Here is a 41,326-nt window from a genome sequence, read left to right on the forward strand (position 1 = left end):
GCTTGGAACCGGTTCCAAGCCACAAATACCCAGCACTCAACTTGCCGGCTGGCCGGGCCGGGTGCCCCGGGGGCGACGGCGTCGGCGGCGCCGTCCTACCCTGCCTGCATGGCAACCGACGACGTCCGCACGCTCACCGAGGCCAAGGCGGTCGCGGCCCTCGCCAACCCGGCGCGCTCGCGCCTGCTCGACTCGCTGACGGCCGAGGGGCCGGCCACGGCGTCGGTGCTCGCCGAGCGGACGGGGCTGGCCGTCGGGAGCATCAGCCACCACATGAAGGTGCTGGCCTCCGCCGCGCTCGTCGAGGAGGCGCCGGAGCTCGCGCGCGACCGGCGCGAACGCTGGTGGCGCCGGGCGGCGCGATCCATCACCTGGGGCCGGTCGACCCTGCCTCCGGACGCGGAGAGCCAGCGTCAGGCGGTGGCTGCCGAGGAGTTCATGCTGGCGCGTCAGGTCGAGCGCGCCCGCACCTGGCTGGAGCGCTCCGAGCAGGACGACGCGTGGAGCAGGGCCGAGCTCTCCACCGACAGCTGGCTGCGCCTGACCCCCGACGAGCTGCAGCAGCTGAGCGACGAGATCAACCAGGTGGTGGGGCGCTGGAAGGAGCGGGGGAGGGCGGCGGCGCCCGACGAGCAGGCCGAGCACGTGTTCCTCTTCGCGCGGGCGTTCCCGTCCCGCCCCTAACCTGCAAGACCCGTTGTACAAGACTCGTTGTAGATATACCCTACCGGCATGACCTCCGTCGTGCCCGCTGTCGAGCCAGCGCCCCTGTCCCGCAACCGGGCCTTCGGCCTGCTCTGGCTGGGGGAGGGCGTGAGCGTCGTGGGCAACGCGACGACCAGCGCCCTCCTGCCGCTGCTCGCGGTGACGCAGCTCGACGCCGGGCCGGCCTGGATGGGCCTGATCACCGCGGCGGCCTGGCTGCCCTGGCTCGTCATCGGGCTGCCGGTGGGCGCCTGGGTCGACCAGCTCCCGGCGCGGCCGGTGATGATCGCCGCGAACGTGGCCGCCGCGGTCTCGCTCGCGAGCGTGCCCGTGGCGTTCGCGCTCGGGATCCTCACCCTGACCCAGATCGCGGTGGTCGCCCTGGCGGGCGGCGTCTGCACCGTGTTCTTCCGCACGGCCTACCAGGTGTTCCTGCCCGAGGTGGTGCCCGCCGGCCAGCTCGAGGCGGCGAACGCGCGCCTCTTCGGCACCGAGTCCGCGGCGAACGTGGCGGGTCCCGGCCTCGGCGGGCTGCTGGCGCAGTGGCTGACGGCGGCGCTCGGGCTCGCGCTCGACGCGGCGACGTTCCTCTGGTCGGCGGTGTGCCTGTGGCGCATCCGGCCGGCGCGCGCCGTCGCCCCGCCGTCCGGCCCGGCCGAACCGCTGGTGGCGCGCATCCGGGAGGGCGTCGACCTGGTCCGCCGCGACCGCTACCTCCCGTGGTTCGTGGGCATGGGCGGCGCGTCGAACTTCGGGCTCACCGGTTACGGCGCGCTCCTGGTGCTGTTCCTGGTGCGCGATCTCGGGCTCACGGAGTCAGGGGTCGGCGCGGTGCTGGCGCTCGCGGGGGCCGGCGGGGTGCTCGGCGCCGTCGTCGCCCCGTTCCTGAGCGCGCGCCTCGGCAGCGGTCGGGCCTCCACCGTCCTGCTCGTGGTCTCCGGACCCACGGCCCTGCTGGTGGGCGCGGGCCTGCCGGGGTGGGGTGCGGCGATCAGTGGCGCCGGCGGGTTCCTGGTCGGCCTGTGCGTGGTCGCGGGCAACGTGATCCGCAACGCGTGGCGGCTGCGCTACGTGCCCGCCGGGCTGCGCGGACGCGTGATGACGGTGATGCAGGTGGTCAACTTCGGCACGATGCCGGTGGCCGGGATCGCCGCGGGCTGGCTCGGCGGGGTGCTCGGGGTCCGCGAGACGATCCTGCTCATGGCGGGGGTGCACTGCCTCGCCGCGTGGAGCGTGCTGGTCTCGCCGCTGGCGCGCCTCCGCGAGCTCCCGCCGGGCCAACTGGGCGGCTGACCGGCGCTGACGCGCACGCAAACGAACGCGGGGGTAGTTGCACTCTACGGACTCAGAGTGCAACCACCCCCGCGCTCGATCTTGACGCCGGGCCGGCCGGAGCGGCGTCAGGCGCCTGCCGGGACCTTTTCCGCCTGGGCGAGCTGGGTGGCGTCGTAGTCCACGCCGCCGCCGAGGCTCGGCATCATCGAGGTGAGCTGCGGCTTCCACTCGGCGTACTTCGCCGGGAAGCAGCGCTCCAGGAGGCCGGTCATGGCGGCGACGGCGGTCGAGGCGCCCGGAGAGGCGCCCAGCAGGCCGGCGATGGTGCCGTCCTGGGCCGCGACGACCTCGGTGCCGAACTCCAGCACGCCGCCCTTGCCCTTGACCCACTTGATGACCTGGACGCGCTGACCGGCGGTGATCTTCTCCCAGTCGGCGGGCTGCGCCGTCGGCATGAACCGCTGCAGCTCGTGGAACTTGGTCTCCGGCGCGGCGGCGACCTGGCCGACGAGGTAGCCGGTGAGGTCGAGGTTCTTCACGCCGGCGCCGAGCATCGAGAACACGTTGTGCACGCGCAGCGACGTGATCAGGCCCAGGTACTTGCCCTTCTTGAGGTACTTGGGGCTGAACCCGGCGTAGGGGCCGAACATGAGGTAGCTCTTGCCGTCCACGATGCGCGTGTCCAGGTGGGGCACGGACATCGGCGGGGCGCCGACGTCGGCCTTGCCGTAGACCTTCGCGTTGTGCTGGGCGACGAGCTCGGGGTTGGCGGTGCGCAGGAACTCGCCCGAGATCGGGAAGCCGCCGTAACCGCGAGCCTCCTTGATGCCCGAGGCCTGCAGCAGCGGCAGCGCGCCACCGCCGGCGCCGACGAAGACGAACTTCGCGGTGACGGTGCGGCGCCGGGTGCCGGCGTTCCAGGAGCGGTCGTTCAGGGTCAGGCGCCAGCGGCCGTCCCGCAGCTTCTTGAGCCCGCGCACCTCGTGGTTCACGTGCAGCTCGGTGTTGTGCGCGGTGGCGAAGCCGATCAGCTTCTTGGTGAGCGACCCGAAGTCGACGTCGGTGCCCGCGGCGGCGCGCGTGGCCGCGATGGGCTCGTCGGCGTCGCGGTCCAGGGTCATCAGCGGGGCCCACGAGCCGATCACGGCGGGGTCGGTGCTGAACTCCATGTCGCTGAACAGCGGGTGGACGCTGAGCGCCTCGTAGCGCCGGCGCAGGAAGTCCACGTTGTCGGCGCCGCGCACGAACGTCATGTGCGGCGTGACGTTGATGAAGTCGGTGCCCTCCATCAGACCGGCGGTGAGCAGGTGGTTCCAGAACTCGCGCGAGGTGTGGAACTGCTCGTTGATCTTCACCGCCTTGGAGATGTCGACGGAGCCGTCCTTGCGCTCCGGCGTGTAGTTCAGCTCGCAGAGCGCGGAGTGGCCGGTGCCCGCGTTGTTCCACGGGTTCGACGACTCGAGCGCGACCTCGTCGAGGCGCTCGTAGATCCCGACACGCCAGGTCGGCTCAAGGATCGTGAGCAGCGCGCCAAGGGTGGCACTCATGATCCCTCCGCCGATCAGCGCGACGTCGACCTCTTCGGAGGGACGCGGGGCTGTCTGGAGGTAAGAAGTCACGCTCAGAAAGATAGCGCGCTTGTGAAAAGCGGAACGAGCGCTGTGGCATGAATCACGTGATGTGTACCGTGACCTCGCTCACGGTATGGGCACGGCGCGCCCGGGGGACGGCGCCGCCCGCTCGGCGCGCGTCAGCGGACCGTCTGCGGCCCGAGCACCGACAGCAGCCGCAGCTTCTCGTGGCTCTCGCTGCCGGGCAGGGCCGTGTAGACGAGCAGCCGGTGCGACTGGTCCGGGTCGAGGAGGGACTGGCACGTCAGCTCCAGCGCCCCGACCTCCGGGTGCACGAAGTGCTTCACCTCGTGCGGGCGCACGCCGATCTCGTGGGCCGCCCAGACCTCGCGGAACTCCGCGCTGCGCTCCAGAAGGATCTCGGCGTACCGCGCGGCCCGGGAGCCCGGACCGCGGACGGTCGCGATCTCGCGCAGGCCCGAGGCGAACATCCGCGTCAGGAACGGGTGCTCCTGCGGCGCGTAGAGCGCCCGGGTGGCCGGGTCGGTGAACCAGCGGAAGCCGATGCTGCGCTCCGGCCCGGTGTAACCGGTCGTGTCCCTGGTCAGGGCCACGCCCATCGGCGTCTGCCGCAGGGTCTCGCCGAGCTCCGTGACGATCTCCGCGGGGGTGTCGTCGAGCCGGTCGAGGATGCGCAGCAGCCCGGGGCTGATGTGCTCGCTGGTGGTGCCGCGCACCGGCGGGTGGTGTCCGGCCAGCCGGAACAGGTGGTCGCGCTCGTCCAGCGACAGGTGCAGGCCCTGCGCGATCGACGCGATCATCTGCTCGGACGGGTGCGGCCCGCGCTCGCGCTCCAGCCGGGAGTAGTAGTCGGTCGACATGTTGCACAGCACGGCGACCTCCTCCCGCCGCAGCCCGCTGGTGCGGCGGCGCTGCCCCCGCGGCATCCCGACGTCCTCCGGCTGCAGCAGCTCGCGGCGTCGGCGCAGGAACTCCGCCAGCCCGGTGCGATCGATCACGGCTTCCCCTGTCTCGAGTACCGCTTCTTTGTACCCCTGGTCTTTCTACCGTGTGCCCGACGGCGGAGCCACGGCCCGCCGATCCCCCCGTACGCGGGGGACCCGTGACCTGGCGAGCCTGTGATCGGCAGGCCCTGGATAGGTCCGCGTCGTCCGCCCAGGATCGAGGCCGACGACGAACCGATCTCGACGAGCTGGTCTCGACGAGCTGATCTCGACCAACCCGAGGGAGACGTGCCCATGTCACGCACACCGATCGACATCACCGTGCCGAGCCTGGCCGGGAAGCGCGCGCTGGTCACCGGAGCGAGCGACGGGATGGGGCTGGGCATGGCGACCCGGCTGGCCGCGGCCGGTGCGGAGGTGGTCCTGCCCGTGCGCAACCCGCGCAAGGGCGAGGCGGCGGTCGCCACGATCCGGCGCACGGTGCCCGACGCGCGGCTCGTGCTGCGCACGCTCGACCTGTCCTCGCTGGAGTCCGTGGCGGCCCTGGGTGACACGCTGCGCGAGGAGGGCCGGCCGATCCACCTGATGATCAACAACGCGGGCGTCATGCGGCCGCCGAGCCGCCAGACCACCGCCGACGGGTTCGAGCTGCAGACGGGCACCAACCACCTGGGCCACTTCGCGCTGGTCGGCCATCTGCTGCCGCTGCTGCGCGACGGCGGCGCGCGCGTCACCTCGCAGGTCAGCGTCGCGGCCCGGCGCGGCAGCATCAACTGGGACGACCTGAACTGGGAGCGCTCGTACGACGGCATGCGCGCCTACGCCCAGTCCAAGATCGCGTTCGGGCTCTTCGGCCTGGAGCTGGAGCGCCGCAGCCGGGCCAACGGCTGGGGCATCACCAGCAACCTCTCCCACCCCGGCGTCGCGCCCACCAGCCTGCTGGCCGCGCGTCCCGAGCTCGGCCGGAGCACCGACACCCCCGCCGTCCGGCTGATCCGCGCGCTCTCGGCCCGCGGCATCCTGGTCGGCACCGTCGAGACCGCGAAGCTGCCGGCCCTCCTGGCCGCGACCGATCCCGCGGCCAAGCCCGGCGCCCTCTACGGGCCGAGCGGCCCCGGCAACCTCGGCGGCAGGCCCGCCGAGCAGGCGATGTACGCGCCGCTGCGCAGCGCCGAGGAGGCCGCGCGCGTCTGGGCGGCGTCCGAACGGCTCACGGGGGTCAGCTTCGCGGCCGCGGTGGGCGACAACTCGTGAGCCCCTCCGCACGGGTCAGACGCTCAGGTCACCGGGTGACCTGAGCGGCTGACACGTCGCTCTCGCTCAGCGGGCCGGGATCGCCGAGGGCCAGGGGCCGAGCTCGGGCAGGTCGCCCGGCAGCGGCGTCGCCGGGACGCGTCCGGCCAGCCAGGCGGTGACGTCGCGCGGGTCGCCCGCGACGTCGTCCACGGACACGCCGTCGGGCAGCCGGACCGCGAGGAACTCGCGGAGGTGGGCGATCAGCGCGTCGTCCCACGTCTCGTACCCGACCTCCTGCGCGGTGCCGGCCAGGGCGTCGACCGAGTGGATGCGCACCTCGCGCCACCAGGCGAGCAGGCAGCCCGACAGCGGCCCGCCGCGGTACCCGCTCGGGGCGTCCCACAGCGGCGAGCCCGGCTGCGGCCAGGCCTCGGCCAGGTTGTCGCGCAGCTCGCCGAGGACCGTCAGGTGCTCGGCGACCGTGCGCGCGGCGCCCGCCTCGATGCCGGCGGCGCGGGCCTCCGGGCTGGTGTAGACGGGCACGACCTCGCCGCGCTCGGCGGCCCGCGCCTGCCCGAGCATCGCCGTGGCCAGGCCCGCGACGTGCGCCAGCACGTGCCCGCGGGTCCAGCCGTCCAGGGTCGACGGCCCGGCGAGGTCGTCGGCGGTCAGCCGGCCGACGGCGGACAGGAGATCGTCCAGCCCCGCTGCCGCATCGGCACGGGCGTGGGCGATGAGGTCGGTGGTGGGCGCGGCGGTCGAGGTGGTGCTCATGGGGTGTCCCTTCGTCGGGGGTCGCTCGGGCGTGTCAGACGCACAGGTCACCCGAGGAGCCTGTACGTCTGACACGGGGGAGGGATGGGGTCAGGGCCAGAGCAGGCCGGTCGACCAGCCTTCGGCCGTCGCCCGGTACAGCAGCCGCGTGTGCGGGCCGTCGTCCGGCGCCTGCCAGAACTCGACCTCCGACGGCGCGAGGACGTACGCGGTCCAGTCCGGCGCGGCCAGTGCCGGGTCGGCGGTGACGGTGCGCAGCGCCTCGGCGAACGCCTCCCCGTACTCCTCCTGCGAGCCCAGCGGCTCGCTCTGGTGGTTCACCAGCCCCGCGGCGCGCGAGAGGTCCGGCCGCGCGAGGAAGTCCGCCCGGCTCGCCTCCGCCCCGGCCGACGCCGCCGTGCCCGTCACCTTGACCTGGCGCCCCAGCTCCGGCCAGAAGAACGTCAGCGCCGCGTTCGGGTTCGCCGCCAGGTCACGCCCCTTGGGGCCCGTGGACTGCGACGCGAACCACCACCCGTCCGCCGTCACGTCCTTGAGCACCAGCGTGCGGGCGTGCACCCGCCCCGCGGCGTCCGCCGTCGACAGCGTGGCCGCCTGCGGGGCCAGCAGGCCGCCGTCGATCGCCTGCTCGACCCACGTCACGAACAGCTCGTGCGGGGTGGGCGGTGCGGCCGCGGTGTCGAAGACCGGCAGCCCGGGCCGGGCAAAGGTGGGCAGCGCGCGCAGGCGCTCGCGGAACGTCACGGGTTCTCCTTCGGGGTGGGCCGGCCCGGGGTGGGCTGGTCCTGGTTCGGCGGGTCCTGGTTCGTCCGGTCCCGGTTCGGCGGGTCCTGCGTCAGCAGGCCGACGAAGCCGCGCACCGCGGCGTCGAGCGCGCCGGGATCCCGCGTGGCCCGGGCCAGGACGTACCCGCCCTGGATGATCGCGAGGGCGGCGTGCGCGCGGTCGCGGGCGACGTCGTCGGGCAGCCCGGTCTCGCGGAAGATCTGGGTCACGGCGCCGAGCAGCCGCACGAAGTAGGCGGTCACCACGTCGTGCAGGCCGTCGTCGTCCATCACCGCCTGGTCGGCGGTGAGGCGGCCGATCTTGCAGCCGGCCAGCGCCTCGCGCGGCCGTTCGAGGTAGGCGACGAGGCGTTCGACGGCGGGGGAGTCGCCGCCGAGCGTGCGCATCGCGCGCGTCAGCGCGTCGTCCACGGTGGCGCCGACGGCGGTCACGGCGAGGTCGTGCTTGGTGGGGAAGTGGTGGTACAGGCTGCCCTGCCCGACGCCGGACGCCGCCAGCACGGCGCGCGGGCTCGTGGGCCCGACCCCCTGGGCGGCGAAGAGGTCCTGCGCGGCGCCGACGAGCCGCTCACGTGCGGATGTGCTGCTGCTCATGGCTGCACCATACCTACCTCCAGGTATGGTGCCAACCGAATACCGCCGGTGAGGGTGCCGAGACCCGCTGTCAGAACAGGGTGAGCACGCCGAGCACGCCGACCGCCAGGGCCAGGGCGAGCGAGACCCCGATCAGCACGCTGTGCACGGTGAGGAACTTCGTTGCCCGGCCGTCGGCGTCGCGCGAGCGGGGGTCGGCGACGATGCGCTGCCAGAACCGCGGCCAGATGAGCAGGTTCCACAGCGCGGTGACGATGAGTACGACGGACCAGCCGACAGGAATATCCACCCGCCGATTATCCGCCGCCCCTGACGCGGCCCCGACGGCGACGGCGGGCAGGGGTCAGAAGTAGTCGCGGACGTGGAGCTGGCGGCCGGCGAACAGCGACGTGAGGACGGCGTCGTGGTCCGCCGGGCCGGTGAGGTGGCCCGCGATCCGCAGGTTCGCCGCCGACTGCGCGCCCGCGTACAGCAGCGCCAGGCCGTTCGGGCTGAGCACCGGCCGCTCGTGGTGCGCGTCGTCGAGGGCGACGGCGTCGCGCTCCACGTGCGTGACGCCGTCGGACACCGTGAGCGTCCACGCCCCCGCGAGATCCTCCGCGCCCCGGACGGCGAACGGCACCCGCGCACCCTCCAGCGGCGTCGCGAGCCCGCCGAGCGCACCGGCCACGTCCAGGACACGCAGCATGTAGGGGTGGGCGGAGTGGACGGTCGTGGCCAGGTCGGGCAGCACCAGCCACGCCGGATCCAGGCCCGACGTCGCGACACGCACCGTGCCGACCACCGTCGAGAAGCTGCCGAGGGTGCGCCACAGGGCTCGGGCGGCGTCCGGCGTCAGGGCGATGAGGTCGTCGATCTCCATCACCGTGGTGGCCGGCGTGTAGCCCTCGCCGCGCGTCCAGCTCGCGAAGCCGACCACCTCGCCCGCGGCGTCGAGAGCCAGCGTGACACCCGTGTAGTCGGCGAAGAACTTCTCCGGCGGCGTCCAGAACGGCTTCTCCGCCCGCGAGACCGGCCCGTTCTGCGCCGCGGCCCAGCGCCGGTGCACGGCGACGACGGCGTCGAAGTCGGCCGTCGTCGCCCGGCGGGTCAGCACGCCGGCGGGCGCCGGCACCCGGTTCAGGTTCTGCAGCGGCACGTCGACGTCGTCGAACGAGCCGACCACCTCGTAGCCCAGGCCGCGGTAGATGCCCGGCGCGGACGGGAAGAGCGTGGACAGGACGTCGCCCTGCTCGCGGGCCTCGTCGAGCGCGGCGCCGAACAGGCGCGCGAGATGCCCCGAACCGCGCCGCTCGGGCTCGACGGCGACCCCTGCCACGCCCGCCGTCGGCACGCGGGCGCCGTGGAACCACGACGTGAACCCGTAGACCCGCAGGCGGGCGGCCAGCCCGTCGCCGTCGAACGCGCCCCACTCCCGGAAGCCCGAGGCCGCCCACTCCTCGGCCGTCGGGACCGCGCGGCCCCCGGCGGGCGCGCCGAACGCCTCGCCGCCCAGCCGGGTGTAGTCGGGCTGGTCGGCGTACTCGATCCGGCGCACGGTGAGGGTCATGCAGGCGACCCTAGGCAACGGGTGAGGTGAGGGGCGAGCCAAAAGTCGGCCCGATTGACCTAGTCGCCGAAGTAGGCGACCTGGTCCTCCGCCGGGTGCGGGCGCAGCAGCGGCGTGCGCGTGACCTCCAGCGGTTCCGGCGTGAGCAGGCCCTGCAGCTCGGCGTCGGCCGTGCGGTTGCCGGGCGCGAGGCCATCGTCGGCCACGAGGTCGCGCTGGAACAGGACGGCGTCGCGCCAGGCGCCCAGCTTCCAGCCGATCTTCTCGAACGAGCCCGCGCGCTGGAACCCGACCGCCTCGTGCAGCGCGATCGCGGGGTCGTTCGGCAGCACGATGCTGGCGACGACGCGGTGGTAGCCGCGGCGCGCGAGCCGCGCCAGGAGCGCCTCGTACAGGGCGCGGCCGCCGCCCACGCGCTGGTGCTCGGTCGCGACGTAGACGTTGGTCTCGAGCGTCCAGCGGAACGTCGGGCGGTCCGCGAACGGCTTGGCGTAGGCGAAGCCCACGACCGTGCCGTGCGACTCCAGCACCAGCCACGTCTCGCGGCCGAAGAAGCGCTCGATGCGGCGCGTCATCTCGCGGGCGTCCGGCGGGCGGGTCTCGAACGTCGCCGCCGAGTCGGCGACGAAGGGGGCGTAGATGGCGGCGCAGGCTGCGGCGTCGTCGGGAGTCGCGACGCGGACGATGCTGTCCATGCACGGATCCTTTCGTGTTCCGCGCGGGCAGGATGATCGCAACACTGAATTGACGGCGACCCGCCGAGCGGGTAGATCAGCCGGGCTCGCCGGCGGGCGGCGCGTCCCCGAGCGCGGGCGCCAGGTCCTTCTGCAGCCGCACGACGTCGTGCCACCGGCCGTGCTTCCAGCCGATCTGGTGGAACGTGCCGACCACCTCGAACCCGAGGGCGGTGTGCAGGCCCAGGCTGGGCTCGTTCGGCAGGGCCAGGCCCGCCACCAGCCGGCGGAAGCCGCGCGCGGCAAGCCGGTCGAAGAGCGCCTCGTACAGCGCGCGGCCCGCGCCCGTCCGGCGTCGGCCCTGCTGGAGGTAGACGCTGGTCTCGGCCGACCAGCGGTAGGCCTCGCGCGGCGAGTAGGGCGCCGCGTACGCGAAGCCGACGACGTCGGACGTGCCCGCCTCCAGGGCGACGAGCCACGCGTGGCCGGCCGAGTAGCTCGCGATGCGCCGCGCCATCTCCTCGGCGTCCGGCGGCTCGGACTCGAAGCTGATGTGGGTCTCGCGCACGTAGTAGGCGTAGATGTCGGCGCACGCCGCGGCGTCGTCGGGGGTCGCGGGGCGGATCGTCAGGTCCATGGGGCGATCGTGCCGGATGTTCGGGCGTGCCCGGGACACGACAGCGGGCGCTGCCCCGGGCGAAATCCTGGCGACGGTCGGGGCGGATGTCGGTGGCCGGGCATAGCGTGAGCCCGTGACCACCCTCCAGAGACGAGTCCTCGTCGTCGCCGTCCTCGGCTCCTTCGTGTCGTTCCTCGACGGCACGGTGGTGAGCGTCGCCCTGCCGGCGATCGCCCACGAGCTCGCGGGTCCCGGCATGGAGGCGCTGCCGCTGCAGCAGTGGGTCGTGGACGCGTACCTGATCACGCTCGGTGCGCTGATGCTGGTGGCCGGCTCGATCTCCGACGTCTACGGCCGGCGCCGCGTGCTCGCGGCCGGGCTCGTGGGGTTCGCCCTCGCGTCCATCCTGTGCGCCGTCGCGCCGACCGGGCCCTTCCTCGTCCTCGCGCGCGCCCTCCAGGGGGTGGCCGGCGCCCTGCTGGTGCCGAGCTCCCTGGCGCTGATCATCGCGACGTTCAGCGGCGAGGCGCAGTCCCGCGCGATCGGCCGGTGGACCGCGCTGACCACGGGCGCGATGATCGTCGGCCCGTTCGTGGGCGGCATGCTGGTCGACTTCGCGTCCTGGCGCTGGGTGTTCTGGATCAACGTGCCCGTCATCGCCGTGACGCTCTGGCTCCTGCGCGGCGTCCCCGCAGCCGAGGGCGAGCCCGGCCGGCACATCGACGTGCCCGGTGCGTTGCTGGCGGCGCTCGGCCTCGCGGGCGTGGTGTTCGGGCTGATCGAGGGGGCGCGGCTCGGCTGGACGTCGGCTGTCATCCTCGTCTCGATCATCGGCGGCGCCGTGATGCTGGTGGCGTTCGTGCTCTACCAGCGGCGGGCGGCGGACCCGATGCTGCCGCTGCGCCTGTTCCAGGCGCGCAACTTCGCCTGGGGCAACCTGGCCACCACGGCGATCTACGGTGCGCTGTCGCTGGGCGGCTTCGTGCTCACCCTGTTCCTGCAGCAGGTCGCGGGGTACTCCGCCACCGCGTCCGGGGTGGCGCAGCTGCCGACGACGCTCGCGATGATCGCGCTGTCGGCCTGGTTCGGCACGCTCGCCGGCCGGTACGGGCCGCGGCTGTTCATGACCGTGGGCCCGATCGTGGCCGGCGTCGGCTACCTGCTGATGCTCTCGATGGACGAGTCCGCCAACTACCTCACGCAGGTCCTCCCGGGACAGCTCGTGTTCGGGCTGGGCCTCTCGATCACGGTGGCGCCGCTCACGGCCGCGATCCTGGGCGCCGTGCCGACGCACGACGCCGGCATCGGCTCCGCCGTGAACAACGCCGTGGCGCGGGTCGCGGGCCTGGTGACCGTGGCGTTCGCGGGGATCATCACGGGCGGCGTGCTCGACGTCGCGTCGTTCCACCGGGCGCTGCTGGTGACGGCGGGCCTGCTCGTGCTGGGCGGACTGCTGTCCTTCGTCGGGATCCGGAACGTGCGTGGAGTAGATCCCGACGCAAACCTGGTCAAAACCAGTTAGGTATGCCTAACCTCAGTACATGGCATTCAAGGGGCGCAAGGCCGTCGACCCGCACGTCGTGATGGCCGAGGTCGTCAGCACCAAGCAGGTCTCGCCGAACATGATGCGCGTGACCCTCGGCGGCGACGAGCTCGACCGGTTCACGCCCGCCGGCTACGACCAGTGGTTCCGCCTCTTCCTGCCGCGCGCCGGCCAGGACATGCTGCGCCTGCCCACGCGCACCTCCGGGCTCTGGTACGCCGAGTACCTCACCACGCCCAAGGCCCGCCGGCCGTGGGTGCGCAACTACACCGTCCGCGCGGCGCGCCCCGACCTGAACGAGATCGACGTCGACTTCGTGCTGCACGCGGGCGACGACGCCTCGGACGGCTCAGCGGGGCACGACGGCGGGCACGTCGACGGACATGCTGCCGGACACACAGCCGGCCCGGGGGCCGGCTTCGCCCAGGCCGCCGAGCAGGGCCTGCGCGTCGGCCTGCTCGACCAGGGCGTCGCCTACAACCCGCGGCACGACCACGACTGGACGCTCCTCGTCGCTGACGAGTCCGGCCTGCCCGCCGTCGCGGGCATCTGCGAGTCCCTGCCCGACGACGCGCGCGGCCTCGCCGTCGTCGAGGTACCCACGGCCGCGGACACCCAGGAGTTCCGCGCCCCGGCCGGCGTCGAGGTGCGCTGGGCGGTGCGGTCCGACGCCGACCCGCACGCCGTCCCGGGACAGGCGGCGCTCGCGGAGCTGTGCGCCCTGGACCTCACCGGGCACACCGGCGACGTGTACGCGTTCACGATCGGCGAGTCGGCGCTGGCCACGGGTGCGCGCCGGCACCTGGTGGGCGAGCGCGGAGTGCCCAAGGCGCACGTCGACTTCGTGGGCTACTGGCGCCACGGCCGCTCGTCCCCGAGCTGACGGCGGACCACCTCCCTGACTCGCCCCTCCAGGGGCGGCGAGTCAGTCGCTCGGTCGGACCACCTCCCTGACTCGGCACGCAGACTGGCGGTGCGGAGGGAGCTCGGTGAGGGTGTCGGCCGCGGGGAGCGTGGCCACCCGCAGCCCGCTTATTGCGTTGGGCGAGGGTGGGCTCGTGTGTCAGGGTCCCGGGCATGGCTTCTTTCATCTCGCACGTGACCGTGGACTCGTCCGACCCCTACTCGCTCTCCGAGTGGTGGAAACCGGTGCTCGGCTACCAGGACGTGCCCGGCGACCCGAACCTGCCCGGTCACGAGGAGTGCGTGATCGTCGACCCGGACGGCAAGGGGGTCAACGTCCTGTTCATCGAGGTGCCGGAGGCCAAGTCGGTCAAGAACCGGGTGCACCTCGACCTGCGCCCGCGCGCGGACCTGCGGGACGCCGAGATCGAGCGGGTCAAGGCGCACGGCGCGACCGTTGTCGCCGACCACCGGGGGATCTACGGGCCTGGCTCGGGCTGGGTGACCTTCGCCGACCCGGAGGGCAACGAGTTCTGCGTGCTGCGCTCGCGGGAAGAGGTCGCGGCGGGCGAGAAGGCGGCGGAACACGCGGCCGCACAGGCCGCGGCGGCCGAGCCCGCCGACGCATGAGCGACTGGCTGATCCGGCCCGAGACGCCGGAGGACTTCCCCGCGATCCGGACGGTGCAGGTCGCGGCGTTCAACGAGGACCGGGTCGCCGACGGCGTCGACCGCATCCGCGAGTCCTGGATCTACCGCCCGGCGACGTCGCTGGTGGCGGTGTCCGACGGCGAGGTGGTCGGCCACGTCATGATCACCGGCTGCACCGTCACGAGCGAGGCCGGCGAGCGCGAGGTCGCGATGCTCACCCCGCTCGGCGTCCTGCCGGAGCACCAGCGGCGCGGCATCGGATCGGCGCTGGTCCGGGCCGCGCTCGCGGGTGCCGAGCAGGCGGGCGAGCCGTTCGTCGTGCTGGAGGGAAGCCCGGCGTATTACGGGCCGCTCGGGTTCGTCGCCTCCCGCGACCACGGGATCGAGATGCAGCTGCCGGACTGGGCCCCGCCAGAGGCGGGCCAGGTCCACCTGCTTCCGGCGTACGACCCGGCCGACGCGACGCTGCGCGGCGCGATCGGCTACCCACCGGTCTACGGCTGAGCCCCGCGCGGGCCCACGCCGGCCGCGGCTGGACGCGGTGCCGCGCACAGCCCGGCCCAGCTCAGCCCGGCCCCGCGCGGCAGCCGCGGCGTCAGACCCGGACCACGACCTTGCCGCGGGTGTGGCCGGACTCGTTGAGCCGGTGCGCGTCCGCGGCGTCGGCGAGGTCGAAGACCTGCGCCACCTCGACGGACAGCTTGCCGGCGTCGAACAGCTCGGTGAGCGCGTCGAGGTCGGCGGTCGACGGACGCACCCACACGTAGTGCCCGCCGTGCTCGGAGCGGGCGGTGGCGTCCGTGATCGAGGCGATGGTGCCGCCGTCGTTCAGGAGCTCGGTGCTGGCGGCGACCGTGCCGCCACCCACGAAGTCCAGGACGACGTCGACGCCCTCGGGTGCCAGCGCGCGCACGCGGTCGGCCAGGCCGTCGCCGTAGGTCACGGGCTCGGCGCCGAGGCCGCGCAGGAACTCGTGGTTCCGCTCGCTCGCCGTGCCGATGACGCGGGCACCCAGGGCCCGCGCGATCTGCACCGCGAACGCGCCGACGCCGCCGGCCGCGGCGTGCACCAGCACGGTCTGGCCGTCCTTGACCTCGGCCCGCTGGATCGCCTGGTAGGCGGTGAGGCCCGCGAGCGGCACGGCGGCCGCCTCCTCGAAGCTCAGCGACGCCGGCTTGCGCGCCAGGGTGCGCACGGGCGCGGCGACCAGCTCGGCGAACGTGCCGCCGTGCACGGTGTCCTTGCGCACGTAGCCGTACACCTCGTCGCCCACCTGGTACTCCGGGGTGTCCAGGCCCACCTGCTCGACGACGCCCGCGACGTCCCAGCCCGGGATCGCCGGCAGCTCTGTGTCGATCAGGCCCTGCAGGTACCCCTGGCGGATCTTCCAGTCGACGGGGTTGACCGACGCCGCCCGCACGCGCACGACGACGGTGTCGGGGCCGATGTGCGGGTCGGGCTGCTCGGTGAGCTCCAGGACGTCCGCGCTGCCGAACTGTGCATAGGTGATGGCTCGCATGCAGGCGACAACGGGCCTGGCCGACGCGGGTATTCCGCGCACGCCGAGTGGGCCGGGGCACACCCCGCATCCACCACACAGTAATAGTGTGCCAAGCGCCGTGCCGTCCGACCAAGGTGCGCTTCTACCCGGCCATTGCGCCCGGAAACGGCCTGGTTTCGGGCCCAATGGCTGGGTAGATGCGCACTTCGCGACACCGGCACTCGTTCGGCTGCGGCGTCACGCATGATCGGCGGCCTCGACAACCACGTCCGCCGGCGACTTCTCCGGGCGCCAGCCCCGCCACACCGAGTGCCGCATGCGGCGCTCGCCCGAGGCGCCGTCCGGACCCTCGGCCCAGTCCGCGTACGTCACCTCGCCCACCAGGCTGGGCGTGACCCAGCGGGCGTCCGACGCGTCCTCCGCGGGCACGCCGGACACGCCCGGCGTCTTGCGCTCCATGCCCCGCAGCCGCGCGGTGATCTCGCGGCGCTCCCGCTCGGAGAAGCCCGTGCCGACCCGGCCCACGTACCGCAGACCGGAGTCGTCGCCGTCCGCGTCCGGCACCGCCATCAGCAGCGAACCCATCACCGACGGGTCCGCGCGGCCCGGCCGCCAGCCCACGATCACCACCTCCTGCATGACCTGGTGCTTGATCTTGAGCCACTCGCGCGAGCGCCGTCCGGCGTAGGTGGAGGTGCGGCGCTTGGCGACCACGCCCTCCAGCCGGAGGGTGCGGGACGTGCGGAGCGCGGCCTCCAGGTCGCCGTCGAACGCGGGCGGGAGGTGGACGGGCGCGCTCGGCGTGACCAGGGACTCCAGGAGCTCGCGCCGCTCGGTGTAGGGGCGGGCGGTGACGTCGTCGCCGTCGGCGACCAGCACGTCGAACAGCATGAGGTCGACCTGGACCTGGGCCTTGGCGCGGTTGACGTCGCGCTCCTTGTGCAGGTTGGCGCGGTGCTGGAGGCGGCGGAAGTCGGGGCGGCCGGCGCGGTCGAGGGCGACGATCTCGCCGTCGAGCACGACGGGCAGCCGGGCGGCGTCGACCTGGGCGGCGAGCGCCGCGAGCTCGGGGAACGTGACGGTGAGGTCCTGCCCGGAGCGGCTGACCAGGCGCACGGACTCGGGGTCCTGGACGTGGGCGATCGCGCGGAACCCGTCCCACTTCATCTCGAAGGCCCAGTCATCGGGCCGGTTGAGGTCGCCGGGCGCGGCGGCGGTGGCGAGCATGGGCCGACGCCGCCCGCCCGCCCCCGCGTCTCGTTGAGTGCCGGCCAGTTGAGTGCTGGGTATCTGCGGGTTCGGGGGCGCCGAAGGCCGCAAATGTCCAGCACTCACCGGGGTGGGGGTGCCCGGCTGGGCCTTGGTGAGGTGGATCAGCCAGTTGTTCTCCGCGTCGCCGTCGCGCCCGCCGGTGCGGATCAGGGCGAGGCGGCGGGCGCCGCGCTCCGTCGAGTGCAGGGTCACGATCACCTCGTCGTCGCGCCACTTCTCCAGCTCGTAGGTGCCGGAGTCCCAGATCGTGACCTCGCCCGCCCCGTACTCGCCGCCCGGGATGCTGCCCTCGAACGCGCCGTACTCCAGGGGGTGGTCCTCGGTCTGCACGGCGAGATGGTTGCGGCCCGGGTCGGTGGGCTCGCCGCGGGGGAGGGCCCAGCTCACCAGCACGCCGTCGTGCTCCAGCCGGAAGTCCCAGTGCAGGCGGCGGGCGTGGTGCTCCTGGATCACGAAGGTGGGTTCGCCCTCCTCGGGCGGCGGCCCGTCCGCGCCGTCCGCGGAGGCCGCACCGTCCGCGGAGGCCGCGCTGTCCGCGCCCGACGGCGACGCGCCGGTCGCGGGCCCGAACGGCTCCGGGGTCTTCGCCGGGTCCCGCTTGGCGCGGTAGGTCTCCAGCTTCTGGAAGGTGGCCAGGCGCTCCGACGTCGGCTCGAGGGCGGCGAGGTGACCCTCCAGCAGGGGCGCGAGCAGGTCGCCGTCGGCCGCGAGCCGCGCGACCACGTTCTCGGGCGTGAGCTGCGCGAGGTCCGGGTCCTCCAGCTCCGCCCAGGTGCGGGGCGCGGCGACCCAGGGCCGGTCGAGCCCGCGCAGGGAGTAGGGCGCGATCGTGGTCTTGTTCCCGTTGTTCTGCGACCAGTCGACCAGCACCTTGCCGGACCGCAGGGCCTTGCTCATGTCGCTGACCACCAGGTCGGGGTGCTCGGCCTCCAGGTAGCGGGCGAGCTCGTGCGCGACGGCGGACACGGCGTCGGAGTCGAGCCGGGTGTCGGCCGCCTTGCCGAGGGCCGCGTACAGGTGGATGCCCTTGGACCCGGACGTGACGGGGTACGGCTCCAGGTCCATGCCGCGCAGGATGTCGCGGACCCAGCGCGCGACCTCGGCGCACTCGGCGAGCCCGGCACCGGGCCCGGGGTCGAGGTCCAGCACGAGGCGGTCCGGGTCGAGGCGCGCGCCCGTGCGGCCGAACTGCCACTGCGGGGTGTGCAGCTCCAGCGTCGCCGTCTGACCCAGCCAGGTCAGCGTCGCCAGGTCGTTGACCAGCACGTAGTCGTTGGCCGACCTCTTGTGCTGGATCGACCGGCGCTTGACCCAGTCAGGGGTCGAGGCGTCGAGGTTCTTCTGGAAGAACATCTGCCCGCCCGTGCCGTCGGGCCAGCGCTTGCGGGTCGCGGGACGGTTGGCCGCGTGCGGCAGCAGCACCGAGGCCACCTCCGCCAGGTAGTGCAGCACCTCGCCCTTGGTGGTGCCCGACGCCGGGTAGAGCACCTTGTCGAGGTTGCTCAGGCGCAGGCGGTGGCCGTCCACCGTGACCGTCTGCGTCGTCGCCATCTCACCATCGTGCCGCCGGTCGGCCGCGGGCGCAGGAGTCGCGCCCGGAGTCGTGCGCAGGAGTCGCGCGCGGAGTCGGCGAGATCACTCGAACGGTGTAGAGGCCGGGTGAAGAACTCCGCTAGGCTCCGCCGAGTGATTTCTGACATCTCGATCGACGTGTCCGTGGCGCCCCTGTCGGCTGCCGCCGACGCTCCTTCGATCGGCCGGCCCGAGCGGCTCACCGTCTACGGCGCCGAGTGGTGCCGCGACTGCCGCCGCAGCAAGGCGGTGCTCGACGTCCGGCGCGTGGACTACGTCTACGTGGACCTCGCCGCCCACCCCACCCGGGCCGACGAGGCCGAGGCGCTGACCGGCCGCAAGTCCATCCCCGTGCTGGTGTTCCCCGACGGCGAGCACCTGGTGGAGCCCACCAACGCGGAGCTCGCGGCGAAGCTGGACCGCTGCGGCCTCTGACGCCCTCAGGGAACCGCGCCCAGGACTAAACCTGGGCATGTCGTGCGCTTGGGGCGCACCATAGATGGATGAGGGCGATCTGGAAGGGTGCCGTGACCTTCGGTCTCGTCAACGTCCCGGTGAAGCTGTACAGCGCGACCGAGGACCACGACGTGCCGTTGCACCAGGTGCATGACGCCGACGGCGGACGCATCAGGTACAAGCGTGTGTGCGAGATCGACGGCGAGGTGGTGCCGTACGAGCACATCGACCGGGCCTACGACGACGGCGAGCGCACCGTGGTGCTCACCAAGCAGGACCTCGCCGACCTGCCCGCCGAGCGGGACCGGGAGATCTCGGTGGTCGAGTTCGTGCCCAGCGAGCAGATCGATCCGATCATGTTCGACCGGACCTATTACCTGGAGCCCGACTCCAAGTCCACGAAGGCGTACGTGCTGCTGCGCCGCACGCTCGAGGAGACCGACCGCACGGCGATCGTGAAGTTCGCGCTGCGGCAGCGCACCCGGCTCGCGGCGCTGCGGGTCCGGGAGGAGATCCTGGTGCTGCAGACCCTGCTGTGGGCCGACGAGATCCGCGAGGCCGCGTTCCCGTCCCTCGACGAGCCCGCGAAGGTGAGCGCCAAGGAGCTGACGATGTCGGCCCAGCTCGTCGGCAGCTTCGAGGCGGACTTCACGCCCGAGGACTACGAGGACGACTACCAGGTGCAGCTGCGCAAGCTCGTGGACGCGAAGCTGGAGGCCGGCGAGACCGTCGACACGGCGGCGACGTTCGGCGAGGCGGCCGAGGAGGAGGGCGAGGGCGCCGAGGTCGTGGACCTCATGGAGGCCCTGAAGCGCAGCGTCGCGGACGCGAAGAAGTCCCGCAAGACCGGCTGAACCTCCTGGTCCCGTCGCCGGGATCAGCGGGCCGCGGGCGAGGTCAGGTGGGTCGTCAGGCCGCGTTCGCCCGCCCGCATCACGTGGGCGTGCGCCCAGGACAGCGGGGCCGGGGCGAGGGTCGCCGCCGCCCGGAACCAGGGCGGCCCGGGGGACACCTGCCACAGCAGCCGCACCTCCGCCGCCGACGCCGTGCCGGCCGCCGACGTCGTTCCGGCCGGCGCGTCCGCGGGCCCGTCCGCGACGGTCACGTCCGCCCGGCCCTCCAGGTCGCCCGTGACGTCCAGCCGGGCGCGGCCGGGCCCGCCGTCGGACGGCGCCGTCGTCTCCCTCAGGTCGAGCCGGAACCGCAGGGCGTACCCGAGCGGGCTGCGCACCCGCAGGTGCGCCCACGTCCCGGGCGCGGCCAGGCCGTCCGGCCCGACGACGCCGTGGCTCGCCCCCGCGGTCAGCCCGGGCCACCAGTCGGGCCAGGTGAACCGGGGGTCGGCGAGCACCGACCAGACCCGGGCGGTCGGTGCGGCCGGACGCCAGACGGACTCGAGGACGAACACGGCCCCCATCGTGCCGTCCGCGGCCGGCCCGCCGACGGACGCCGCGCCGACGTCCGCCCGGGCGGCGGGTGAGCACGGCGGACGCATGAAAAGGTAGAGGAGATGAGTCGTCCCAACCCGCCCCGCTGGCTGCGCTGGACCCTTGCCGGAGGGGCAGCCGCCCTGTTCTGCCTGATGTTCGGGATCACGACGGCGAGAGCCGACCTCAGTCTCGGCCCGCACGAGGCCACCTACGCGGTCACGGCGGACGACCAGATCGTCGCCGACCTCGGCCCGCTCGGCACCGTCGTCACCGACTCCCCGCTACCGCTCACGCTCGGGGTGCGGATCACGGTGCACGAGATCCCCACGGACCTCTCGGCCGTGGACGCGGCCAGCTTCGACGCGCTCGCGGGCGACCTCGACGGGTACCTGCAGTTCTTCGACACCCCGCAGCGCACGGTGCGCACCGTGGCGTGGGCGCTGGTCTGGGACGCGCTGCGCGGCGCGGCCGTCGCCGCGGTGGTGCTGGTGGGCGTCGCGTTCGGCCTGCGGGCCCTGCTCGGTGCCGCCCGACGGCGGGAGCTCGCCCGCACCTTCGCGTCCCGCACCTGGGAGATCACCGCGGCCGGCGTCGTCGTCGTGCTGGTGGCCGCGACCGCCACGGCGAGCGCCGGGCCCGAGGAGCGGGCCGCGCTGCCGGCCTCGCCGGTCTTCGCGGGGACCGCCCTGGAGGGCGCGCGGATCACGGGCCGGCTGGCGGGCGTGATCGACACGTACAGCAGCCAGCTCGTGGAGACCTACCAGGCGAACGAGGTGTTCTACGCGGGTGCCCGGGAGAAGCTGATGGCGGCGTGGGACGCCCGGGTCGCGGAGCAGGACGCGGCCGACGGTGAGCAGGACGCGACGCCGTCGGGCAGCCCGGCGACGCCGGACTACGTGACGTTCCTGCTGGTCTCCGACCTGCACTGCAACACGGGGATGACGCCGCTCATCCGGGACCTCGCGGACCGGCTGGCGCCCGACGTCATGCTCAACGCAGGGGACACCACGATCAACGGGACGAGCGTGGAGTCGGTCTGCGTGGACTCGTTCGCGTCCGCGGTGCCGGACGGCGTGCCGTTCGTCGTCTCCGACGGCAACCACGACTCGCGCCTGACGACGGCCACGGAGCTGGCCAACCGGGAGATCGTGCTCGACGGGGAGGTCGTCGAGGTGGAGGGGGTGCGGATCCTGGGGGACCGGGACCCGCTGGAGACGCGGATCGGCGGGGGTACGGTGATCGCGCGCGAGGAGACGCCCGCGGAGGCCGGGGAGCGGCTGCGGGACGTCGCGTGCGAGGCGGCCGGGGAGGCCGGCCTGGGCGGGTTCACCGCGGAGGACCGGGTGGACCTGCTGATGATCCACCAGCCCGCCGTCGGCGACGCGGCCCTGGAGTCGGGCTGCGTGCCGTTCCAGATCTCGGGGCACATGCACAAGCGGATCGGCCCCGACGTCGTGGGCTACGGCGTGCGGTACGTGAACGCGAGCACGGGCGGGGCCACGAAGGGGAACGCCTCGGTGGGGCCGCTGCGCGACACCTCCCAGATGACGGTGCTGCGGTTCGACCCGGAGCGGCGGCAGTTCGTGGACTGGCAGCTCGTCGAGGTGACACCGGAGGGGGAGGCGTCCGTGAGCGAGCGGCAGGCCGTCCCGCAGCCCGCCCCGCTGCCGGACGAGGTGCCCGACGACGCGCCGGGCGACGTACCGGATGCCGGGCCGGCGCCGTCGTCGTCGGCCTCGGGCAACTAGGCTCGGGGCGTGGAGATCACAACCGACCCGGCCGAGCTGACGCCCGTCGCCCAGGACTACCTGAAGGCGGTGTGGTCGGCCCAGGAGTGGTCGGACGAGAAGGTCACCACCAAGCACCTGGCCGACCGGCTGGGTGTTGGCGCGTCCACGGTGTCCGAGACGGTGCGGCGGCTGAGCGGCCAGGGGCTGCTGGAGCACGAGCGGTACGGCGCGATCCGGCTGACGGACGAGGGCCGCCGGCTGGCGCTCGTGATGGTGCGCCGCCACCGGCTCCTGGAGACGTTCCTCGTGGAACAGCTCGGGTACGGGTGGGACGAGGTGCACGACGAGGCCGAGGTGCTGGAGCACGCGGTCTCGGACGTCTTCGTGGAGCGGATGGCGGCGCGGCTCGGCAACCCGTCGCGCGACCCGCACGGCGACCCGATCCCGTCCGCCGACGGCACGGTGGTGCGGCCCGACGCGGTGCCGCTGTCGACGATGCACGCGGGCGACGCGGGCACGGTGGTGCGGATCTCCGACGCCGACCCGGAGGCGCTGCGGTACCTCGCCGAGCTGGGCCTGGACCTGGACATCCGCGTGGCGGTCACCACGCGGCGCGAGTTCGCGGGGACGGTCGCCGTCGCCTGGACGTGCCCGCCCGTTCCCGGGCCCGACGGCGCGGGGGCCGAGGCTGCGGCGGCCGGCGCTGGCGCGACCGACGCCGACGAGCGCGTGGCCGATCTCGGCCTGCTGGCGGCCTCCCGTGTGTGGGTGGCGCAGGAGTAGTCTGCTCCCCGTTCCCTCTTGCTCGTCGCCGGTGTCGTCGACGGTAGACCGAATCGATACGACACTTCCGGAGACCCCATGGCGAGCAGTGCACCCCAGAACGCCCCGGACCAGGCGCCGGGCACGGGCTCGATGCGCCGCGCCGCGCCCGCGCTGGTCGCGCTGGCGGTGGGCGGGTTCACCATCGGCACCACCGAGTTCGCCGCGATGGGCCTGCTGCCCGACGTCGGCCTCGACCTCGGCGCGACCGACCCCCAGGTGGGGCACACGATCACCGCGTACGCGCTCGGCGTGGTCGTCGGGGCGCCGCTGCTGACCGTGGCCGCGGCGCGGATGTCGCGCAAGCGCCTGCTGCTGGCGCTGATGGGGTTCTACACGGTGGCGAACGTGCTGTCCGCCGCGGCGCCCGACATCGGCTGGCTCGTGGTCGGCCGGTTCTTCGCGGGGCTGCCGCACGGCGCGTTCTTCGGCGTCGGCGCCGCGGTCGGTGCCGCCGTGGCCGGCCCGGCCCAGCGCGGGCGGGCCGTCGCGACGATGATGACCGGCCTGACCATCGCGAACGTCGTCGGCGTGCCGCTGTCCACGTGGGTGGGCCAGGCGTTCGGCTGGCGCGTCTCCTACGTGCTGATCGGCGTGCTGGGCAGCGTCACGCTCCTCGGGCTCTGGCGGCTGATCCCCGCCGGCGCGGGCGGCGAGGGCCGCTCGGTGCGCACCGAGCTGGCGACCCTGCGCAACGGACCGCTGTGGTTCGCGTTCGTGGCCGGCGCGATCGGGTTCGGCGGCATGTTCGCCGTCTACACCTACGTGGCCCCCACCATGACGGGCGTGACCGGCCTGCCCGGCGGCGCCGTGCCGTGGGTGCTCGCCCTGTTCGGCGTGGGCATGACGGTCGGCACGCAGATCGGCGGGCGGCTCGCCGACCGGGGCGTGCTCCGGGCGGTCCTGATCGGCTTCGTGGCCACCGCGCTCTCCCTCGTGCTGTTCGCGCTGACCGGCGCCTCGGTGGTGCCCGCGCTCGTCTCCCTGTTCCTGCTGGGCGTCACCTCGCAGATGCTGGGGCTCGCGTTCCAGACCCGGCTCATGGACCTGGCCCCCGGCGCGCCGTCGCTGGGCGCCGCGTTGTGCCACGCCGGGCTCAACGTGGCCAACGGCGCGGGCGCGTTCCTGGGCGGTGTGGTCATCGACGCGGGCTGGGGCTACCTGGCGCCCGCGTGGGCCGGCGCCGTCGTCACCGTGCTGGGCCTCGGGCTGATCGTGGCGTTCGGGCGGCAGCGAGTCGTGCACCAGCCGACGGAGACCGCACTGTGACCCGGGTCTCAGCAATGTCCCAGACTGCGCCGGTAGCGTAGGGCGGGTGACTGAGACCGGGGCGACCACGACGTCGTCGGACAGCTCGTTGGACAGCTCGCCGGACGGCGGGGACGAGGTCGCCACGTACGGACCCAAGCCGCTGGGCGGCCGGGCCGTGGCGCTGCTCCTGGTGGTGCTGGGCGCGGTCGGTTTCGCCGCCTCGTTCGCCCTCGCCGTGGAGAAGTACCTCAAGCTCATCGACCCGAACCACACGGCGTCCTGCAGCATCAACGTGTTCGTCGACTGCGGCGCCGCGATGTCCTCGTGGCAGGGCGCCCTGCTCGGCTTCCCGAACCCCTACCTGGGCGTGGCGGCCTTCCCCGTCGTGATCACGACGGGCGTGGTGCTGCTGATCGGGGCCCGCCTGCCGCGCTGGTACTGGATCTCGCTCCTCGCGGGCACCGTGCTGGGCCAGGCGCTCGTGTTCTTCCTGATGTACACGAGCTTCCACGTCATCGTCGCGCTGTGCCCCTACTGCATGGTCGTGTGGACCATCATGTGGCCGCTGCTCTGGTACCAGCTGGTGCGCGGCGTGCAGTCGGGCGACCTGCCCGCGAGCGCCGGCCTGCGCGGCGTCATGGTGGGCAACCGGCACATCATCCTGGTCATCGGGTACGTCGCGGCCCTGGCGTGGCTGATGATCGCGGTGGGCGGGCCCCTGATCGACTCGTTCTGACCGGGTCTTTGCTGTCCTCCCGTGCGCTCGGGTCGTGAAGCGGGCTCTGGCGCAGGGTCAGCGGCGCAGGGCCTCGCGCAGCACCCGGCCCTCGCTGCCCGACGGCGGCGCGTAGCCCAGCAGCGCGGAGATCGTCGGGGCGACGTCGACGTGGTGCGGGTCGCGCGGGTGCGCGCCCGGCCGTACGCCGGCACCGGCGAGCACGAGCGGGATCCGCAGCTCGGTGGTCGCGCCGTGCCGGCCGGCCGGGTCGGCGGGTGTGGCCCCGAACGACCAGCCGGGTTCCGGCTCCACGATCAGGTCGCCGTGGTTCGGGCTCATGCGCAGCCGCCGCTGGTCGGCCTTGTCGAAGACGTTCCGCACCTGCGGCAGCGCCGTCAGCGCCCGCTCCAGGCGGCGGACGGCGGCGCGGTCGCCGGCGCGCGCGCCGATCAGGCGCACGTCGGCGACCCCGCCCACGACGATCACGACGTCGGTGCCGGGTGCTGGCGACTGCCCGCTGGTCAGGACCTGCGGGGTGAAGCCGGCCGCCTCGATCGCCGCGAGCCCCTCGGCGGCGAACCCTTTGTCGAAGGTTGTCATGCCGTGGTCGCCCGTGATGACGAACGCCGTGCTGTCGTGCACGCCCGCCTCCTTCGTGGCGGCGACGATGCGCCCGATCTGCCGGTCGATGTCCTCCAGGGCGCCCGGGATGCGGGGGTCGGCGTCGCCGCCGTCGTGCCCGATCGCGTCGAGCGTGTCGCAGTAGACCGCCATGAGGTCGGGGATGCCGCTGGTGGTGACGAGCTGGCCGTTCGAGCTGACGGGCTCGCCGCGCAGCACGGACACGATGTCGTCGGTGCGGCGCGCGCAGTCGCCGCCGGGCTGTGTGTACAGGGCGTCGGGGTCGCCGAAGGTGACGCCGTGGTTCTGCAGGATGAACCACTGCGAGGAGAAGACGGTGCCGCCCTGGTCCCGGATCGACTCCGCGACGGTCGGCACGGCGAGGTCGCGCTGCTGGCCCCGCGCGGTGTTGCTCGCGGCGTCGAACCAGTAGGCGGTGTTGCGGTGGGTCGCGGGCCACGCGCCCGTGGCGACCGAGGACCACGACGGGTTGGTGATCGAGGTCATCACGCCGGTCGAGGTGGTGATGCTGCCCCGGCGCAGGAGAGCGCGCAGGTTCGGCATCTCGACCGTGCCGGGGGAGCCGGCGCCGTCGCGCACCAGGTCGAGGTAGTCGACGTCGAACCCGTCGAGGGCGAGGAAGATCACGTGGTCGGCGCGGGCGGCGGGGCCGCCCCGGGCGTCGTCGTCGGGCAGCGGCGCGGCGGCGGCGGTCGACGCCGTCCACACGGTCGCGGCGGCGATGCTGGTGGCGAGGATCTTTCGCAACGAGGGCATCATGCGGGCAATTCGAGCACCCAGGGGGCGAACTTCGGGGGAGGTGGGGGCGAATGTCGGATGAACCCTGGAGGCTGTGGACGACCGAGGGCCGCGCACCCGCGCGGTCGGTAGACTCGGGCGGGTGACCATGCCCGACGCACCCGAGCGCACCACGTCTCCCGACGAGCCCCGTTTCCGCTACACCCCGACCCTCGCGCAGCAGATCGAGCTGCGCTGGCAGGACATCTGGGAGGAGCGCGGCACGTTCCACGCGGCGAACCCGCAGGGGCGACTTACGGGGCCGGGCGGGAGCCCGGCGGCGGGCGACCCGTACTTCATCATGGACATGTTCCCGTACCCCTCGGGTGCGGGCCTCCACGTGGGCCACCCGCTGGGCTACATCGCCACGGACGTGACCGGGCGCTTCCGCCGCATGCGCGGGGACAACGTGCTGCACGCGCTGGGCTACGACGCGTTCGGCCTGCCCGCCGAGCAGTACGCGGTCCAGACGGGCCAGCACCCGCGGACCACCACCGAGGCCAACATCGGCAACATGCGCAGGCAGCTGCGCCGCCTGGGCCTGGGCCACGACTCGCGCCGCACGTTCGCGACCATCGACCCCGAGTACGTCCGCTGGACGCAGTGGATCTTCCTGCAGATCTTCGACTCCTGGTACGACGCCGACGCCGAGCGTCCGGGCCCCGTGACGGGGGCGGGCGACGGCAAGGGCCGCGCGCGCCCCATCACCGAGCTGCGCGCCGAGCTGGCCGCGGGCACGCGGCCCGTCCCCGGGCACGACGGCGACAACGCCGGCGGCGCCGTCTGGGCCGCGCTGAGCGAGCCGGAGCGGCGCGACGTCATCGACGCGCAGCGGCTCGCCTACGTCGACTCCTCGCCGGTCAACTGGTGCCCGGGCCTGGGCACCGTGCTGGCGAACGAGGAGGTCACGGCCGACGGCCGGTCCGAGCGCGGCAACTTCCCCGTCTTCCAGCGCAGCCTGCGCCAGTGGAAGATGCGGATCACCGCCTACGCCGACCGCCTCACGGACGACCTGGAGCTCATCGACTGGCCCGAGAAGGTCAAGTCGATGCAGCGCAACTGGATCGGCCGGTCCACGGGCGCCAACGTCCGGTTCGACGTCGTCGGCACCGCCGAGGAGGACCCGGCCGGCGCGGCGGGCTCGCTGGAGGTCTTCACCACCCGCCCCGACACGCTCTTCGGCGCCACGTTCATGGTGGTCGCCCCGGAGCACCCGCTGCTCGACGAGGTCCCGGCGGCCTGGCCCGACGGCACGCGCTCCGCGTGGACCGGCGGGTACGGCACCCCGGTCGAGGCCGTCGCCGCCTACCGGCGCGAGGCGTCCGCGAAGACCGCCGTCGAGCGGCAGGCCGACGCCGGCAAGAAGACCGGCGTGTTTACCGGCCACCTGGCCGTGAACCCCGTCAGCGGACTGCAGGTCCCGGTCTTCACCGCGGACTACGTGCTCATGGGCTACGGCACCGGCGCCATCATGGCCGTCCCGGGCGGCGACGAGCGCGACTTCGCGTTCGCCGAGGCCTACGACCTGCCGGTGATCCACACGGTCGAGCCGGCCGGTGGCCTGCCGGAGGACCACGCCGGCGCGTACGCGGGCGACGGCGTCGCCGTGCGGTCCGCGAACGACGAGATCTCGCTGGACGGCCTCGGCGTCGTCGAGGCCAAGGCGAAGATCATCGCCTGGCTGGAGAGCAAGGGCATCGGCGAGGGCACCACCACCTACCGCCTCAACGACTGGCTGTTCAGCCGCCAGCGCTACTGGGGCGAGCCGTTCCCCGTCGTGTGGGACGAGGACGACCGCCCGGTCGCGATCCCCGACGCGATGCTGCCGGTGGACCTGCCGGACGTGCCCGACTACGCGCCGCGCACCTTCGACCCGGAGGACGCGAACTCCGAGCCCGAGGCGCCCCTGGGCCGTAACGACGACTGGGTGCACGTCACCCTCGACCTGGGCGACGGGCCCAAGAAGTACCGCCGCGACACCAACACGATGCCCAACTGGGCCGGGTCGTGCTGGTACTACCTGCGCTACCTCGACCCCGCCGAGACCTCGGCGGCCGCGCTGCCCGAGCTCGAGCAGTACTGGCTCGGGCCGCAGCACAACCCGACGTCCGGCCCTGCCGGCGGCGTCGACCTCTACGTGGGCGGCGTGGAGCACGCGGTGCTGCACCTGCTGTACGCGCGGTTCTGGCACAAGGTGCTCTTCGACCTGGGCCACGTCACGGCCGTCGAGCCGTTCGGCAAGCTCTTCAACCAGGGCTACATCCAGGCCTACGCCTACACCGACTCGCGCGGCCAGTACGTGCCGGCCGAGGAGGTCGAGGGCGACGAGCAGACCGGGTTCACCTGGCAGGGCCAGCCCGTCAACCGTGAGTACGGGAAGATGGGCAAGTCGCTGAAGAACGTGGTGACGCCCGACGAGATGTACGAGCAGTACGGCGCCGACACGTTCCGCGTCTACGAGATGTCGATGGGCCCGCTGGACCTGTCGCGCCCGTGGGAGACCCGTGCCGTCGTCGGGTCGCAGCGGTTCCTGCAGCGGCTGTGGCGCAATGTCGTCTCGGAGGAGACGGGCGAGCTCACCGTCACGGACGACGAGCCCGACACCGCGACCCTCCGCGCCGTGCACCGCGCCATCGCCGACGTCGGCGTCGAGATGGAGAACATGCGGCCCAACACCGCGATCGCCAAGCTCATCACGCTGAACAACCACCTCACGGGGCTGTCGGCCGTGCCGCGCTCGGCCGTGGAGCCGCTGATCCTGATGACGGCGCCCATCGCGCCGCACATCGCGGAGGAGCTGTGGGCGCGGCTCGGCCACGAGGAGTCGCTGGCGCACGCGCCGTTCCCGGCTGCCGACCCGGCCTACCTGGTCCAGGACACCGTGACCTGCGTGGTCCAGGTGCAGGGCAAGGTGCGCGCCAAGTTCGAGGTCGCCCCGGGCATCTCCGCGGAGGACCTGGAGGCGACGGCCCTGGCCGAGCCGAACGTGGTCAAGTTCCTGGACGGCCGCGGCGTGCGCAAGGTGATCGTCCGCGCCCCGAAGCTGGTCAACATCGTCCCAGCCTGACCGAACGGACGTCATCAGTGCCGGGCTTGGTCCTTGTGGACCACGCCCGGCGCTGGGCCTATAGTGAAAGGGCGCAAGAGGGAGAGATCCTGAGCGCCCTGCCTTCAGCCCCCGCACAGTCGGGGGCTGTCGTGCGTCTAGGGCTCCCAGAGCCGGTCGTGCACGGGGACGTTCTCCAGCACCGACCAGAGGTTCTTGTTGGCCGCGGCCGCGCGCTCATCGCGATCCACGCCGTCCGCCAGCCGCTGATACAGGAATGCAACGAGGTCCGCTGCCTGGACCAGGCGGCTGCCGGCCGACGACACGAAGTAGACCGTGTCCGCGATGCGCTGGGGCTTGCCTCGATACCCCCAGATGCGTTCGCGGCGCGCTCTGCGCAGTGCGGCCTGAGCGCTCTTCGCCGTCCTGTGCTCGTCAGCGATGACCACGAGGTCTTCGCCGCGCCGGTTGGCGTACCGGTTCAGCTTCTCGAGCAGGTGGAGGAGCACTGTGATGTGCTCGTCGTGCTGGTCGGCGTAGCGATCACGGAACCCTTGCCGGTCCAGTCCTTCGATCCAGATGCCCTCCGCATGTTCTGCCGTCACGCCGAGGGCCTGTCGATAGATCGAGATGCGGGCTCGCACGACGGGCTTCAGCGGAGCCCATTCCTGCGTCGCGCCGAACAGGTCGTGGCCGTGCAGCTCGGTGTCCGCATCGATACCTCCGAACGCTTCGGCCGCTCGGGCGACTACCGCGTCGAGCTGTTCGGCGAACACGCGCACCTCGGGAGCGCGCACGACAAGGCCCACTGTCCGGTAACACCGCGAGTTGGAGGTCTCATCTATGTAAGCGAAGAGCACGCCCGAGTCTCACACGCTCCGGGGAGGCGCGCTCGTCGGGCCAGCGGTCCGTCAGCGCTTGCGGGTGCCGAACAGGGAGCGCGTCAGCTCGCGGACCAGGACCGTGCCCGCCGTCTTGGCCAGCGACGTGACCACGCGGTTGCGGTCGCGGGCGGCCTGCTCCTTGTGGCGGGCCTCCGTCTTCTCGCGCGTGGCCGCCTCCTTCTCGAGCCGGGCGCGCTCCTTGGCCAGCTCCCGCTCGTCCTCGGCGGCAGTCGCCGAGCCCTCGGCGGCGGCGCGACCGGCGGCCTGCTCCTGCGCCTTCGCCTGCAGCAGCTCGAACGCGGACTCCGCGTCGACCGGCGTGCCGTACCTCGCCTGGCCGGGGGAGGCCGCGACGACCTGGTCGATCGCCGCGTCTCCCGCGGGGTCCATCGAGGCCTGCGGCGCCCGCACCCGCGTCCACGCGACGGGGGACGGCGCGCCCTTCTCGGTCAGCACGGTGACCACCGCCTCACCCGTGCCGAGCGACTGCAGCAGGCGCTCCAGGTCGTACGGCGACGTCGGGAAGGTGCGGGCCGCGGCCCGCAGCGCCGTGGCGTCGTCGGGCGTGAAGGCGCGCAGCGCGTGCTGCACCCGGTTGCCGAGCTGGGCCAGGACGTCGGACGGCACGTCCTTGGGCGACTGCGTCACGAAGAAGACGCCGACCCCCTTGGACCGGATCAGCCGCACCGTCTGGACCACCTGCTGCAAGAAGTCCTTCGAGGCACCGGTGAACAGCAGGTGCGCCTCGTCGAAGAAGAACACGAGCTTCGGCTTGTCGGCGTCGCCCACCTCGGGCAGGTCCTGGAAGAGGTCCGCGAGCAGCCACATGAGGAACGTCGAGAAGAGCTGCGGCCGGTCCTGCACAGCGGGCAGCTCCAGCACACTGAGCACGCCGAGGTCGCCCTTGGTCGCGATCAGGTCCGACGTCGCGAACGCGGGCTCGCCGAAGAACGCGTCGGCGCCCTGCCCCTCCAGCCCCACGATCTCGCGCAGGATGACGCCCGCCGTGGCCGCCGAGACAGCGCCGATGCCCTTGAGCTCACCCTTGCCCTCGTCCGAGGTCAGGTAGGCGATCACCGACTGCAGGTCCTTCAGGTCCAGCAGCGCCAGGCCCTTCGTGTCGGCCCAGTGGAAGATCAGCGTGAGGCTCGACTCCTGCGTCGCGTTCAGGCCCAGCACCTTGGACATCAGGAGCGGCCCGAAGTCGGTGACCGTCGTGCGGATCGGCACGCCCTTGCCGATCCCGCCGAGCGAGTAGAACTCGACCGGGTACTGGGTCGGCCTCCAGTCCTGGCCGATGCTGGCCGCGCGCTCCGCGACCTTCGGGTTGTCCGGACCGGGCAGCGCGAGCCCCGACAGGTCGCCCTTGACGTCCGCCAGGAAGACCGGCACCCCGGCCAGCGACAGCCCCTCGGCCATGCCCTGCAGCGTCTTGGTCTTGCCGGTTCCCGTGGCGCCCGCCACGAGGCCGTGCCGGTTCAGCATCGAGAGCGCGAAACCGACCTGGACCTGCGGGTTCGGCGTCGCCTCGCCGCCGGGCTCGCCCTCCAGGAGAGCGCCCAGCGGGAGCGTGGCCTCCGCCGCGTAGCCCGCGGCGACCTCGGCCGCGTAGCCGTCGAGCGGGGCGTCGGGGGCCTCGTGCGCCTCGGACGACGCCGGTGCTGCCTCCTCCGGCCCGCCCGTCTCCGGGGTCGCGGGCGCGGCTGTCCGTTCCGCCTCCTCGAGGGCCTTCTGGGCCGCCGCGGCGGCCTCGCGCAGAGCGGCGAGATCTGGCGTCGATGCATCGGGCATGTCTCGGATGCTAAGTCGGCCCCTGGTGCGGCGCGCGGGGAGGCTCCCGGGCGTTTCGCCGTCGGGTTCCCCGCACGGTTAGAGTGTCGCGGTCATGCGCAACCGTCGTCGTCCTTCCCGCCCGGCACCCCAGGAGGTGCGGGTCGTCACCGACTCGACCGCCTGCCTCCCCGCTGGTTCGACGGGCGGCCCGGTCGTGGTGCCGCTGCGCGTCCTGGTGGGCGACGAGGCCTACGCCGAGGGCGAGGACATCACGCCCGACCGGCTGGCCGAGCTCGTCGCCGAGGGCGAGCAGGTGACGACGTCGCAGCCGTCCCCCGAGACGTTCGCCGCCGTCTACCGCACCCTCGGTGAGCAGGGCGTCCGGTCGGTCGTCTCGGTGCACCTGTCGGGTGCGCTGTCGGGCACCGTCGGCTCGGCGGGCACCGCGGCCGCGCGGTCGCCCCTGCAGGTGCGCGCGGTGGACTCGCGGACGGCGGCCGCGGGCCTCGGCTTCGCGGCCCGCGCTGCGGCCGAGTGCGCGGCCGCCGGGGCCGACGCCACCCACGTCGCCACGCGGGCCATGGAGGTCGCCGCGACGGCCCACGCCGTGTTCGTGGTGGACACGCTGGAGCACCTGCGGCGCGGCGGACGCCTCTCCGGCCCGGCGGCCGCGCTCGGCACCGTCCTCGGCGTCAAGCCCATCCTGCGGCTGTCCGACGGCGCGATCGAGCTGGCCCAGCGGGTGCGCACGCGCGCGGCCGGCGCCGAACGGCTGCTGGAGCAGGCCGCCGCGTTCGTCGCCGAGGCGGAGCGCCCCGTCGTCGCCGTCCACCACTTCGGCGCGCACGACCGGGCGCTCGCCCTGGCCGGCCGCCTCCACACCCGCACGCGGGCAGACGTCGAGGTCACGCCGCTGAGCGCGGTCCTCGGCGTGCACGTCGGCCCGGGCACGCTCGCCGTTGTCGTCGCGGACCTGGGCGACCACGCGCACTGACGCCTGCGGTGCTCAGCGGGACAGGACCTCGCGCAGCCTCGCCGCGAACTCGACCGGCTTGTCGGCCGGCTGGCCGTACTCCCCGCCGCCGAACCCGCCGTGGCCGCCCGGGAAGACGACCGGCTCCGCGTCGAGCAGCGCCGCCGTGGCGCGGGACGACCGACCCGTCAGCTCCTCGCCCGTGTCCTCCCCGACGGCGATCAGGACGTCAGGCGTGCCGGCCTTCAGGGTCGCCCAGGCCGGCTCGTACGGGGGCAGGGTGAGCATGTTGACGCCCAACAGCAGGTCGTCGCGTGCGCCGTCGTCCTCGGTGGGCAGGCCGAACATTGCCGGGTCCGGGTCGGGCTGGGCGGCGTAGTCCGCGGTGAGCTCACCCGCGGCCATGACCAGCGCGATGAACTTGGCCATCCCCGCGCCGAAACCCTTCGCCTGGTAGGTGTCGTGGATGTCCGTCATGGCCGCGACCACGGCCGCACGGTCCGGGAGCACGCTGGGCAGCGGCGGCTCGTGCGCGACGACGGTCCGCACGTCCTCCGGGTGGGTCGCGGCGAGGTCGAGGGCCACGACGGCGCCGCCGCTGGAGGCAAAGAGGTCCACCGGGCCACCGCCGACGGCCTCGATGACCCGGTGCACGTCGTCGGCATGGTTCGACATCACGGGCATGTCGGAGCTTGAGCGCGTGCTGCGCTCGACGCCGCGCGGGTCGTAGGTCACCACGGTGCGGTCGGTGAAGTGGCCGGCCAGCGTGGTGAAGCCCTCGGCGCCCATCGGCAGGCCGAACAGCAGCAGCGGCGGCTCGTCGGTGGGGGTCGCGGCCTCACGCACGTCATAGGTCAGCACGGCGCCCGGTACCTCGAGGGTGTGGGTCTTCTTGTCGGTCATGGTGCTCGCTCCTGGTCTGTTCCGCGTGGTCCGGGTCTGCGGGTTCCGCTCGGGTCCGCATGCGGTCGTCAGGTCCGACGACGGCGCCGGGGCGAACTCATCGGTGCGCCGGGACGAAACTCGCCGGCCGGCCGGACGGACCCTCGGGACGGTGTCGTGCGGGGACGAGCCCGACCACAGGGGGCTCTTTTCGACGTGTGTGCACAGACGAGCCTCGCTGCCCGTCCGAGGCGTGCGCCGCCCGCCTAGCGTCCTGGGACATGCAGCCAGAGACCGCGCAGCAGCGCCGCCCAGACCCCTGGCCGTTCGGCCCGGTGCGCGGGTCGGACGGCCCCGGATCCTTGCCCGGCGGGGAGTCGACCGCGGAGTCACCCGTGCCGTCGCGCGCGCGGCCCCCGGACGATCCGTGGGCCGCCGCCCCGGCAGCGTCGCCGGCGGGTGAGGACGATGCCCGAACCGAGACCGACGACCTGGTGGCGCGGCTACGTGCCCGACGATCCACCTCGGGCGTGGCCGCCGCCTACGCGGCGGCGCACGGCCATCCCGCCGACCCGCGGGCCGAGCAGGGCGCCCGCCGGTGGGCCCTGACCGGCACGACGGCGGTGGTGGCCGTCGTGACCGTGCTGCTGCTCGGGCTGGGCGTGGCGGCGCTCTCGCTGCGGGGCGGCGACGTCGAGGCCCTGGCCCCGGTCGCCGCCGACGAGGGTCCGGACGGCGCGTCGGCGAGCTCCAGGGCGGGCGGGAACGAGGCCGTGAGCGGGTCCGGCCCGTCGTCGGAACCAGGCGGCTCGGGCGGGTCGGGTGGGCCGGGCGCCGCGGAGGGCCTTCCGGGCGAGGCGGGCGGCGACCTGCTGGTGCACGTGGTCGGCGAGGTGGCCCGGCCGGGCCTGGTCACCCTGCCCGACGGCGCCCGCGTGGCCGACGCCGTCGAGGCCGCCGGCGGCGTGACCCGCAAGGCCGACCTGACCGCCGTGAACCTGGCCCGCGCGGTGGTCGACGGTGAGCAGCTGTACGTGCCGAAGCCGGGGGAGCCGGTGCCGGGAGCTGCCGCGCAGGGCGCCGGCGGGGCGACCGCCTCGGGCGGCGGTGGTAGCGGTGCCGGGAGCGCGGGCGGTGCGGCCGGCGCCGTCGACATCAACGCGGCGGACGCCGCCGGGCTGGAGGCGCTCCCCGGCGTGGGACCGTCGATCGCACAGGCGATCGTCGAGTGGCGCGAGACGAACGGTGCTTTCGCGAGCGTGGACGAGCTGGACGACGTGCCGGGCATCGGTCCGGCCACCCTCGACGAGCTCCGTGACAGCGCGCGGGTGGGGCCATGACCGACCTGCGCATGGTGCCCGCCGCCCTCGCGGTCTGGGCCGTCGCCTGGGTGCTGACCGGTCCCGGGGAGCGCTGGAGCGGCCTGCTCGCGGGGCTGGCGGCGGCTGTACTCGTCGCTGCCTGCCTCAGGATCGCGGTCCTGGGCGGCCTGGGTCGTGATGGCCTGTCGGTATCTCGTTCCCGACGGGCGGTGACCGGGGGACGTGCGCTGACCGATGGACGTGCGGTGACCGGCCGGCTGGCGGGGCACGTCCGGCCAGGGCACGCCCGGCGAGCCTGGCTCGTCCTGCCGGACGGGCTTCCGCAGCCGGGCCGATACACCTCCACAGGCTCGCCCGCCGGGACAGCCCGGCCCTCGACCACTACCGCCCTCGTCGCGCACGCCGCCCTCGCCGCGGCCTGCGTCCTCGGGGTCACGGCCTCCGCGCACGTCCAGCTCGCGGGCCGTGCGCCGCTCGCCGGGCTGGCCGAGCAGCGCGTGACGGCGACCCTGGTCGGCGTCGTGGTCTCCCAGCCCGAGCCGTTCGCCTTCGCCCCGGGCGCCGGGCAGCACCGCTGGGTGCTCGCCGCACGCGCGGTGGACGCCCGCGGCGTCGGGTCGGCGGCGCGGGCCCACGTCCAGGTGCTGTCCGATGCCGTGCCCCGGTACGGGGCGACCGTGACCGTCTCGGGCGGGCTGCGCCCCGCCGACCCCGGCGCGGCCGAGGCCGCCCGCCTGAACGCCGAGAGCACCGCCGAGATCCGGGCGCCGCCGTCCGCCCTCCGCGTGCTCGACACCCATCGCGCGGCGCTCCTCGACGTGACCGACCCGCTGTCCCCGCAGGCCCGCGGGCTGGTGCCCGGCGCCGCGATCGGGGACACGACGCGGCTCCCGGACGACCTGTCCGAGGAGATGCGCACCACCGGGCTGTCCCACATCACGGCGGTGTCGGGGGGTCATTTCGCCGTCGTCGTGACCGTCCTGACCCTGCTCTGCTCCGTGGCCCGGCTGCCGAGACCGGTCAGGGTGCTCGTCATCGCGCTCGCGTCCCTCGCCTTCGTGCTGCTGGTCCGGCCCGAACCCGCCGTGCTGCGGGCAGCGGTCATGGCGGCGTTCACCCTGACCGGGGTGGCGCTCGGCCGGCCCTCCCAGGCCGTCCCGGCGCTCGCGGCGTCGGTGGTCGGGCTGCTGGTGGTCGACCCGTGGCTGGCCCGCTCCTTCGGGTTCGCGCTGTCGGCCGCTGCGACGGCGGGGCTCGTGCTGCTCGCGGCGCCGCTGGCCGCGCGGCTGGCCCCCTGGACGGGGGAGGCCCTGGCGTTCGCCCTGGCCGTGCCGCTCGCCGCGCAGGCCGCGTGCGGCCCGGTGCTGGTGCTGCTCGACCCGTCGGTGTCCACGGTCTCGGTGCTCGCCAACCTGCTGGCGGGGCCGGCCCTGGTCCCGGCCACCGTGCTCGGGCTGGTCGCCACGGTGCTCGCGCCCTGGCTCCCGGTCGTCGCCGGGTCGGTGGCCTGGGCGGCGAGCGGCGCCACCTGGTGGATCGCCGCGGTCGCGCACCGGTGTGCCGCTCTTCCCGGCGCGACCGTTCCCTGGCTCGGTGGCCCGGTCGGTGCGGTCCTGCTGGCAGTGCTCACGGGACTGGCGTTGTGGGCCCTGCTGCGCCGGGGTCCGGACCGCGGCTGGCCCGAGTCGTGGCGCGCGACGGCCCGCTCCGGCCTGCGCGAGGTTGTGCGTGAGGTCGTGCATGGCGCGCCGCGCGGCGCCCCGGTCGCTGCCTCGCGCAGCGCCCTGCCGGGCACACGGCGGGGCGCCCTGCGCGAAGTCCGGACGCTCCGGCGGCCGCTCACACGCGCGCGCTTCCTCCTGCTCCTCGCGGCCGCCTCGGCGGCGGCGCTGGTCGTCGCCCTCGCAGTACCCCGCCTCGCGGCCCGCTCGGGGATGCCGCAGGACTGGCAGGTGGCGGCCTGCGACGTCGGGCAGGGGGACGCGCTCGCCCTGCGGACCGGTCCGTCGTCGGCCGTGGTCGTGGACGTCGGCCCGGACGGGCCCGCCGCCGACCGCTGCCTCGACCAGCTCGGGATCACCCGGGTGGACCTGCTCGTGCTCAGCCACTTCCACGCCGACCACGTGGGCGGTCTCCGTCCTGTGCTCGCCGGGCGGGAGGTGGTCGCGGCACTCGTGTCGCCGGTACCGGAGCCTGCCGCGAACGCCGCGGCGACCGAGGCCGCGCTGGGCGCCGCGGGTGTACCGGTCCGGGTCGCGGGGACCGGCGACCGGGGAGCCGTCGGGAGCCTTGCCTGGCGGGTGCTCCAGGCGGGCGCCGGTACGGGGGCGAATGACTCGAGCGTCGTGCTCGCCGCCCGCGTCGCCGGGCTGGACGTGCTGCTGCTCGGCGACCTGGAGGACGCCGGACAGGAGGCGCTGGTCCCGCAGGCGGGTCGCTTCGACGTCGTGAAGGTCGCGCACCACGGGTCGGCGGTGCAGTCCCGCGCGCTCGCGGAGCGGGTGCGTCCTGCGGTCGCCCTCGTCTCGTCCGGTCGGGGCAACGAGTACGGGCACCCGACCGACGAGGCGCTCGACCTGTACGCCGGTGTCGGTGCGGCGGTGGTGCGCACCGACGAGTGCGGAACCGTCGCGCTGGTCGTGCGCGGAGGGGAGGTGTCGCTGGCCGGTTGCTGAGCGGTCGGGCAACGGGACGGCCGCCGAGTGCCCTGTGCCCCGACCCCGCGGCGGCACGAGGCCCGCCGGCGAGCGGCGGCCGGTACGACTCGCCCCGGTCCCGCCGCAGGCCACACGGGCACTCGTACACGAGACCGCGACACTTCGCGAAACGTTGCGGATCCTGAACACGGCCCTAACGTGGGGGGAGGACGGGTGAAGTTCCGTCAGCACGTACCAGGGGGCAACGTGGTCGAATCAACCCGAACCGCCCGGCGGCACCGCCGGATCATCGCGGTCACAGCGGCAGTGGCTCTCCTCGTTCCGGCGGCGGCGCTCAGCGCCGTAGGTAGGGACCAGGCGAGTGCACAGCTCCAGCTCCGCGAGGAGCTGCTGGAACAGTCGGTCGTCACTGAGGTCTCCGAGACCGACCAGGTGGTCCGCGTCGACACCACGCAGGACCCGGAGGCTGCCGCAGAGTGGCTGGACGAGTCGGCCGAGGTGCTGGACGGCTGGACCGTCGTCGTGGGCGGGGCGGAGCCGCGGTCCGGCGAGGAGCGTGCGGCGCTGGACGAGCAGCAGGCGGCGGGCGACACGCCTCCGGACGCCTCGTGCCCGGAGGTCCCGGAGGGTCCGCGGTCCGAGGACGGCTCGACGACACCGGTCCTGGGCTGCGGCACCGGTAAGGACGTCCAGCTCACCGCGGGGGCGGCGCGCGCGACGCAGGGCGGTCCGTCCCGCACGCTGGGGACCGCCGTCGACGACGTCCTGGCGTCCTACCTCCCGGGCGCGGACCTGCCGGCCACGAAGGTGCGGCTCAGCAAGGGGCACGCCACGGTCGACGTCGGCGCCGGGTTCGAGCAGGCGCTGTCGGACGCCGGGGTCTACCCGGGCGACGTCTGGCAGGCGCTCCTGTTCACGGCGTACAGCAACGGGGACGTCGACTCGGTGAAGTTCACGCTCGACGGGGACTGTCTCGCCTTCGCGTACGCGACGGGCGGCGACATGTGCGCGTCGACCGACCTGCCGATCGATCTCGGCTGAGGGGGTGGCGATGCGAAAGACTCTTCGACGGCTCGTGTCGGTGCTCACCGTCGTCCTCGTGGGGGTCGCCGGGTTCCTTGTGACGGCACCCACGGCGTCCGCGGACGTGACCTACGTGCCGGACAACTGGAACGGCAAGGTGGTCTACCTGTCGCAGGCGTGCCACGACCGCGGGGACACCGTGTGCCACGACAACACCGGCTGCGACGGCTTCAGCGAGAACATCAACTCCTACAAGGTCGCGATGTCGACCATCAACGGCGGCAGCACGGACCACCTCAGCCTCCTGGAGCGGGGCTACAAGGTGGTCCGGGGCAACGGGCTCACGCGGAAGAACATCGCCAGCTCGAACCGGTTGGGGGCGGACCTGCACATCCCGCTGCACTCCAACGCCATCAGCGCGTCCTGCGAGTCCGGCAAATCGGCGTCCCGGTACGGCACGCACGCCATGTACGTGTCGAGCGCCGGCAAGGAGTGCGCGGCGAAGATCGTGCAGCGCGTCGGCGCGAGCAGCCCCGGCACCAACGACACCCGGCAGTACCGGACGGACCTGGGCGAGCTGAACCAGACCAACGCCGTCGCGTGCTACCTGGAGCAGGACTTCCACGTCTGGCAACGAGGGGTGAACTGGATGCGCGACCGCGACTCCTGGAGCTGGCGCCTGGCCATGGCCGTCGACGTGTACATGGGGTACCCCTGATGCGCGCCCGGCAGGCCACCGCGGTGGCCGCCGTCGCCGTGGCCCTGCTCCTGCTGGCCGGCTGCACCGCGGCCCCGACGGGGCCGGGCGCATCGGGGCCGTCGCGCGGGGCAGGCGCGACGACGGAGGAGAGCCCGTCGCCGTCGGGCGACGCGGACGACTCGGACGGCTCGGACGAACCGGAGATCACCGTGCGGGCCGCCGGCGGCGCCTGGCTCGTGCGGGGCACGGGCTTCGCGGGCGGCAACCAGTACCTGGTCCAGTGCGTCGGCGGGACGACGGCGGGGGCGAGCGCGCTCGACGAGTGCGACATGTCGACCAGCGAGCAGGTGGTCGCCGACGAGGGCGGCCGGATCACCGCGACCCGTCAGGCGCGGGCGTTCGTCAACGTGGGCTCGGTCTCCGAGGTGGACTGCACCGGCGACCCGTGCGCGCTGGCCGTCGCCGACCTGTCGGACCGGGTGCTCGCCGCGGCCCCGGCGCCCCTGCCGGGCGGCTCGGAGCCGCCGGACGCGCCCACGCTCACGCTGTCCGAGCGGGAGCTCGACGGCGACAACGGCCGCGTTACGGTGACGGGCAAGGGGTACGCGGCCGGTGCGACCGTCCGGATCGTTCAGTGCGCCACCACCTCCGACGGCGCCGTGGACGGGGACAACTGCCTGTACGACGACGGGAAGCGCGTGATCGCCGACCGCGCGGGCACGCTGGTCACGCAGCTCCCCGTGGTGCGGGAGATCGAGCTCGTCGACGGGGGAGTCGCCGACTGCGCCGAGGCGGGCACGTGCGTGATCGCGAACGCATGGACCGACGGCGGACGGATCGCCCTGGCCGACCTCGTCTGGGAGTAGAGCGGAGACCGGCCGCTGTGGGTGGCGCGTGGCAGGCTGTGTCCGTGCCTCCCGCAACCAGACGCCGTACCGCCACCGCTCCCGCCGGCCGGAGCTGGGACGAGCCGACCCTGGCTCCCATCGTGCTGGTCCGCGGTGCCGAGCCGCTCCTGACCGAGCGCGCGGTGGACGGCGTGGTGCGGCTCGTGCGCGAGCGTGACCCCGACGTCGAGAAGGTGGAGCTGGAGGGGGCCACGTACGGCACGGGCCAGCTCATGGTCGCGGCCAGTCCGTCCCTGTTCGGCGAGGCCAAGGTCGTGGTGGTCCGCTCGACGGAGTCGGGCACCGAGGACCTCATGGCCGACCTCATCGCGTACGTCGGCGCGCCCGACGCGGAGACCACGGTCGTCGTCGTGCACGGCGGCGGGCAGCGCGGCAAGAAGATGCTCGACACGATCACGGGCTCCGGCGCGCCGGTCATGGTGTGCGAGCCCGTGACGAAAGACGCGGAGAAGGCGTCGTTCGTGGTGGGGGAGTTCAAGGCGGCTCGCCGCCGGGCGGACGCCGAGGGTGTGCGTGCCCTCGTGGACGCGCTGGGCAGCGACCTGCGCGAGCTCGCGGCGGCGTGCGCACAGCTCGTCGCGGACACCACGGGCACCATCACGGCCGCCACGGTGGACCGGTACTACGGCGGCCGGGTCGAGGCCACGGGCTTCCGTGTGGCCGACGCCGCGGTGGCGGGCGACGCCGGTGGCGCCGTCGCGCTGCTGCGGCACGCCCTGGACACGGGCCTGGACCCGGTGCCGATCGTCGCGGCTCTGGCGCTGCGCCTGCGCAACCTGGCCAAGGTCGCCTCGATGCGGGGCGGCGGGCTGTCGGCCCGAGACCTGGGCATGGCCCCCTGGCAGGTCGACCGCGCCCGCAAGGACCTGCGCGCCTGGACGCCGGAGGGCCTCGCGGCGGCGATCTCCGCCGTCGCGCAGGCCGATGCCGACGTGAAGGGCGAGGCGCGGGACACGGTGTTCGCCGTCGAACGCGCGGTCATGACGATAGCCCGCTCCCGCCGCGCGTGACTGACCCGCGCGACACCCGCGCCTGACTGACCCCCGCTCCCGCCGCGCCGCCGCCGTCGGCCACGCCGCCGCGCACCGCGCCGTCGCGATGTGCGCTTCTACCCCGTCATTGGGCCCGAAAACAGCCCTGTTTC

The 41,326-nt window shown here is 73.8% G+C and carries 37 protein-coding genes; 21 read left to right on the top strand and 16 right to left on the bottom strand.

The window, feature by feature from the left end; genetic code table 11:
* Nucleotides 1–108: 108 nt before the first annotated feature.
* Both ACFWEJ_RS03815 and ACFWEJ_RS03820 read left to right on the top strand, forming a co-directional pair.
* Nucleotides 109–684, top strand: coding sequence for an ArsR/SmtB family transcription factor (locus tag ACFWEJ_RS03815; protein ID WP_377227877.1), 576 nt, complete (start codon nt 109–111; stop codon nt 682–684).
* Nucleotides 685–732: 48 nt separating this feature from the next.
* Nucleotides 733–1,998, top strand: coding sequence for an MFS transporter (locus tag ACFWEJ_RS03820; RefSeq protein ID WP_377227878.1), 1,266 nt, complete (start codon nt 733–735; stop codon nt 1,996–1,998).
* Nucleotides 1,999–2,105: 107 nt separating this feature from the next.
* On the opposite strand, the gene mqo is transcribed toward ACFWEJ_RS03820, so the two are convergent.
* Both mqo and ACFWEJ_RS03830 read right to left on the bottom strand, forming a co-directional pair.
* Nucleotides 2,106–3,599: a malate dehydrogenase (quinone) gene (mqo, locus tag ACFWEJ_RS03825; protein ID WP_377227879.1), complete on the bottom strand. Its 1,494-nt coding sequence runs from the start codon at nt 3,597–3,599 to the stop codon at nt 2,106–2,108.
* Between the two features lie 131 nt (nt 3,600–3,730).
* Nucleotides 3,731–4,570, bottom strand: a complete 840-nt coding sequence (locus ACFWEJ_RS03830) for a helix-turn-helix transcriptional regulator (protein ID WP_377227880.1) — start codon at nt 4,568–4,570, stop codon at nt 3,731–3,733.
* 240 nt (nt 4,571–4,810) lie between these two features.
* Between ACFWEJ_RS03830 and ACFWEJ_RS03835 the strand changes: the two genes are divergently transcribed.
* The gene (locus ACFWEJ_RS03835; protein WP_377227881.1) at nt 4,811–5,770 is read left to right on the top strand and encodes an SDR family oxidoreductase; all 960 of its coding nucleotides are present in this window, start codon (nt 4,811–4,813) and stop codon (nt 5,768–5,770) included.
* 66 nt (nt 5,771–5,836) lie between these two features.
* On the opposite strand, the gene ACFWEJ_RS03840 is transcribed toward ACFWEJ_RS03835, so the two are convergent.
* The 7 genes from ACFWEJ_RS03840 to ACFWEJ_RS03870 form a co-directional block, all read right to left on the bottom strand.
* The gene (locus tag ACFWEJ_RS03840) at nt 5,837–6,526 is read right to left on the bottom strand and encodes a maleylpyruvate isomerase family mycothiol-dependent enzyme (protein ID WP_377227882.1); all 690 of its coding nucleotides are present in this window, start codon (nt 6,524–6,526) and stop codon (nt 5,837–5,839) included.
* 90 nt (nt 6,527–6,616) lie between these two features.
* Nucleotides 6,617–7,270, bottom strand: coding sequence for a pyridoxal 5'-phosphate synthase (locus ACFWEJ_RS03845; protein ID WP_377227883.1), 654 nt, complete (start codon nt 7,268–7,270; stop codon nt 6,617–6,619).
* Nucleotides 7,267–7,905 carry a TetR/AcrR family transcriptional regulator gene (locus ACFWEJ_RS03850; protein WP_377227884.1) on the bottom strand — a complete coding sequence of 213 codons (639 nt, stop codon included), beginning with the start codon at nt 7,903–7,905 and terminating at the stop codon, nt 7,267–7,269. Before ACFWEJ_RS03850 ends, ACFWEJ_RS03845 begins: the two co-directional genes overlap by 4 nt.
* Nucleotides 7,906–7,975: 70 nt before the next feature.
* Nucleotides 7,976–8,194, bottom strand: coding sequence for an SCO4848 family membrane protein (locus tag ACFWEJ_RS03855; protein WP_377227885.1), 219 nt, complete (start codon nt 8,192–8,194; stop codon nt 7,976–7,978).
* Between the two features lie 54 nt (nt 8,195–8,248).
* A complete protein-coding gene (gene eis, locus ACFWEJ_RS03860; RefSeq protein WP_377227886.1) occupies nt 8,249–9,454 on the bottom strand; it encodes an enhanced intracellular survival protein Eis in 1,206 nt (401 codons plus the stop codon).
* A gap of 59 nt (nt 9,455–9,513) precedes the next feature.
* Nucleotides 9,514–10,149: a GNAT family N-acetyltransferase gene (locus ACFWEJ_RS03865; protein ID WP_285108475.1), complete on the bottom strand. Its 636-nt coding sequence runs from the start codon at nt 10,147–10,149 to the stop codon at nt 9,514–9,516.
* 76 nt (nt 10,150–10,225) lie between these two features.
* Nucleotides 10,226–10,765, bottom strand: coding sequence for a GNAT family N-acetyltransferase (locus ACFWEJ_RS03870; RefSeq protein WP_377227887.1), 540 nt, complete (start codon nt 10,763–10,765; stop codon nt 10,226–10,228).
* A gap of 115 nt (nt 10,766–10,880) precedes the next feature.
* Between ACFWEJ_RS03870 and ACFWEJ_RS03875 the strand changes: the two genes are divergently transcribed.
* The 4 genes from ACFWEJ_RS03875 (at nt 10,881) to ACFWEJ_RS03890 (ending at nt 14,347) form a co-directional block, all read left to right on the top strand.
* Nucleotides 10,881–12,269: an MFS transporter gene (locus ACFWEJ_RS03875; RefSeq protein ID WP_377227888.1), complete on the top strand. Its 1,389-nt coding sequence runs from the start codon at nt 10,881–10,883 to the stop codon at nt 12,267–12,269.
* A gap of 19 nt (nt 12,270–12,288) precedes the next feature.
* The gene (locus ACFWEJ_RS03880) at nt 12,289–13,173 is read left to right on the top strand and encodes a siderophore-interacting protein (protein WP_377227889.1); all 885 of its coding nucleotides are present in this window, start codon (nt 12,289–12,291) and stop codon (nt 13,171–13,173) included.
* Between the two features lie 194 nt (nt 13,174–13,367).
* Nucleotides 13,368–13,823: a VOC family protein gene (locus ACFWEJ_RS03885; protein WP_377227890.1), complete on the top strand. Its 456-nt coding sequence runs from the start codon at nt 13,368–13,370 to the stop codon at nt 13,821–13,823.
* The gene (locus ACFWEJ_RS03890; protein WP_377227891.1) at nt 13,820–14,347 is read left to right on the top strand and encodes a GNAT family N-acetyltransferase; all 528 of its coding nucleotides are present in this window, start codon (nt 13,820–13,822) and stop codon (nt 14,345–14,347) included. The genes ACFWEJ_RS03885 and ACFWEJ_RS03890 overlap by 4 nt, the downstream gene beginning before the upstream one ends.
* A gap of 91 nt (nt 14,348–14,438) precedes the next feature.
* Here ACFWEJ_RS03890 and ACFWEJ_RS03895 read toward each other — a convergent pair whose 3' ends face one another.
* Complete coding sequence (locus tag ACFWEJ_RS03895; protein ID WP_377227892.1) at nt 14,439–15,362, bottom strand: NADP-dependent oxidoreductase; 924 nt, start codon at nt 15,360–15,362, stop codon at nt 14,439–14,441.
* A gap of 219 nt (nt 15,363–15,581) precedes the next feature.
* Complete coding sequence (locus ACFWEJ_RS03900) at nt 15,582–18,167, bottom strand: ATP-dependent DNA ligase (RefSeq protein ID WP_377227893.1); 2,586 nt, start codon at nt 18,165–18,167, stop codon at nt 15,582–15,584.
* 135 nt (nt 18,168–18,302) lie between these two features.
* Here ACFWEJ_RS03900 and ACFWEJ_RS03905 point away from each other — a divergent pair, with 135 nt between their 5' ends.
* Together ACFWEJ_RS03905 and ACFWEJ_RS03910 are read left to right on the top strand one after the other, a co-directional pair.
* Nucleotides 18,303–18,623: a glutaredoxin family protein gene (locus ACFWEJ_RS03905; RefSeq protein ID WP_377227894.1), complete on the top strand. Its 321-nt coding sequence runs from the start codon at nt 18,303–18,305 to the stop codon at nt 18,621–18,623.
* A 68-nt stretch (nt 18,624–18,691) separates the two neighbouring features.
* Nucleotides 18,692–19,498: a Ku protein gene (locus tag ACFWEJ_RS03910; protein WP_377227895.1), complete on the top strand. Its 807-nt coding sequence runs from the start codon at nt 18,692–18,694 to the stop codon at nt 19,496–19,498.
* Between the two features lie 23 nt (nt 19,499–19,521).
* On the opposite strand, the gene ACFWEJ_RS03915 is transcribed toward ACFWEJ_RS03910, so the two are convergent.
* Complete coding sequence (locus ACFWEJ_RS03915) at nt 19,522–20,052, bottom strand: hypothetical protein (protein ID WP_377227896.1); 531 nt, start codon at nt 20,050–20,052, stop codon at nt 19,522–19,524.
* A gap of 102 nt (nt 20,053–20,154) precedes the next feature.
* On the opposite strand from ACFWEJ_RS03915, the gene ACFWEJ_RS03920 reads away from it, so the two are divergent.
* From ACFWEJ_RS03920 to ACFWEJ_RS03935, 4 genes are all read left to right on the top strand, one after another.
* Nucleotides 20,155–21,822, top strand: a complete 1,668-nt coding sequence (locus ACFWEJ_RS03920) for a metallophosphoesterase (protein WP_377227897.1) — start codon at nt 20,155–20,157, stop codon at nt 21,820–21,822.
* Nucleotides 21,823–21,831: 9 nt separating this feature from the next.
* Nucleotides 21,832–22,587 carry a metal-dependent transcriptional regulator gene (locus ACFWEJ_RS03925; RefSeq protein ID WP_377227898.1) on the top strand — a complete coding sequence of 252 codons (756 nt, stop codon included), beginning with the start codon at nt 21,832–21,834 and terminating at the stop codon, nt 22,585–22,587.
* Nucleotides 22,588–22,665: 78 nt separating this feature from the next.
* Nucleotides 22,666–23,895, top strand: a complete 1,230-nt coding sequence (locus tag ACFWEJ_RS03930; protein ID WP_377227899.1) for an MFS transporter — start codon at nt 22,666–22,668, stop codon at nt 23,893–23,895.
* Nucleotides 23,896–23,941: 46 nt separating this feature from the next.
* On the top strand, nt 23,942–24,613 hold the full coding sequence (locus ACFWEJ_RS03935; RefSeq protein ID WP_377227900.1) for a vitamin K epoxide reductase family protein: 672 nt from the start codon (nt 23,942–23,944) through the stop codon (nt 24,611–24,613).
* Nucleotides 24,614–24,670: 57 nt separating this feature from the next.
* On the opposite strand, the gene ACFWEJ_RS03940 is transcribed toward ACFWEJ_RS03935, so the two are convergent.
* Nucleotides 24,671–25,984, bottom strand: coding sequence for an alkaline phosphatase family protein (locus tag ACFWEJ_RS03940; RefSeq protein WP_377227901.1), 1,314 nt, complete (start codon nt 25,982–25,984; stop codon nt 24,671–24,673).
* Nucleotides 25,985–26,123: 139 nt separating this feature from the next.
* Here ACFWEJ_RS03940 and leuS point away from each other — a divergent pair, with 139 nt between their 5' ends.
* The gene (leuS, locus tag ACFWEJ_RS03945) at nt 26,124–29,081 is read left to right on the top strand and encodes a leucine--tRNA ligase (RefSeq protein ID WP_377227912.1); all 2,958 of its coding nucleotides are present in this window, start codon (nt 26,124–26,126) and stop codon (nt 29,079–29,081) included.
* Nucleotides 29,082–29,218: 137 nt separating this feature from the next.
* Here the strand turns inward: leuS and ACFWEJ_RS03950 are convergent, their stop codons facing one another.
* On the bottom strand, nt 29,219–29,920 hold the full coding sequence (locus ACFWEJ_RS03950) for a DUF3800 domain-containing protein (RefSeq protein ID WP_377227902.1): 702 nt from the start codon (nt 29,918–29,920) through the stop codon (nt 29,219–29,221).
* 51 nt (nt 29,921–29,971) lie between these two features.
* Complete coding sequence (locus tag ACFWEJ_RS03955) at nt 29,972–31,735, bottom strand: helicase HerA-like domain-containing protein (RefSeq protein ID WP_377227903.1); 1,764 nt, start codon at nt 31,733–31,735, stop codon at nt 29,972–29,974.
* Nucleotides 31,736–31,829: 94 nt separating this feature from the next.
* Between ACFWEJ_RS03955 and ACFWEJ_RS03960 the strand changes: the two genes are divergently transcribed.
* Complete coding sequence (locus tag ACFWEJ_RS03960) at nt 31,830–32,711, top strand: DegV family protein (RefSeq protein WP_377227904.1); 882 nt, start codon at nt 31,830–31,832, stop codon at nt 32,709–32,711.
* A 12-nt stretch (nt 32,712–32,723) separates the two neighbouring features.
* On the opposite strand, the gene ACFWEJ_RS03965 is transcribed toward ACFWEJ_RS03960, so the two are convergent.
* Nucleotides 32,724–33,593 carry an alpha/beta fold hydrolase gene (locus tag ACFWEJ_RS03965; protein WP_377227905.1) on the bottom strand — a complete coding sequence of 290 codons (870 nt, stop codon included), beginning with the start codon at nt 33,591–33,593 and terminating at the stop codon, nt 32,724–32,726.
* A gap of 260 nt (nt 33,594–33,853) precedes the next feature.
* Here ACFWEJ_RS03965 and ACFWEJ_RS03970 point away from each other — a divergent pair, with 260 nt between their 5' ends.
* The 6 genes from ACFWEJ_RS03970 to holA all read left to right on the top strand — a co-directional run bounded on the left by ACFWEJ_RS03970 (nt 33,854) and on the right by holA (nt 41,192).
* Entirely contained in the window at nt 33,854–34,912 is a 1,059-nt protein-coding gene (locus tag ACFWEJ_RS03970) for a helix-hairpin-helix domain-containing protein (RefSeq protein WP_377227906.1), read from the top strand.
* Nucleotides 34,909–37,569, top strand: coding sequence for a ComEC/Rec2 family competence protein (locus ACFWEJ_RS03975; RefSeq protein WP_377227907.1), 2,661 nt, complete (start codon nt 34,909–34,911; stop codon nt 37,567–37,569). The genes ACFWEJ_RS03970 and ACFWEJ_RS03975 overlap by 4 nt, the downstream gene beginning before the upstream one ends.
* A gap of 288 nt (nt 37,570–37,857) precedes the next feature.
* Complete coding sequence (locus tag ACFWEJ_RS03980; protein ID WP_377227908.1) at nt 37,858–38,592, top strand: hypothetical protein; 735 nt, start codon at nt 37,858–37,860, stop codon at nt 38,590–38,592.
* Nucleotides 38,593–38,602: 10 nt separating this feature from the next.
* Nucleotides 38,603–39,292 carry a hypothetical protein gene (locus ACFWEJ_RS03985; protein WP_377227909.1) on the top strand — a complete coding sequence of 230 codons (690 nt, stop codon included), beginning with the start codon at nt 38,603–38,605 and terminating at the stop codon, nt 39,290–39,292.
* Nucleotides 39,292–40,140, top strand: a complete 849-nt coding sequence (locus ACFWEJ_RS03990; protein ID WP_377227910.1) for a neocarzinostatin apoprotein domain-containing protein — start codon at nt 39,292–39,294, stop codon at nt 40,138–40,140. The genes ACFWEJ_RS03985 and ACFWEJ_RS03990 overlap by 1 nt, the downstream gene beginning before the upstream one ends.
* A 44-nt stretch (nt 40,141–40,184) precedes the next feature.
* Nucleotides 40,185–41,192, top strand: coding sequence for a DNA polymerase III subunit delta (gene holA / locus ACFWEJ_RS03995; protein WP_377227911.1), 1,008 nt, complete (start codon nt 40,185–40,187; stop codon nt 41,190–41,192).
* Nucleotides 41,193–41,326 lie beyond the last annotated feature (134 nt).

It is taken from the genome of Promicromonospora sp. NPDC060204, from assembly GCF_042728455.1.
Classification (GTDB): domain Bacteria; phylum Actinomycetota; class Actinomycetes; order Actinomycetales; family Cellulomonadaceae; genus Promicromonospora.

What these genes read in the sequence shown, in the direction of transcription:
- ACFWEJ_RS03840 (WP_377227882.1), bottom strand. Translation starts at nt 6,526, where the DNA reads ATGAGCACCACCTCGACCGCCGCGCCCACCACCGACCTCATCGCCCAC.
- ACFWEJ_RS03870 (WP_377227887.1), bottom strand. Translation starts at nt 10,765, where the DNA reads ATGGACCTGACGATCCGCCCCGCGACCCCCGACGACGCCGCGGCGTGC.
- leuS (WP_377227912.1), top strand. Translation starts at nt 26,124, where the DNA reads ATGCCCGACGCACCCGAGCGCACCACGTCTCCCGACGAGCCCCGTTTC.
- ACFWEJ_RS03865 (WP_285108475.1), bottom strand. Translation starts at nt 10,149, where the DNA reads ATGGACAGCATCGTCCGCGTCGCGACTCCCGACGACGCCGCAGCCTGC.
- ACFWEJ_RS03815 (WP_377227877.1), top strand. Translation starts at nt 109, where the DNA reads ATGGCAACCGACGACGTCCGCACGCTCACCGAGGCCAAGGCGGTCGCG.
- ACFWEJ_RS03820 (WP_377227878.1), top strand. Translation starts at nt 733, where the DNA reads ATGACCTCCGTCGTGCCCGCTGTCGAGCCAGCGCCCCTGTCCCGCAAC.
- ACFWEJ_RS03850 (WP_377227884.1), bottom strand. Translation starts at nt 7,905, where the DNA reads ATGAGCAGCAGCACATCCGCACGTGAGCGGCTCGTCGGCGCCGCGCAG.
- ACFWEJ_RS03955 (WP_377227903.1), bottom strand. Translation starts at nt 31,735, where the DNA reads ATGCCCGATGCATCGACGCCAGATCTCGCCGCTCTGCGCGAGGCCGCC.
- ACFWEJ_RS03890 (WP_377227891.1), top strand. Translation starts at nt 13,820, where the DNA reads ATGAGCGACTGGCTGATCCGGCCCGAGACGCCGGAGGACTTCCCCGCG.
- ACFWEJ_RS03835 (WP_377227881.1), top strand. Translation starts at nt 4,811, where the DNA reads ATGTCACGCACACCGATCGACATCACCGTGCCGAGCCTGGCCGGGAAG.
- ACFWEJ_RS03920 (WP_377227897.1), top strand. Translation starts at nt 20,155, where the DNA reads ATGAGTCGTCCCAACCCGCCCCGCTGGCTGCGCTGGACCCTTGCCGGA.
- ACFWEJ_RS03880 (WP_377227889.1), top strand. Translation starts at nt 12,289, where the DNA reads ATGGCATTCAAGGGGCGCAAGGCCGTCGACCCGCACGTCGTGATGGCC.
- ACFWEJ_RS03960 (WP_377227904.1), top strand. Translation starts at nt 31,830, where the DNA reads ATGCGCAACCGTCGTCGTCCTTCCCGCCCGGCACCCCAGGAGGTGCGG.
- ACFWEJ_RS03965 (WP_377227905.1), bottom strand. Translation starts at nt 33,593, where the DNA reads ATGACCGACAAGAAGACCCACACCCTCGAGGTACCGGGCGCCGTGCTG.
- ACFWEJ_RS03895 (WP_377227892.1), bottom strand. Translation starts at nt 15,362, where the DNA reads ATGCGAGCCATCACCTATGCACAGTTCGGCAGCGCGGACGTCCTGGAG.
- ACFWEJ_RS03930 (WP_377227899.1), top strand. Translation starts at nt 22,666, where the DNA reads ATGGCGAGCAGTGCACCCCAGAACGCCCCGGACCAGGCGCCGGGCACG.
- eis (WP_377227886.1), bottom strand. Translation starts at nt 9,454, where the DNA reads ATGACCCTCACCGTGCGCCGGATCGAGTACGCCGACCAGCCCGACTAC.
- ACFWEJ_RS03990 (WP_377227910.1), top strand. Translation starts at nt 39,292, where the DNA reads ATGCGCGCCCGGCAGGCCACCGCGGTGGCCGCCGTCGCCGTGGCCCTG.
- ACFWEJ_RS03900 (WP_377227893.1), bottom strand. Translation starts at nt 18,167, where the DNA reads ATGGCGACGACGCAGACGGTCACGGTGGACGGCCACCGCCTGCGCCTG.
- ACFWEJ_RS03985 (WP_377227909.1), top strand. Translation starts at nt 38,603, where the DNA reads ATGCGAAAGACTCTTCGACGGCTCGTGTCGGTGCTCACCGTCGTCCTC.
- ACFWEJ_RS03970 (WP_377227906.1), top strand. Translation starts at nt 33,854, where the DNA reads ATGCAGCCAGAGACCGCGCAGCAGCGCCGCCCAGACCCCTGGCCGTTC.
- ACFWEJ_RS03885 (WP_377227890.1), top strand. Translation starts at nt 13,368, where the DNA reads ATGGCTTCTTTCATCTCGCACGTGACCGTGGACTCGTCCGACCCCTAC.
- ACFWEJ_RS03910 (WP_377227895.1), top strand. Translation starts at nt 18,692, where the DNA reads ATGAGGGCGATCTGGAAGGGTGCCGTGACCTTCGGTCTCGTCAACGTC.
- ACFWEJ_RS03975 (WP_377227907.1), top strand. Translation starts at nt 34,909, where the DNA reads ATGACCGACCTGCGCATGGTGCCCGCCGCCCTCGCGGTCTGGGCCGTC.